41 protein-coding genes, 1 other RNA gene and 2 other annotated features are annotated in these 44,156 nt (G+C 38.8%); of the genes, 36 read left to right on the top strand and 6 right to left on the bottom strand.

Annotated features, from left to right (window positions below):
* Together V7150_RS12755 and ald are read left to right on the top strand one after the other, a co-directional pair.
* Window positions 1–200, top strand: a 200-nt coding sequence (locus V7150_RS12755; RefSeq protein ID WP_335518512.1) for a hypothetical protein, incomplete at its 5' end; no start/stop codon positions are given.
* Window positions 201–412: 212 nt separating this feature from the next.
* Window positions 413–1,531 (top strand): alanine dehydrogenase, encoded by a 1,119-nt coding sequence (gene ald, locus V7150_RS12750; protein WP_335518509.1) that lies wholly within the window; start codon window positions 413–415, stop codon window positions 1,529–1,531.
* Window positions 1,532–1,785: 254 nt separating this feature from the next.
* Here ald and ssrS read toward each other — a convergent pair.
* Window positions 1,786–1,981, bottom strand: a non-coding RNA gene (gene ssrS, locus V7150_RS12745) — 6S RNA.
* Window positions 1,982–2,037: 56 nt separating this feature from the next.
* Window positions 2,038–3,135: a M24 family metallopeptidase gene (locus V7150_RS12740; protein ID WP_335518506.1), complete on the bottom strand. Its 1,098-nt coding sequence runs from the start codon at window positions 3,133–3,135 to the stop codon at window positions 2,038–2,040.
* Between the two features lie 297 nt (window positions 3,136–3,432).
* On the opposite strand from V7150_RS12740, the gene V7150_RS12735 reads away from it, so the two are divergent.
* The 3 genes from V7150_RS12735 to V7150_RS12725 all read left to right on the top strand — a co-directional run bounded on the left by V7150_RS12735 (window position 3,433) and on the right by V7150_RS12725 (window position 5,876).
* A complete protein-coding gene (locus V7150_RS12735) occupies window positions 3,433–4,113 on the top strand; it encodes a metal-dependent hydrolase (RefSeq protein ID WP_335518550.1) in 681 nt (226 codons plus the stop codon).
* 84 nt (window positions 4,114–4,197) lie between these two features.
* Window positions 4,198–4,431 (top strand): hypothetical protein, encoded by a 234-nt coding sequence (locus V7150_RS12730; RefSeq protein WP_335518503.1) that lies wholly within the window; start codon window positions 4,198–4,200, stop codon window positions 4,429–4,431.
* Between the two features lie 125 nt (window positions 4,432–4,556).
* Window positions 4,557–5,876: a CBS domain-containing protein gene (locus V7150_RS12725; RefSeq protein WP_335518500.1), complete on the top strand. Its 1,320-nt coding sequence runs from the start codon at window positions 4,557–4,559 to the stop codon at window positions 5,874–5,876.
* Window positions 5,877–6,050: 174 nt separating this feature from the next.
* On the opposite strand, the gene V7150_RS12720 is transcribed toward V7150_RS12725, so the two are convergent.
* Complete coding sequence (locus V7150_RS12720; protein WP_335518498.1) at window positions 6,051–6,362, bottom strand: YtpI family protein; 312 nt, start codon at window positions 6,360–6,362, stop codon at window positions 6,051–6,053.
* Between the two features lie 89 nt (window positions 6,363–6,451).
* Here V7150_RS12720 and V7150_RS12715 point away from each other — a divergent pair, with 89 nt between their 5' ends.
* Complete coding sequence (locus V7150_RS12715) at window positions 6,452–7,378, top strand: DHH family phosphoesterase (RefSeq protein ID WP_335518495.1); 927 nt, start codon at window positions 6,452–6,454, stop codon at window positions 7,376–7,378.
* Between the two features lie 111 nt (window positions 7,379–7,489).
* On the opposite strand, the gene ytrI is transcribed toward V7150_RS12715, so the two are convergent.
* Both ytrI and V7150_RS12705 read right to left on the bottom strand, forming a co-directional pair.
* Entirely contained in the window at window positions 7,490–7,990 is a 501-nt protein-coding gene (ytrI, locus tag V7150_RS12710; protein WP_335518493.1) for a sporulation membrane protein YtrI, read from the bottom strand.
* On the bottom strand, window positions 7,987–8,343 hold the full coding sequence (locus V7150_RS12705) for a YtrH family sporulation protein (RefSeq protein ID WP_420490283.1): 357 nt from the start codon (window positions 8,341–8,343) through the stop codon (window positions 7,987–7,989). The genes ytrI and V7150_RS12705 overlap by 4 nt, the downstream gene beginning before the upstream one ends.
* Before the next feature lie 142 nt (window positions 8,344–8,485).
* Here V7150_RS12705 and dnaE point away from each other — a divergent pair, with 142 nt between their 5' ends.
* The 7 genes from dnaE to pyk all read left to right on the top strand — a co-directional run bounded on the left by dnaE (window position 8,486) and on the right by pyk (window position 19,279).
* Window positions 8,486–11,851: a DNA polymerase III subunit alpha gene (dnaE, locus tag V7150_RS12700; RefSeq protein ID WP_335518490.1), complete on the top strand. Its 3,366-nt coding sequence runs from the start codon at window positions 8,486–8,488 to the stop codon at window positions 11,849–11,851.
* Between the two features lie 348 nt (window positions 11,852–12,199).
* Window positions 12,200–13,438 (top strand): NAD(P)-dependent malic enzyme, encoded by a 1,239-nt coding sequence (locus tag V7150_RS12695; protein WP_335518487.1) that lies wholly within the window; start codon window positions 12,200–12,202, stop codon window positions 13,436–13,438.
* Between the two features lie 8 nt (window positions 13,439–13,446).
* Window positions 13,447–14,073 carry a FadR/GntR family transcriptional regulator gene (locus V7150_RS12690; protein WP_335518486.1) on the top strand — a complete coding sequence of 209 codons (627 nt, stop codon included), beginning with the start codon at window positions 13,447–13,449 and terminating at the stop codon, window positions 14,071–14,073.
* A gap of 198 nt (window positions 14,074–14,271) precedes the next feature.
* Complete coding sequence (gene accD, locus V7150_RS12685) at window positions 14,272–15,150, top strand: acetyl-CoA carboxylase, carboxyltransferase subunit beta (protein WP_335518483.1); 879 nt, start codon at window positions 14,272–14,274, stop codon at window positions 15,148–15,150.
* On the top strand, window positions 15,144–16,121 hold the full coding sequence (gene accA, locus V7150_RS12680; protein WP_335518481.1) for an acetyl-CoA carboxylase carboxyl transferase subunit alpha: 978 nt from the start codon (window positions 15,144–15,146) through the stop codon (window positions 16,119–16,121). Before accD ends, accA begins: the two co-directional genes overlap by 7 nt.
* A 393-nt stretch (window positions 16,122–16,514) precedes the next feature.
* A complete protein-coding gene (gene pfkA / locus V7150_RS12675; protein WP_335518478.1) occupies window positions 16,515–17,474 on the top strand; it encodes a 6-phosphofructokinase in 960 nt (319 codons plus the stop codon).
* A 41-nt stretch (window positions 17,475–17,515) separates the two neighbouring features.
* Window positions 17,516–19,279 (top strand): pyruvate kinase, encoded by a 1,764-nt coding sequence (gene pyk, locus V7150_RS12670; protein ID WP_335518475.1) that lies wholly within the window; start codon window positions 17,516–17,518, stop codon window positions 19,277–19,279.
* Between the two features lie 236 nt (window positions 19,280–19,515).
* On the opposite strand, the gene ytvI is transcribed toward pyk, so the two are convergent.
* Window positions 19,516–20,631: a sporulation integral membrane protein YtvI gene (ytvI, locus tag V7150_RS12665; protein ID WP_335518472.1), complete on the bottom strand. Its 1,116-nt coding sequence runs from the start codon at window positions 20,629–20,631 to the stop codon at window positions 19,516–19,518.
* Window positions 20,632–20,811: 180 nt separating this feature from the next.
* Here ytvI and V7150_RS12660 point away from each other — a divergent pair, with 180 nt between their 5' ends.
* The 23 genes from V7150_RS12660 to V7150_RS12550 all read left to right on the top strand — a co-directional run bounded on the left by V7150_RS12660 (window position 20,812) and on the right by V7150_RS12550 (window position 44,114).
* The gene (locus V7150_RS12660) at window positions 20,812–21,294 is read left to right on the top strand and encodes a DUF441 domain-containing protein (protein ID WP_335518469.1); all 483 of its coding nucleotides are present in this window, start codon (window positions 20,812–20,814) and stop codon (window positions 21,292–21,294) included.
* Window positions 21,295–21,588: 294 nt separating this feature from the next.
* On the top strand, window positions 21,589–22,707 hold the full coding sequence (gene citZ / locus V7150_RS12655; protein WP_335518466.1) for a citrate synthase: 1,119 nt from the start codon (window positions 21,589–21,591) through the stop codon (window positions 22,705–22,707).
* A 131-nt stretch (window positions 22,708–22,838) separates the two neighbouring features.
* Complete coding sequence (gene icd, locus V7150_RS12650; RefSeq protein WP_335518464.1) at window positions 22,839–24,107, top strand: NADP-dependent isocitrate dehydrogenase; 1,269 nt, start codon at window positions 22,839–22,841, stop codon at window positions 24,105–24,107.
* A gap of 277 nt (window positions 24,108–24,384) precedes the next feature.
* Window positions 24,385–25,323: a malate dehydrogenase gene (gene mdh, locus V7150_RS12645; protein WP_335518460.1), complete on the top strand. Its 939-nt coding sequence runs from the start codon at window positions 24,385–24,387 to the stop codon at window positions 25,321–25,323.
* Between the two features lie 84 nt (window positions 25,324–25,407).
* Window positions 25,408–25,884, top strand: coding sequence for a MaoC/PaaZ C-terminal domain-containing protein (locus V7150_RS12640; protein ID WP_335518457.1), 477 nt, complete (start codon window positions 25,408–25,410; stop codon window positions 25,882–25,884).
* Between the two features lie 204 nt (window positions 25,885–26,088).
* Window positions 26,089–26,805, top strand: a complete 717-nt coding sequence (locus tag V7150_RS12635) for a response regulator transcription factor (RefSeq protein ID WP_335518454.1) — start codon at window positions 26,089–26,091, stop codon at window positions 26,803–26,805.
* Window positions 26,802–28,568: a two-component system histidine kinase PnpS gene (gene pnpS / locus V7150_RS12630; protein ID WP_335518451.1), complete on the top strand. Its 1,767-nt coding sequence runs from the start codon at window positions 26,802–26,804 to the stop codon at window positions 28,566–28,568. The genes V7150_RS12635 and pnpS overlap by 4 nt, the downstream gene beginning before the upstream one ends.
* Before the next feature lie 22 nt (window positions 28,569–28,590).
* Window positions 28,591–31,227, top strand: a complete 2,637-nt coding sequence (gene polA, locus V7150_RS12625; protein WP_335518448.1) for a DNA polymerase I — start codon at window positions 28,591–28,593, stop codon at window positions 31,225–31,227.
* 75 nt (window positions 31,228–31,302) lie between these two features.
* Window positions 31,303–32,130, top strand: a complete 828-nt coding sequence (mutM, locus tag V7150_RS12620; RefSeq protein WP_335518543.1) for a DNA-formamidopyrimidine glycosylase — start codon at window positions 31,303–31,305, stop codon at window positions 32,128–32,130.
* Between the two features lie 95 nt (window positions 32,131–32,225).
* A complete protein-coding gene (ytaF, locus tag V7150_RS12615) occupies window positions 32,226–32,861 on the top strand; it encodes a sporulation membrane protein YtaF (RefSeq protein ID WP_335518445.1) in 636 nt (211 codons plus the stop codon).
* Between the two features lie 21 nt (window positions 32,862–32,882).
* A complete protein-coding gene (gene coaE, locus V7150_RS12610; protein ID WP_335518442.1) occupies window positions 32,883–33,488 on the top strand; it encodes a dephospho-CoA kinase in 606 nt (201 codons plus the stop codon).
* Window positions 33,489–33,665: 177 nt separating this feature from the next.
* Window positions 33,666–34,697: a glyceraldehyde-3-phosphate dehydrogenase gene (locus tag V7150_RS12605; protein WP_335518440.1), complete on the top strand. Its 1,032-nt coding sequence runs from the start codon at window positions 33,666–33,668 to the stop codon at window positions 34,695–34,697.
* Window positions 34,698–34,998: 301 nt separating this feature from the next.
* Window positions 34,999–35,373, top strand: coding sequence for an adenosylmethionine decarboxylase (gene speD / locus V7150_RS12600; RefSeq protein WP_335518541.1), 375 nt, complete (start codon window positions 34,999–35,001; stop codon window positions 35,371–35,373).
* 106 nt (window positions 35,374–35,479) lie between these two features.
* The gene (locus tag V7150_RS12595) at window positions 35,480–35,866 is read left to right on the top strand and encodes a hypothetical protein (RefSeq protein WP_335518437.1); all 387 of its coding nucleotides are present in this window, start codon (window positions 35,480–35,482) and stop codon (window positions 35,864–35,866) included.
* Window positions 35,867–35,943: 77 nt separating this feature from the next.
* Window positions 35,944–36,405 carry a transcriptional regulator NrdR gene (gene nrdR, locus V7150_RS12590; RefSeq protein ID WP_335518434.1) on the top strand — a complete coding sequence of 154 codons (462 nt, stop codon included), beginning with the start codon at window positions 35,944–35,946 and terminating at the stop codon, window positions 36,403–36,405.
* Between the two features lie 54 nt (window positions 36,406–36,459).
* The gene (locus V7150_RS12585) at window positions 36,460–37,860 is read left to right on the top strand and encodes a replication initiation and membrane attachment family protein (protein ID WP_335518432.1); all 1,401 of its coding nucleotides are present in this window, start codon (window positions 36,460–36,462) and stop codon (window positions 37,858–37,860) included.
* A gap of 10 nt (window positions 37,861–37,870) precedes the next feature.
* A complete protein-coding gene (gene dnaI / locus V7150_RS12580) occupies window positions 37,871–38,800 on the top strand; it encodes a primosomal protein DnaI (protein ID WP_335518430.1) in 930 nt (309 codons plus the stop codon).
* A gap of 222 nt (window positions 38,801–39,022) precedes the next feature.
* The gene (ytxC, locus tag V7150_RS12575) at window positions 39,023–39,904 is read left to right on the top strand and encodes a putative sporulation protein YtxC (RefSeq protein WP_335518427.1); all 882 of its coding nucleotides are present in this window, start codon (window positions 39,023–39,025) and stop codon (window positions 39,902–39,904) included.
* 93 nt (window positions 39,905–39,997) lie between these two features.
* Window positions 39,998–40,245 (top strand) — a binding site (T-box leader).
* A 68-nt stretch (window positions 40,246–40,313) separates the two neighbouring features.
* Entirely contained in the window at window positions 40,314–42,248 is a 1,935-nt protein-coding gene (gene thrS / locus V7150_RS12570) for a threonine--tRNA ligase (RefSeq protein ID WP_335518424.1), read from the top strand.
* A gap of 162 nt (window positions 42,249–42,410) precedes the next feature.
* Window positions 42,411–42,543, top strand: a sequence feature (ribosomal protein L20 leader region).
* A 131-nt stretch (window positions 42,544–42,674) separates the two neighbouring features.
* The gene (infC, locus tag V7150_RS12565) at window positions 42,675–43,178 is read left to right on the top strand and encodes a translation initiation factor IF-3 (protein ID WP_283923457.1); all 504 of its coding nucleotides are present in this window, start codon (window positions 42,675–42,677) and stop codon (window positions 43,176–43,178) included.
* Between the two features lie 18 nt (window positions 43,179–43,196).
* Window positions 43,197–43,397 carry a 50S ribosomal protein L35 gene (gene rpmI, locus V7150_RS12560; RefSeq protein WP_101649425.1) on the top strand — a complete coding sequence of 67 codons (201 nt, stop codon included), beginning with the start codon at window positions 43,197–43,199 and terminating at the stop codon, window positions 43,395–43,397.
* Window positions 43,398–43,433: 36 nt separating this feature from the next.
* Window positions 43,434–43,793: a 50S ribosomal protein L20 gene (gene rplT, locus V7150_RS12555; RefSeq protein WP_335518421.1), complete on the top strand. Its 360-nt coding sequence runs from the start codon at window positions 43,434–43,436 to the stop codon at window positions 43,791–43,793.
* 60 nt (window positions 43,794–43,853) lie between these two features.
* On the top strand, window positions 43,854–44,114 hold the full coding sequence (locus V7150_RS12550; RefSeq protein WP_335518418.1) for a DUF1294 domain-containing protein: 261 nt from the start codon (window positions 43,854–43,856) through the stop codon (window positions 44,112–44,114).
* The last annotated feature ends 42 nt before the right edge of the window (window positions 44,115–44,156 follow it).

Here is a 44,156-nt window from a genome sequence, read left to right as displayed (position 1 = left end):
TCGGAAGACCAGGCTTTGGTTTCGGACGCCCGTTTGGTTTTGGTTTTGGCCGTCCGTTTGGCTTTGGATTTGGGCTGCCGTTCTTGGGTGGATTAGCAGCCGGGGCATTATTAGCAGGTCCATATGGATACGGTTATGGTTATGGATACCCATATCCATACTATGATCCTTACTATGATCCTTATTATCCTTACTATTAATACAATTCGTTATAAGAGCTTTGCCTTAGGGGTAAAGCTCTCACTATGTTCCAAAGAAGTATGCAATAAAAAGAACGGGTTTCCAATCTGTTGGTTGTTAAAATAAAAGTGATTTCATTAAGATGCTTCATTGTTTCATTTTTCCAGTTGAAAAAGGATATAATAATATTAACTTGTTTTTTTGATGAATTATTTTATTTGGAGGGAAGGACATGCGGATTGGGGTACCTATAGAGATCAAAAATAATGAAAACCGTGTAGCGATGACACCGGCTGGAGTAGTTAACCTTGTGAAATTTGGCCATGAGGTTTTTATTGAAAAAGGAGCGGGGCTTGGCTCTGGGTTTTTGGATGAAGATTATAGCTCTGCAGGTGCGAATCTAGTGGAAACCGCTGGTGAAGCATGGTCCATGGAAATGGTAATGAAGGTAAAAGAACCTCTGCCAAGCGAATATCAATTCTTCCGTGAAGGATTAATTTTATTTACATATTTACATCTGGCGCCTGAACCGGAATTAACCAAGGCCTTAATTGAAAATAAAGTAGTAGGGATTGCCTATGAAACAGTTCAGTTAGCGAACAGAAGCTTGCCATTATTAACCCCAATGAGTGAGGTTGCCGGGAGGATGGCTGTGCAGGTTGGGGCTCAATTTTTGGAAAAGGTCTATGGAGGTAAAGGAATTCTTCTCTCAGGTGTTCCAGGAGTAAAAAGAGGAACTGTTACCATTATTGGCGGTGGTGTAGCAGGAACAAATGCGGCAAAAATGGCAATTGGTTTGGGTGCAAAGGTTACGATTATTGATTTAAATCCAGAACGTCTTCGTCAATTAGACGATATATTCGGTTCAGATGTAACAACATTAATTTCCAACCATTATAATATTGCCGAAGCGGTAAAGGAATCTGATTTAGTCATTGGCGCTGTTTTAATCCCTGGGGCGAAGGCCCCAAAGCTTGTCAGTGAAGAGATGATTCAATCGATGAAACCTGGCAGCGTTATTGTTGATATTGCTATTGACCAAGGCGGTATTTTTGAAACAACCGATCGAATCACTACACATGATAATCCAACATACGTGAAGTATGGTGTTGTTCATTACGCTGTAGCCAATATGCCTGGTGCGGTACCTAGAACTTCAACGATTGCATTAACAAACGTGACGGTTCCATTTGCGGTTCAAATCGCCAATAAGGGCTACCAAAAGGCGTGTTTAGAAAATGAGGCCTTGTTAAAAGGAATCAATACTCACGGTGGATTTGTGACCTATCAAGCAGTTGCTGAAGCACATGGAGTCGAATATAAAGATACGAAAACATTACTTGAAAAATAAAGACGGTTTTGAAGAATATAGCGTTAATTTTGGCCTTGTGACCAATTCATGAGGCCAGTTTACATGATTTTTCACAAATTTTGTTCTTAAGACCATCTCATGAGAACAGAGTTCATAGTATTATCATTAATTTGTCCTCATGCCTTTTCTATATAACACGATTTAAAAACGATTTTTATCGTTGTTGATCTCCATATTTTTCTTTTATGTAAATTAAAAACCAGCTCCAAAAAGAAGCTGGTTTGAAATAGATAATATGAGCCGCATTTGCCGTAGTTAGATAAGAAAGTTTTAAACCACCACTCCTCAAAGTGGGTGTTCTCAGAAACCTTTCTGCATGTCCTCCATGTCATATAGACAGAGGCCTGTCATTCCAGCTTCGATGTTTAAACTCCCTTTTACAGCTTAAAGGTTAAAACTTTATTATGATTACGCACAACGCAGCTTGTATTTGTATACTACATCAATTCCGACTAGAGTTCAATGGTAAAAAAACTCCAATTTCATTATTTAATTATTTGTAATTCTTTCGGGAATTTGGTTAAAATCTTTGCCCCGTCAGCGGTAATATAAATATCATCTTCAATTCGAACACCTGCTACATCAGGTACATAAATTCCCGGTTCTATTGTATATACCATACCTTCTTCTATTACGAGCTGGTTCGTTTCGGTCATTGAAGGATATTCATGGACGCCTATTCCAAGGCCATGGCCTAAGCGATGTGGAAAATATTCTCCATATCCTGCGTCAGCAATAATTCGTCGTGCAGTAAGGTCAACTTCTGCTGCCGTAGCTCCAGGCTTACTTGCCTCAATGGCAGCGAGCTGCGCCTTTAAAACAATATCATAAATTTCTTTTTGCTTGTCGTTAATGTCTCCGTAAGCAACCGTTCTCGTGATATCAGAACAATACCGATCGACCACAACCCCCAAATCGAATAACACAAGATCACCTTTGCGAATTTTTGTTTCTCCTGGATTGCCGTGAGGGGAAGCGGCGTTCGCCCCGGTCAATACCATTGTCGAAAACGACATTTCGGTAACCCCCTTTTGCTTTAAAGCGTACTCTAAGGCATTAAGGACTTCCAGCTCTGTTTTACCTTCCTTTATTTCACTTGCACCAAATTCCACTGCATAATCGGCAAGGGCGCAAGCTTCTTCAATAATATTAAGTTCTTTGGCATCTTTAATCATGCGCAGCAGTCGTAGTTTTTCTTCTGCAGAAACAAATGATGCCTTAGGGAACAAATGTGTAAGATGCTCATAGCGATCGACATTCATATGTTCCTTTTCAATCGCCACCTTAGAAACTCCATTAATTCTTTTATTGATAGAATTATGAATCATTTCCCAAGGGTTTTCGATGTCACTATAACCGATGATTTCATGCTTCCAGCCGGATTGTTTGGCATCATGCACTTCCATCGCCGGACAGACCAGGAACGGTTCTTCCTCTTGAAAAACTGCAAGTGCAAGCAATCGCTCATGCGGGTCAGTATAATAGCCGCTTAAATAAAATGCATTTTCGGATGAAGTAAGAAAGCTTACTTCAATCCCGTTTTCTTTCATCCATGTTTGAAGCTTTACTAATCGCTGATTCATGTTTAGGGGTCCCCCTTTAAAAAGTTAAGAAATAAATATACATTTTGAGAATTGTCCAGCTCCCAGCGGCTATTGTACTTCGCCCTTTTCCCTACGATAAGTAAAAAGTGTTCCAGTCCATACACCGCTATATGGGCTCTACCGCTATTCTTTATGAGAGTATCAAGATTAAAAGAGAAAGTAAACTATCTGACCTTATCTTACGCTAAAACAAGTGAGCGTTGGGAATGAATGTAGCAGGATTTCTAAATTTTTTATGGAAGTACATTATATAACGATTTAAGAGGAGTTGGGATGATGAGAATTTCTTACCATGGACATGCAGTTGTTCAAATTCAAACAAATGGAAAAACGATCTTAATTGACCCTTTTATTACCGGCAATCAATTAACGGACTTGAAGGTTAAAGAAGTGATACCAGATGTGATTATTTTATCCCATGGCCACAATGACCATGTTGGGGACACTGTCGAGCTAGCTAGGAAGAATAATGCCCTTGTTGTTGCAAATGCGGAAATATCAGATTTTCTAAGCTGGCAGGGAGTTAATACTCACGCAATGCATATAGGCGGCGCATATCAGTTTGAATTTGGAAAAGTTAAGCTGACACAGGCCTTCCATGGCTCAAGCTACACAACCGAAAAAAATGAGCTTATCTATTGCGGCATGCCTGCGGGAATCTTATTTATGAACGAAGGTAAGACCATTTATCATGCAGGTGATACGGCATTATTCTCTGATATGAAACTCATAGGTGAACGCCATCCGATTGATGTTGCCTTTTTGCCGATTGGTGACAATTTTACGATGGGGCCAGAAGATGCAGCCTATGCAGCTAAACTGTTGAATGCAAAGACGGTTGTGCCGATTCACTTTAATACCTTCCCGGTAATTAAACAAGACCCATATCAATTTATTGACATGCTAGATAATAAAAATGGGAAGGTATTGGCTCCAGGCGAGGCAATAGAAATTTAGACGTTCTACGAGTATTAACATACTTTTTTTGCTCCAGCCAGCATAAAGATGAAACAAGCAGTCTTTATGAAGGAGGAAAAGAGAGTGAAAAAGAACAGATATTTACTTTGCCTGCTGTTATGTGGATTTATGCTTTATTTTGCTGTTCCAAAATTATCAGTGACTGCAGAAGGGACACAGGGGATTTTCGCTATTGTGTGGCTATCATTTGCATTGATCGTGATTGCAGGAAATCTGACTAGGCTTCTCTATAGTCCGAGAAAACAAGGGCAAAGTTTCCAGTCGCAGAGTCAAAAGAAGAAAACCCGGTCTTATTAAAAGGAATTCAATGACAATGTAATATCCCACATTGAATCAAGGCTTTAGAAACTTTATAATAGAATTTAGGGTATCAACCCAATTGACTAAATGACTAGGAATTCGAAATATAAAGGGTGAAGGTCTTGGCTACTAAGCATGAACAAATTTTACAATACATTGATGGACTTCCAGTCGGGGAAAAAATATCAGTACGGCAAATCGCCAAGGCGATGACTGTAAGTGAAGGTACAGCCTATCGTGCGATTAAAGAAGCCGAAAATAAAGGATATGTAAGTACAATTGAACGAGTAGGCACCATTAGAATCGAACGGAAGAAGAAAGAAAATATTGAAAAGCTTACGTTTGCCGAAGTCGTAAACATTGTGGACGGGCAGGTATTAGGCGGAAGAACTGGCTTGCATAAAACCCTCAATAAATTTGTGATCGGCGCGATGAAACTAGAGGCCATGATGCGCTATACGGAGGCTGGTAACCTGTTAATTGTCGGGAACCGGACACAAGCACATGAGCTAGCTTTAAAAGCAGGAGCCGCCGTGCTGATCACCGGGGGATTTGACTCAGAAGAGCATGTAAAAAAGCTGGCAGATAAGTTAGAGTTACCGGTTATTTCAACAAGCTATGACACTTTTACTGTCGCCACAATGATTAATCGGGCTATTTACGACCAATTAATAAAAAAGGAAATTATCTTAGTTGAAGATATTTTAACACCTCTTGCGGATACCTATTACCTATTTACAACCGATAAGGTGTCAAAATGGCATGAATATAATCAAGAAACAACGCATAGCCGCTATCCTGTAGTCGATCAAAATATGAAGATTCAGGGAATGGTGACGAGTAAAGATATTTTAGGCCAAGTTTTAGAAACCTCAATCGACAAAATTATGACGAAACACCCAATGACTGTTAATGGCAAGACAAGCGTTGCTTCTACAGCCCATACGATGGTCTGGGAAGGGATTGAGGTTCTTCCTGTTGCCGATGACTCGAACCGTTTAGAGGGGATTATCAGCAGGCAGGATGTATTAAAGGCACTGCAAATGAACCAACGACAGCCACAGGTTGGCGAAACCATCGATGATATTGTTACAAATCAAATGGTATTAATGCAGGGGAAACAAAAAGGCGAAGAAGTATATTCTTGCGAAGTGACGCCGCAAATGACCAATCATCTTGGTACTATTTCATACGGAGTATTTACAACTATTGTCGCAGATGCAGCCAACCGGGTATTACGAAGCTATAAAAAAGGCGACTTGGTAGTAGAAAATATGTCTATTTACTTTATTAAACCAGTTCAAATGGAGAGTACATTAGAAATTTTTCCTAGAATACTTGAAGTAGGACGGAAATTTGGGAAGGTAGATGTGGAAGTTTTTAATGAAGGCATATTAGTTGGAAAAGCGATGATGATGTGTCAATTGATTGACAGGAGCTAGAAAAGCGGAGTTGATCTTTAAACGAAGTTGTCTCGCCGCGGGGGTCTCTTCGAAAAAGCTAATGTTTTTCCTTCGTACGAGGTATCGCTTCCGAGGCTTATTCTTATGGAGCTTGACAGTTTTCGAAATCATAACCTAAGAAAGCCGCTTCTCAACTTGAGAAGCGGCTCGGTTTTATTTTTGGGCATTAAGCATGTTTGCTTCATCAATTGCAAATGGAAGGTAGTGTTTATATTTTTTGAAACCGATCCAGCTAAATACGGCCCCATAAATAGTAAAAATGGCAGCGACAATATAAGAAACAGTTGATTCAGATATAAATAGCAAATGATTAACACCAAATAAGCATACAAACAGACCAAGGGCAATATTTGATTTGGCGGAAAGCCATTTCTTTTCGACTTGACGGTTGCTTCTGAAGTATTTTGTTTTATAAAATAAATAGAAAGCAAATAACAGGAAAATGAAAACGACAAGTACAAACATAATATGTTCCTCCAAGTTCTAAAAATCTTCTACTATTTTATCGTGTAATTAAAAAAAAAGCCATTATTGGTTCTTAAGGAGCAGTGTCTATGATTGAGCAAATATTAACGGCGATTGAACAATATGAAACGATCATTGTTCACCGTCACGTCCGTCCTGACCCGGATGCATATGGTTCACAAGGCGGTTTGGTTGAGATTTTACAAGAATCTTTTCCCGAAAAAAAGATTTATGCAGTTGGGCAAGAGGAGTCGACTCTACACTACATGCGCAGATTAGATGTGATTGAAGATGATGTATACAATGGGGCATTGGTCATTGTTTGTGATACTGCTAATGCGGAAAGAATTTGTGACGGGCGCTACTCATTAGGAGAAAAGCTAATAAAAATTGACCATCATCCAAACGAAGATCCCTATGGTGATTTGTTATGGGTCGACACAACGGCAAGCTCATGCAGTGAAATGATCTATGAATTTTACTTAAACGGAAAAGATAAAGGCTTAAAAATGAATGATGAAGCGGCAAGACTTTTATTTGCGGGAATTGTTGGGGATACGGGCAGGTTTCTTTTTCCAAGTTCAACAGATAAAACATTCGCTTTTGCTGGGGAATTGATTCACTACAATTTTTCACGCACAGAGCTTTTTGACAGGATGTATGAATTAGATCCTAATATAATAAAGTTAAAGGGGTATGTTCTTCAAAATTTCGAGCTTCATCCAAACGGTGTTGCATCTGTAATGCTCACAAAGGATTTATTAAAAGAATATGGTGCAAGGCCAACAGAAGCATCTTTACTTGTTGGTATTTTAGGAGATGTTAAAGGAATTAAAGCATGGGTCTTTTTCATTGAAGAAGACGATCAAATACGTGTTCGGCTCCGTTCAAAGGGACCGGTCATTAATGGAGTGGCCCGGAAGTTTAAAGGTGGAGGACATCCACTTGCTTCAGGTGCATCCATCTATTCTTGGGATGAGGTAGATCATGTCTTAAAGGAATTGAATAAGGCATGAGAAACCCATTCAAAATAGTGTTGACGGTAAAAGGGAACGGCCCAATTCCGGGCCGTTTTGTTAATATCTAGCTCCAGTCTTTACGCCGCGCAAAGGAAGTTTCCGCTTTTCTTAATCAAATTGAATTTCAAGCTGAATCGTTACGTTTGTGTAAATAACCATTTCTTTTACCTTCAGTGTGTATCTTTTTTTATTGATTTTTACCGGCTTGTTTTCGATAACTTTTTTTATGAGATCCTTGCTTTTATAGACTGTCTCTAAATCTTTTGCCAGCATTATACTAATATCATCTCGAACAGAGTTTTCCGTCTCAAGTACACTTAAGGGATCCAGTTTGTATTTTTCCGCGTTGATGATTTTTATATTAATCTTCTGGACAGTCAGTTGTTCAATATTGCGTTTATTCAATTCCTTATATTCTTCCTGCCATATTTTTTTCTCATTGTTTAAATCAACAATGTTCTCCTGCTGCTTTTGAATTAATTCCGTATTTTCTTCTTGCCAGACACCGTAAATATATAAAAAGATACACCAGCTTATGGCGCCGCCAATAGCCATCCCAGAAAAAAAACGCTGCCATGAAGGTCTGCGGTACAATGGCGGAATTCTCATGATGAAATATATTCCTGGGTAAGCCAATTAATAATGAGGGCACCTGTCTGGGCGCCGCCCAATGCAGAAAGGATTAATAAAAATTGTTTAAAAAGATCCTTTGTGCCAGCATCCAAAAGGCCTTTTTCAAATGTGTAAACCGTATCAAATGTCCCGCCGATTGCCGCAACAATTGCCCAAATTCTAAGTGAACTAGACAAGCGGTAAACGGTTGTAAGCGGAGGTTGACCGGTTAAAAAGGAGGCAATCCCGCCAATCAATGAACCACCAAGCAGGACACCTAAGGCTATAAAATAGCTTTCGATAAAAGCTGGAAAAAAACCAATTTCTTTCATCCCTTCAACCGCCTTCATACAAGATCAAAAATGTCTATATTCATTTATATGGACAAAGGTTCTTGAATATGTTTTTTAAAAAACAGAACATATTTTCCTTTTTTGTGATAAAGATTTATAATAAATGATAGATATTAAGTTTAAGGAACGGTGAGGCAATATGTCTTTTATTCACCTTCATGTTTATAGTGCCTATAGTTTGTTAACAAGTACGGCATCCGTCCCGGATTTAATCGAAAATGCGAAGAGAAAAGGGTTTACCGACCTCGCACTTACCGACAGAAATGTCATGTACGGTACTATTGAATTTTATAAGCTCTGTAAGAAAAATAATTTGAAACCGATAATTGGGTTAACGGTTGATGTGGAAAGTGAAATTACCGCGAACGAATCCTATCCGCTTATATTACTGGCAGAAAATGAGAAGGGATTTAGAAATCTTTTAAAAATTTCCAGTGCGGTACAGACAAAGACCGATAACGGAATTCCGCTAAAATGGCTGAGGCATTATTCGGAGGGGCTTATCGCCATAACACCTGGACTTGAGGGGGAAATTGAACAGTTCCTTTTAAACGGAAACGAGGAGATGGCAAGGAAGCTAATTAGAAAATTAGACTCCATTTTTGGCAGTGGCAACTTTTTTCTCTCACTTCAAAATCATCAGCTCGAACAAGAATCGAAAATTAGGAAACAGTTTCTCGCGATTTCAGATGAGTTTCATGTGCCCCTAGTTGCAACTAACAGGGTACATTATTTGGAAAAAGAAGATATGTTTGCGCATGAATGTTTGCTGGCAATCAAGAATGGCGATAAATTGCAGGATGACCAAAGAGAAAAACTGGAAAGTGATCAATTTTATTTGAAAACAGCAGCAGAAATGGTCGATTGCTTTTCAGAAGTTCCTGAAGCACTAGAAAATACACTCCGGATTGCTAAAAGGTGCAGCGTAAATATTGAACTAAATAAAACCTACTTACCTACTTTTCCGACTGAAAATGATATGGTTGCAGAGGATTATTTTGAGATGCTGTGTAAGAAGGGACTCCATGAACGCTTTACCGCGCCGTCCCAGGAATATTATGACCGGCTATCCTATGAATTAGCGGTAATCAAGCGAATGAAATTTAGCAACTACTTTTTAATTGTTTGGGATTTTATGAGGTTTGCGCGTCAAAAAGGGATTTTGACCGGGCCAGGACGGGGCTCTGCAGCAGGATCGCTTGTTGCCTATGTTTTATATATTACCGATGTGGATCCGATTAATCACCATCTATTATTTGAGCGGTTTTTAAATCCTGAACGGATTTCGATGCCTGATATTGATATAGATTTTCCTGACCACCGCCGCGATGAAGTGATCGAATATGTCGCACAAAAATATGGCGAACTCCATGTCGCGCAAATTGTAACTTTTGGAACACTTGCAGCAAAAGCAGCAGTAAGAGATGTCGGCAGGGCTTTCGGATTAAATTCAAAAGAATTGGAGCAATTGTCCCGGCTGATCCCGTCCCGTTTAGGCATTAACCTTCAAACCGCCTATAAAGAATCTGAATCGTTAAGAAGGTTTGTCAATGAGACTCCGTTAAACCGCAAGCTTTTTGACACTGCCTTAAAGCTCGAAGGGCTGCCTCGGCATACCTCCACACATGCTGCGGGTGTGGTCATAAGCGAGAAGCAGCTTATAGAATTAATCCCGATTCAACGCGGGTCAAACCATGTTTACTTAACGCAATACTCTATGGAGTACCTCGAAGAAATTGGCCTGCTGAAAATGGATTTCCTTGGCCTTAGAAATTTATCACTCATTGAAACAATCCTTTCCTCCATTTATCGTCATACTGGAAGGAAAGTGGATATTGGACGAATTCCATTAGATGACACAAAGACCTTTGAATTACTGGCTAGAGGTGAAACAACAGGCATTTTCCAGTTAGAATCGGAAGGTATGCGGAAGGTATTAACCCGGTTAAAGCCTTCACGTTTTGAGGATATTGTCGCAGTCAATGCATTGTACCGTCCGGGACCGATGGAAAATATTCCGCTCTTTATAGACCGAAAACATGGACGTAAGGCGGTAGAATATCCTCATCAGGATTTACAGCCGATCCTTGAGAATACATATGGTGTCATTGTCTACCAAGAGCAAATCATGCAGATTGCTTCGAAAATGTCGGGATTCTCACTCGGAGAAGCAGACCTTTTACGACGGGCAGTTGGAAAAAAACAAAAAGAAGTACTGGACAAAGAGCGGAATCACTTCGTCCAAGGAGCACTGAAAAAGGGGTATCAACAAGTACTTGCCAATGAAATATATGATTTAATTGTTAGGTTTGCTAACTATGGCTTTAACCGAAGCCACGCTGTTGCCTATAGTATGATTGCCTACCAGCTGGCCTATTTAAAGTCGAATTTTCCGGTTCATTTTATGTCAGGGCTGCTTACTTCAGCAATCGGCAATGATACAAAAATTGCCCAATACATTTTAGAAACAAGGCAAAAGGAAATTGAAATCCTGCCGCCATCCATTAATCATAGTACCTACTCATTCAAAGTAGAAAAAGAGGGAGCCATTCGCTACAGCCTTGCTGCTATCAAAAGCGTCGGCGCTGCCGTCTTAAAGGAAATTTTTCAAACAAGGAAACGAAAGAAATTTGATGATTTATTTGATTTTTGTATCAGAGTATCGCCTAAGGCGATTAACAGAAAAACACTTGAGTTCCTTGTTCACTCTGGATGTTTCGATGAATTTGGCGAAGATCGGGCCGTTCTGCTGGCCAGTTTAGATGTTGCTATTGAACATGCACAAATCTTCAAACCAGATGATTCCAACCAATTTGACTTATTTGAAGATGAATTGATTCCGAAACCGAAATATGTTCAAGTGGACCCTATTAGTCTTGAAAATAAACTGACATTTGAAAAAGAGGCTCTTGGTTTTTATCTCTCTAATCATCCCATTTCAATATATGAAAAAGATCTCAAGCGGAGCGGCGTATGTTTGTTATATCAATTAAGAAGTGATAATAAAAGGTCTGCTTCTGGTGTTTTTATTTCAGCGATGAAATCAATTCGAACCAAAAAGGGTGATTTGATGGCCTTTTTAACGGTAAGTGATGCCAGCGGTGAAATGGAGGCAGTCGTATTTCCTGCTATCTATAAAAAATTCCAGATATTATTACAGCAGGGGAATTTTGTGCTGCTGGAAGGGAGAATAGAAGAGCGTGATGGGAAACTGCAATTTATCATTCAACAGGTATCAGATTTAGAACTATGGTTAAAAACAAAAGCAGTAAAACACCGGGTATTATATTTAAAAATTACCTCAAACCAGCAGGATGAGCAATTGCTGCAAAAAATAAATCAGCTGCTGAAAGAAAATAAAGGGGATGCTGGTGTTATTTTGCATGATGAAGTTACCAAAAAAACAGTTAGGTTACCGGCGGAAAACAATGTCAATCCAACCCCCGAAGTACAGCAGCAATTAAGAAATCTACTTGGGTCAAAAAATGTTGTCCTGAAAGATTAATTCTTTACAACTTTCGAAGATATGTTATAGTGGTAAAGAGACGAGTGTGGTCTGACCACTATAGTTGGAGTATGATTAAATGGGATGTTTATAAATTTATTATAAAGACTTAGAAAGCTGTCTAGCTCCAGTGTCTAGGGGCCCGGGTGCATAAGCCATTCAGTCGAGAAGGGAAAAAACAACCCTCCCGCCGGCTTGTCTTATGGCCTAGCTACAGAAAGCTATCGCTTTCTGGACGCATTAAGGGAGACTAATCTCTGGCTTCACTTTGTTTGCCAGTCGATAATTCTCCCTATATTTTCCCCTGGGTAAGGTGCTACCGCTTTTCTAATTAAGGGGTGACAGATCTTGACTTTACGTGAAGAAGCATTACATATGCATCGAATTAATAAAGGAAAGTTAGAGTCGAAATCAAAAGTTCCAGTTCGAAATGCACATGATTTAAGTTTAGCCTATTCACCTGGTGTGGCAGAGCCATGTAAAGATATTTATGAAAAACCGGAAACAGTTTACGATTATACCATGAAAGGAAACATGGTCGCTGTAGTTTCCGATGGCACGGCTGTTCTGGGTCTAGGTAATATTGGCCCTGAAGCAGCACTTCCTGTAATGGAGGGCAAGGCCGTTCTTTTTAAAAGTTTTGCCGGTGTTGATGCCTTTCCAATCTGCTTAAATACTACAGATGTAGACAAAATTGTTGAAACAGTTAAACTGCTTGAACCAACCTTCGGGGGAGTTAATCTCGAGGATATCGCAGCACCAAATTGTTTTGTCATTGAGGAAAGATTGAAGAAGGAAGCGAATATTCCAATTTTTCATGATGACCAGCATGGAACAGCTATTGTTACGGTTGCAGGTCTTGTCAATGCCCTTAAATTGATTGGAAAGAAAATGACTGAAATAAAAATAGTTGCAAGCGGTGCAGGTGCAGCAGGTATTGCAATTATTAAGTTGTTATATAACTATGGTGTAAGAGATATTATTATGTGTGATACTAAGGGTGCGATTTACGAAGGCCGCCCACATGGGATGAATGTGGTCAAAGCGGAAGTGGCGAAATTTACCAATCGTGAAAACCTAACAGGAAGTCTCGCAGATGTGATCAAAGGTGCCGATGTATTTATTGGGGTTTCTGTTGCCGGAGCACTTACAAAAGAAATGGTAGCATCTATGAACCCAGATTCGATAATTTTTGCGATGGCCAACCCAGACCCAGAGATTATGCCTGATGAAGCAAAAGCTGCAGGGGCAAAAGTCGTTGGAACAGGCCGTTCTGATTTTCCAAACCAAGTAAACAATGTTCTTGCCTTCCCGGGAATTTTCCGTGGAGCACTTGATGTTCGTGCAACACATATTAACGAAAAAATGAAAGTTGCAGCAGTGGAAGCCATTGCCGGGTTAATTAGTGAGGACGAACTTAATGCAGACTATGTCATTCCAGCTCCTTTTGACCCAAGAGTAGCTCCAAATGTAGCTGCTGCTGTTGCAAAAGCAGCAATGGAAACTGGTGTAGCACGGATTAAGGTAGATCCTGAGGATGTAAAAGAAAAAACACAGAGGCTCGCGATTATTGGCAAAAGTGAGTGATCAAGTAAGTGGCGAATACCAAAGTATATTTAGAGATTGTAAAGCATTTACGAGAAATGATAACTATTGATGGACTTAAGACTGGAGATAAGATTCCTTCAGAACGGGAATTATCAGAGCGCCTGAATTTCGGGCGCTCTTCCGTTCGCGAAGCTCTTAGAGCATTGGAATTACTTGGCTTAATCGAAACAAGGCGGGGCGAAGGGACATTTATTAGAGACTTTCGCGGCCACCAGCTGGTCCAGCTTCTCAGCACATTCATTTTGCAGGATGAAAAAGCAAAACACGATGTATTCGAAACTAAAAACTATATTGAGATGGATTGTCTTCGCTTAGCACTGAAAAAAGTCGATAATCGACATATTGCAACATTAAAGGAATGGGTCATAAAAGCAGAAAACTTTTCAGATGATGAGTTTTTTCATCAGATTATTGAGATTTCAGATAACCACCTATTCTTAAGAATGTGGCTAATTTTAAAGGAATATTATTATTCACTAGATAATCAACCTGTAGACTATCAGCGGGGAGACTATCTTGTTTTGCTAGAAGCTTTGGGAGAAAAGGATGCAGGAAAAACACTTTCTGCATATGGTAAACTTCGAAATTTGTCTGATTTTAACGACAAATACTAACAGATTTTGAACTTTTTTTATTTTATAGTGGAAGCTATACAAGCCCAGAAAAAAGGGTGTTTTTAATTATCCAGTGGTCTGACCACTTTTGGGAGTTTGTAGGTATGAAGTTGACGTAGGATAGAAAGACTTCTGAATAGCAAAAGATGGAGATTCTTGCCGTTTGGCAGGTCTGTGTTATACAAGGGAGGTTTTATTTTGGCTCTTAAAGATCTATTTACAAAAAATCAACCGAAAAAGAAAAAATATGCAACAATTCCAACAGAAACTGCTAAAAGTGACGTACCTGAAGGAATTATGACAAAGTGCCCTTCTTGTAAGAAAATCATGTATACAAAGGAATTATTAAAAAATACGAAGGTCTGTTTACATTGCGGCTTTCATTTCCAAATGAATGCAAAAGAGCGTATTGACAGCTTTATTGATGAGGGTAGTTTTGTAGAAATCAATGAAAACATGGTGTCTGAAAATCCATTGAATTTCCCCGACTATCTTGAAAAGCTAGAAAAAGATCGGCAAAAAAGTAAGTTAAACGAGGCCGTCGTCACTGGAATGGGAAAGGTTAATGGTCAGAAGATTGTTTTGGCTATTATGGATGCTTCTTTCCGTATGGGGAGTATGGGCTCTGTTGTTGGTGAAAAAATTACCCTTGCGATTGAAAAGGCAGATGAACTCTCACTTCCATTCATCATTTTCACTGCATCAGGCGGTGCTAGAATGCAGGAGGGTGCCTTGAGCTTGATGCAAATGGCCAAAACAAGTGTTGCGTTAAAAAGGTTTAGCAATAATGGCGGGTTAATCATTTCGATTATGACACACCCGACAACGGGCGGTGTATCTGCTAGTTTCGCCTCATTGGGCGATTACAACTTTGCTGAGCCTGGCGCACTAATTGCTTTCGCCGGCCGCAGAGTCATTGAACAATCTATTCGTGAAGAACTGCCGGAAGATTTTCAAACGGCCGAGTTTCTTTTAAAACACGGTCAGTTGGATGCAATTATTTCACGTATCGATTTAGTTGAGAAAATCACGAACATTTTAGAAATTCATCAACCAGGTGGTGAAATCGAATGGTAGGGGAATTAGAGTTTGAACGCCCGATTGTGGAATTAAGAAAGAAAATCTCTGAATTAAAAGAGTTCACGAAAACAGCTGATGTCGATTTAAGTTCTGAAATTGTAAAATTAGAGGCACGGCTCGAAAAGCTAGAGCAGGATATATATGAAAATATTAAGCCATGGGATCGCGTGCAAATAGCACGTATTGCGAATAGGCCGACCACGCTTGATTATATTTCTTACCTATTTGAAGGCTTCTTTGAATGCCATGGAGACCGAACTTATGCAGATGATGAGGCCATCGTTGGCGGTGTTGCTAAATTTAAAGGACTTCCTGTTACCGTTATCGGTCACCAACGGGGAAAAGATACGAAAGAGAATATTCGCAGAAACTTTGGGATGCCCCATCCTGAAGGCTACCGAAAAGCATTACGCTTGATGAAGCAGGCTGATAAATTTAATCGCCCAATCATTTGTTTTATTGATACGAAAGGTGCTTATCCAGGGAAAGCAGCGGAAGAACGCGGCCAAAGTGAAGCAATTGCCCGTAATCTTTTTGAAATGGCGGGTCTCAAAGTTCCGGTTATTTGTATTGTTATTGGTGAAGGTGGAAGCGGTGGTGCCCTTGCACTAGGCGTCGGCAACCGCATATACATGCTCGAAAACTCAACTTACTCTGTTATTTCTCCTGAAGGAGCGGCAGCTATTTTGTGGAAGGATGCATCCCTCGCCAAAAATGCGGCTGAGACAATGAGGATTACTGCCCCTGACTTAAAAGAACTGGGTGTCATTGATGATATTATTCCTGAAATTAAAGGCGGAGCCCATAAGGATATCAAAAAGCAAGCAGAAGGAATCGAAAAGGTCCTTAAAATGTCTCTTCAGCAGTTACTTAAACTATCAGAAGATGAATTAATAGCTGACCGTTATAATCGATTCAGGACAATAGGGGAATACACTACATTGAAGGATTATATTGGTGTAAATTAAAAAAATCGTGCTCAATAGGGCACGATTTTTTAAAGGTATAATAAAATATGAACTTTGAGAAATATCCAATTACAGCGCCTACGAGCTCGGAGGCATAAGCCCTTCAGCAAAGCACTTCCGCTTTTTCTTGTTCACAAAGGATTCACAAAAAATACCCCGAAAAGATGAAGATGCCGCTTTCAACCACAAATAAACCGCTTCCAGTTCACTAATTATTCCGTCTATTATAATTACTAATAGGAATCGGTTGTTACCTGCATTTCTTCATGTTATTTTATAAATATTCGAGGGTTTTATGCTTATAATAATAGTATTGATTTAAAAGGTAGCTTATCTCATTGTACGAACAAAGTGTACATAATTTTTTCTAAAATCATGATTGAGGTGGTAAGAATGAAAAAAATTGGGGTACTTACAAGCGGCGGCGACTCTCCAGGGATGAATCCAGCGATTCGTGCTGTTGTCCGTAAAGCAATTTTTCATAATGTTGAAGTTTATGGTGTTTATGGAGGATATACTGGATTAATTTCTGGAAATATAAAAAAGCTTGAGCTTGGTTCAGTTGGTGATATTATTCATCGAGGGGGAACGATGCTGCATTCGGCACGCTGCCCGGAATTTAAAACAAAAGAGGGACAGCAAAAAGGTATTGAGCAGCTTAGACAACATGGAATTGAAGGGCTTGTTGTCATTGGCGGTGATGGGTCGTACCGTGGGGCTAAAGCATTAACAGAGCAAGGCTTTCCATGCGTAGGTGTTCCAGGTACGATTGATAATGATATTCCAGGAACGGAACAAACCATAGGTTTTGATACGGCCTTAAATACGGTAATCGACGCAATTGATAAAATTCGCGATACTGCAACATCACACGAAAGAACTTTTGTCATTGAAGTAATGGGACGTGATGCAGGTGATATTGCTTTATGGGCAGGGCTTGCAGGTGGTGCAGAAACGATTTTAATTCCTGAAGAGAACTACGACATGAATGAAGTGGCAAACAGGCTGCGAAGCGGTCAAGAACGCGGGAAAAAACATAGTATTATTGTTGTTGCTGAAGGGGTTTGTAGTGGCGTTGAGTTTGCTCGTCAGCTGCAAGAAGCAACTAGCTTTGATACAAGAGTGTCGGTTTTAGGCCACATTCAGCGCGGCGGCTCTCCAACTGCTGCGGACAGAGTCCTTGCCAGCAGGTTAGGAGCAAGAGCAGTAGAGCTTTTAATTGAAGGAAAAGGCGGCCGTGCGGTAGGAATTGAAAAAAATCAGCTAGTTGATTACGACATCATTGAAGCTCTTGATAAAAAACATAGATTAGATCTTGACCTATTTAAGCTATCAAAGGAATTATCAATTTAAGAAATAGCGTTTGTCTTTTCTAAAATGGGAGGAAATAAAGGATGTTACGAAAAACAAAAATCGTTTGTACAATTGGTCCCGCAAGTGAAAGCGTTGAAAAATTAACTCAATTAATCAATTCAGGTATGAACGTTGCCCGCTTAAATTTTTCACATGGTGATTTTGAAGAACATGGTGCCCGGATTCGAAATATTCGTGAAGCAGCAGAGCAAGCTGGAAAAACGATAGCTATCCTGCTTGATACAAAAGGCCCGGAAATTCGGACAAATAACATGCAAAACGGTGCGATTGAGCTAAAAGCTGGCGAAAATGTGATTGTTTCAATGACTGAAGTAGAAGGAACCATACAAAAATTCTCTGTTACATACCCAGGGTTGATTGACGATGTACATGTAGGCTCAAAAATTCTTTTAGATGATGGTTTAATTGGCCTCGAAGTAACAGAAGTAAATAAAGCTGGAAATGAAATTCATACGAAAATTTTAAACAGCGGTACATTGAAAAATAAAAAAGGAGTAAATGTCCCTGGAGTATCAGTTAACCTGCCGGGCATTACTGAGAAAGATACGAAAGATATTCTTTTTGGAATCGAACAGGGGATTGATTTCATTGCAGCTTCCTTTGTCCGTCGGGCAAAAGATGTGTTAGAAATCCGTCAGCTACTTGAAGAAAATAATGCTACACATATCCACATTATCCCTAAAATTGAAAACCAAGAAGGCGTAGATAACATTGATGAGATCCTTGAAATCTCTGATGGCCTGATGGTTGCCCGAGGAGACCTTGGCGTGGAAATCCCAGCAGAAGAGGTTCCTCTTGTGCAAAAACTGTTAATTAAGAAGTGTAATTCCCTTGGAAAACCTGTGATCACGGCAACACAAATGCTCGATTCGATGCAGCGAAATCCAAGACCAACACGTGCTGAAGCAAGCGACGTCGCGAATGCCATTTTTGATGGAACAGACGCAATTATGCTCTCTGGTGAAACGGCTGCAGGACTTTACCCAGTGGAAGCCGTGCAAACGATGCACAATATTGCTTCAAGAGCTGAACAGGCATTGGATCATAAAGAAATTTTATCAAGCCGGAGCAAAGACACTGAACATAATCTAACAGATGCTATTGGTCAATCAGTTGCCCATACAGCTTTAAACTTAGAAGTCAAATCAATTATAACTCCAACGGAGAGCGGTCATACAGCAAGAATGATTTCCAAGTATCGTCCGAAAGCAGCGATTGTTGCTGTGACATCAAATGATCATGTTTGCCGTCGTTTGCAGCTAGTTTGGGGTGTTTACCCTCAGTTGGGGAGAATTTGTACCACTACTGATGAAATGCTCGATATTGCTGTCGAAGAAAGCTTAAATAGCGATATTGTAAAGCATGGAGATTTGGTTGTTATCACTGCAGGCGTTCCTGTTGGTGAAGCAGGTACAACGAATTTAATGAAGATTCATGTTGTTGGTGATATCATTACGAAGGGGCAAGGAATTGGCCGCAGGTCTGCTTTCGGGAAAGTGGTGATTGCCCATAATGCAAAAGAGGCTTTAGAAAAAGTAAAGCCAGGTTCTATTCTTGTAACAATCGGCTCAGATCGCGAAATGGTCCCTGCTATTGAAAAATGTGCTGCCCTTATTACGCAAGAAGGTGGATTAACCAGCCATGCAGCTGTAGTTGGCCTAAACTTAAGCATTCCAGTCATTGTTGGTGTAGACAATGTTTTAGAATTACTTAAAGAGGGTCAAGAAATAACAGTGGATGCAACTAGAGGAGTTATTTATAACGGGCATGCAAGCGTACTATAATAAAAAACGTCAGCTTCTAAATTAGAGCTGACGTTTTTTTATCTCTCAAAAACGGGCAGTAGGTCCTCACCTTCTAGATTTTAAGGAAAAAGGATAAACGAAAGATCAATTGCATGTAAAAGCTCGATTAGTGAGTAGATACACTGAAACTTGTCGATATGTTTTTTATGGCTTAGTAAAATGGGACTAAAATTCAGTGGTGGTGATGGTAAACCACTATTGAGTGAAGTTTTATTTTATGCTTCTTTCCCTTTAATAAATGACCAAACATCATGGAAGACATTTGCACGATAAAGGGTGGTGATTATGACCAGGGAAACCGGGCCGACAATTAATCCTAAAAAGCCAATTAACTTAAAACCAATAAATAATGCTATAAGTGTCGCCAATGGATCAAGACCGATACTTGATGATAGAATCTTTGGCTCCATAATTTGCCGTTGAACGAGAACAATAATATACAGAACGCCTAGGCCTATGGCAAGGCCTGGATCACCGCTAATAGCTGAATAAATAATCCACGGCACAAACACAGCACCTGTACCAAGATAAGGAATGATATCGACGATACCAGTTGCTAAAGCAATCGTAATCGCATAGTCAACCCTTAAGATCAAAAGACCAATCAGAATGATAACAGTAGTAATTGAAATAAGTGTTGCTTGAGCTTTAATAAATCCAAATAATGCTTTTTTTAAGTCAATAAAAACGGTTCTGCCACTTGCTTTTGCCTTCTCAGGTAATAGTTTTGCACCCATTGCTGACAAGCGGTACCAATCCTTACTAATAAAAAAAGTAGCCAATAACGAGAAAATAAGGACTGTTGCTGTATTTGGAAACCAAGATAAGACATTTGGAATACTTCCAAACAGATTTTTGAAAAATGTTCCAACCGTTGTTCCAATATTCGTCCCGAAATTTTGAATGTTCGCAATGATTGTATCCTTCTGACCAGCATCAAGCTTATTAAAAACACTTGTTAATTGATTGTAAAGCGGAATGATTTGAGCAGTAAAATAATCCTGAATATAATCAATTAGTGTATCAAGGTGTTGCGGAACAACCGTAGCCAAATAGGCTGCCCCGGAGACAATTTCTGCGACTAAAAGTGTAACTAAGCCTGCAAATAAAGCAAATATAATAACTAATGCGACGAAAACAGCTAGTACTCGTGGCATTTTTGCCTTTTTTTCAAGAAAGTTAACAAGCGGATTAATCATAAAGGCTATAATAAGCCCAATTAAAAATGGATATGTTACTGATGATAAAAAGTAAAATGAGTAGAGTGCTAAAACAACTACCCCAATGACAAGTAAGAATCGTATTGTCCGGTTTATGTATTTTGGATTCAAAAGCAGGCCTCCTTTATAAAAATTTATAGTTAAAGTTTAACATTTTATGAATGAAACTGCATAATTTCCCAATCAAATTTATGTAGTTTAAATTAATACGAACACTTAGAGGAAAATTTTCATATATGGAATGAAAATTGTTATATCAACACCTAAAAGAATATTATGGTACGATAATTTATGGAAAGGTTGGTGAAAAGATTGCCAAGTGAATCAATATTATTCTTGTTACTATTACTTGTAATTAGCTTGATCGCAAAAAATAGTTCTTTAATGATTGCTATTGCCGTCCTGCTTTTATTGAAAGTCGGGGGAATGGATGCAAAGTCTTTTTCATTTATACAATCAAAAGGAATCAATTGGGGAGTGACCATTATTACAATTGCTGTTTTAGCTCCCATTGCCAGCGGTGAAATAGGTTTTAGAGACTTATCAGGCGCTTTTAAAACACCGTTTGCATGGATAGCTCTCATCTCTGGGATACTTGTGGCCTTGCTTGCAAAGGGTGGTGTAAAGCTGTTAGCTGATGACCCGCAGATTACAACGGCATTAGTGATAGGAACTATTCTTTCTGTTTCTATTTTTAAAGGGGTAGCAGTTGGACCTTTAATTGGCGCAGGCATCGCTTATACTGCTATGAAAATTTTTAGCTTTTTTAGTTAGATTTTTTGTAAAATAATATTTTTTTTGTATTTTTCAACTCCTTTTCGTTCACAAAAAATTAATAATTGTTTATAATAGGCTTGTAAGCGTATCCTTTTTTACATAAACCATAAATATATATGCTGAATTACTTGTAAAAATAATTTTTTTGTAATTGAAAGTGCATACAAACATTTTGCAAATATCCCGAGCAATCGCTCAGTCAATGTAAGGAAAGGAATCGCGAGTCGGCAAGTTCTTTTGATTTGAAAAAGGGTAATGGGGAAATTTTAGAATGTAAGGGAGAGATTTTCTATGACAGTAACTCGTGGTCTTGAAGGGGTAGTGGCAACAACTTCCTCAATCAGCTCAATTATTGATGACACGCTAACATACGTTGGCTACGACATTGATGATTTGGCTGTAAATGCTAGTTTTGAAGAGGTAATCTATTTATTATGGCATCGCAAATTACCGAATGCTGAACAATTAGCAGAATTGAAAAAACAACTTGCTGAAAACTCAGCACTGCCGCCAGAAGTAATCCAGCACTTTAAGATGTATCCAATTCAAAAAGTCCATCCGATGGCGGCACTTCGTTCAGCGGTTTCTTTATTGGGACTTTATGATGAGGAAGCCGATTTAATGGATGAGGAAGCCAATTATCGAAAAGCGGTTCGGCTTCAAGCGAAAATGCCTGCAATTGTAACAACCTTTGCACGTGTTAGAAAAGGGCTTGACCCAATCGCACCAAGACAGGATTTAAGCTTTGCAGCGAATTTCTTATATATGTTAACAGGTAAAGAACCAGAAGCAATTGCTGTTGAAGCCATGAATAAGGCTCTCGTATTGCACGCAGATCATGAATTAAATGCTTCAACCTTTACAGCACGTGTGTGCGTGGCAACATTATCTGATGTATATTCTGGTGTAACAGCGGCAATTGGCGCATTAAAAGGGCCTTTGCACGGTGGTGCAAACGAGGCTGTTATGAAAATGTTGACTGAAATTGGCACACTTGAAAATGTTGAGCCTTATGTTCGCGGTAAGCTTGAAAACAAAGAAAAAATCATGGGCTTTGGACACAGGGTTTATCGTAAAGGGGATCCCCGTGCCAAGCATTTAAAAGAAATGTCCAAAAAGTTAACAGAATTGACTGGCGAACCACACTTGTACGATATGTCTGTAAAGATTCAAGACATCGTTACCGGTGAAAAGAATTTACCGCCAAATGTGGATTTCTATTCTGCCTCTGTTTATCACAGTTTAGGAGTTGACCACGACTTAATGACACCAATCTTTGCTGTAAGCCGTGTTTCTGGATGGCTGGCACATATTTTAGAGCAATATGAAAACAATCGGTTAATCCGTCCTCGTGCAGAATATACTGGCCCAGGAATGCAAAAGTATGTTCCGGTTGAGCAAAGAGGATAATATTTTACTTTTTTTCGAAAAATTGATTCAATAGGATTGAATGAAAAAAGGTTAGGGGCTCAGGCTCACTAACCTTTGATTCAGTCATTCGTATGACAAAGGGTTTTTACATAATAGGAGGGAGAACAACTATGCAAGGCGAAAAAATCACAGTTAAAGATGGAGTATTAAATGTACCAAACAATCCAATTATCCCATTTATTGAAGGAGACGGTACAGGTCCTGATATTTGGGCTGCTTCCTACAGAGTTTTAGATGCAGCTGTAGAAAAAGCTTATAAAGGTGAACGCAAATTAGTCTGGAAAGAAGTTTTAGCTGGCGAAAAAGCTTTCAACCAAACGGGTGAATGGCTTCCATCAGAAACACTTGATGTCATTAATGAATATTTGATTGCTATAAAAGGTCCATTAACAACGCCTGTTGGCGGCGGAATTCGTTCCTTGAACGTTGCATTGCGTCAAGAATTAGATTTGTTTGTCTGCTTGCGTCCTGTAAGATGGTTTGAAGGTGTTCCTTCACCAGTTAAGCGTCCGCAAGACACAGACATGGTGATCTTCCGTGAAAATACTGAAGATATTTATGCTGGTATTGAATACGAAAAAGGCTCTGATGCAGTTAAAAAAGTAATCGACTTCCTGCAAAACGAAATGGGCGTTAAGAAAATCAGATTCCCTGAAACTTCAGGTATCGGCATTAAGCCAATTTCCGAAGAAGGGACAAGCCGTTTAGTTCGTGCTGCTCTTAACTCTGCAATTAAAGAAGGCCGTAAATCCCTTACAATCGTACACAAAGGGAACATAATGAAATACACTGAAGGTGCGTTCAAGAACTGGGGTTATGAGGTTGCTGAAAAAGAATTCGGCGATAAAGTGTTTACTTGGAATCAATATGACCGTATCAAAGAGGAACAAGGCACAGATGCTGCGAACAATGCACAGGCCGATGCAGAAGCTGCTGGTAAAATCATCGTAAAAGATGCGATTGCAGATATCTTCTTACAACAAATTCTTACCCGTCCACGTGAGTTCGATGTTGTTGCAACAATGAACTTGAACGGTGACTATATTTCTGATGCACTTGCTGCACAAGTTGGGGGAATTGGGATCGCTCCAGGTGCAAACATCAACTATGAAACTGGACATGCTATTTTTGAAGCAACACATGGTACAGCACCAAAATATGCTGGACTTGATAAAGTAAACCCTTCTTCTGTTATTTTATCCGGTGTGTTAATGCTTGAGCACTTAGGCTGGAACGAAGCAGCTAAAATGATTGTTAAATCAATGGAAAATACAATTGCTTCTAAAGTCGTTACTTATGACTTCGCACGCTTAATGGAAGGCGCAACAGAAGTAAAAACATCAGAATTTGCTGATGAGCTAATTAAAAATATGGAATAAGCAAGAAGTGCAGAAGCGTCTTGACCAGGGGGATATAGGGAGAAATATCGACTTGCCAGCAGAGTGAAGCCAGAGATTAGTCTCCCTTAATGCGTACAGATAATGTTAGCTTTCTGCAGTCAAGCATAAGTGGAGTCGGTGAGAAGGCTGCTTTTTAACCTCCTTGCCGAATTGGCTTAGACAGAGCCACTAGGCGCTGGAGCTAGACAGAACTTTAGGGCTGTTTTCGAGCAGCCCCTGTTGAGTTGAATTATTGATGAAAAAGGGGAGAGCAATAATGTCATTAAAACGTAAAAAGGTTTCTGTAATCGGCGGCGGATTTACTGGTGCTACAACTGCATTTTTATTAGCACAAAAAGAACTTGGTGATGTCGTTCTAGTTGATATCCCACAAATGGAAAACCCAACAAAAGGTAAAGCATTGGATATGCTTGAAGCAAGTCCTGTTCAAGGATTTGATTCTAATATTACCGGTACTTCTAACTATGAGGATACCCGCGATTCTGATATCGTGGTAATTACTGCAGGTATTGCACGTAAGCCAGGCATGAGCCGTGATGACTTAGTGCAAATTAACCAAAAAGTAATGAAAAGTGTTACCCAGGAGATTGTGAAATACTCTCCAAACTGTACAATTGTTGTGTTAACAAACCCTGTTGATGCTATGACTTACACTGTGTTTAAAGAATCAGGTTTCCCTAAAAACCGTGTAATCGGTCAATCAGGTGTCCTTGATACTGCCCGTTTCCGTACATTTGTTGCACAAGAATTAAACCTTTCAGTAAAAGATATTACAGGCTTTGTACTTGGAGGACATGGGGACGATATGGTGCCGCTTGTACGGTACTCCTACGCTGGCGGTATTCCGTTAGAAACTTTAATTCCTAAAGATCGCTTAGAAGCAATCGTGGAACGTACAAGAAAAGGCGGCGGCGAGATTGTCAACCTTCTTGGTAATGGAAGTGCTTATTATGCACCTGCTGCTTCTTTAGTAGAAATGTGCGAAGCAATCCTGAAAGACCAACGACGTGTATTACCATCCATTGCTTATTTAGAAGGAGAATTTGGCTACGAAGGCATTTACCTTGGTGTTCCAACGATTCTTGGAGCAAATGGCATTGAAAAGGTTATCGAGCTTGAGCTTACTGCAGATGAAAAAGCTGCATTAGACAAATCTGTTGAATCAGTTCGCAATGTAATGCAAGTATTAGCGTAATATTAATGAGAATTCGGGGTCCTAAAGGTGTCCCCGAATTTCTCTATCTATTGATGAAATCGCTTACAGTAGAGGTGGAATTCGATGCTTTTAGGAAAAAAAAGAAAGTTAGGGCGAAAAATTGAAGAAATAACGGCTGGTGAAAAGTTATCATTAACTGAAAAAATTGAAGATAAGGACCTTCTCCTATATCTTGGATTAACAGATGATGCGAATCCTCTTTATATTCAACATGACTATGCATCACAAACTCCATTTGAAAGACCGATTGTCCCAAGTATTATGCTTACGGGGATGATTACCTCTGCCATCTCAAAATATTTACCAGGGCCGGGCAGCCATATCATAAGCCAAAATATTGAGTTTCCTAAGCCTGTCTATCATTACGGTACCGTTGAGTTTTTGTTTGAAGTTATTGAAGTGATACCAACTGAGCATACTGTTGTCATGAGTGTAGTAGGAACGAATGAAAAAAATGAGCCAGTGATTAACGGAAAAATCAAGGTTTGCCCGCCGCATAGGTTAGAAGAAATTCATGGGAAGGCTTTGGAGAATTTTTAATACCGGTATTTAAAAAGGAATGCGTTGACATTCCTTTTTGTGTTAATTGGGAAGCTTACTTTGCTTACCGGTAGATTGGAACAGAAACATGACTATTTAGTTAACGTTAAGTTAATGTAACATTTTTATGTATTAGCCCATAAAACTAGATAATCACTCTTCCTTAAATATATAATGAAGGTATCTTGTATAGCGGGGGTTATTATGAAAAATAAAATTCTTGTTGTTGACGATGAGCAGTCAATTGTCACCTTACTTAAATATAATTTAGAACAGGCAGGATTTGAAGTAATAACTGCAATGGATGGGAATGAGGGGAGAATTTTAGCTGAAACCGAGTCACCAGATATCATCGTGTTAGATCTTATGCTGCCAAAATTAGATGGCATGGAAGTATGCAAACAACTTCGCCAAAAAAATATAATGATTCCTATTTTAATGCTAACAGCAAAAGATGATCAGCTTGATAAAATATTGGGCCTTGAGCTCGGCGCAGACGACTATATGGTCAAGCCATTCAGTCCGAGAGAGGTCATTGCTCGTGTGAAAGCAATTTTAAGGAGAACACAGGTTCAAACGGAATCGGCAGGAGAAAATGATCAAACTGATGGGCAAATAGGCATTGGAAAATTGACCATTTATCCAGAAAAATATGAAGCCTACTTTAAAGAAAATCTTCTTGAGTTAACGCTAAAAGAATTTGAATTGCTCCTCTACCTTGCGCAAAATAAAGGCAGGGTGTTAACACGGGATCAATTACTCAGCGCTGTTTGGAATTATGACTTTGCTGGCGATACTAGAATTGTTGATGTACATATTTCACATCTTAGAGAAAAAATTGAAGAGGACACGAAAAAGCCGGCCTATATTAAAACTATCCGCGGTCTTGGCTACAAACTGGAGGAGCCCAAAAGAGAATGACAAAGTTCCGAACAAGGCTATTAATTGCCCTGACTACTCTAATTATTACTGTATTAGTCGGATTAGGAATATTGCTTGGCCAGTTGTTTAAAAACTATTACTCACATTCGTTCAATGAACGCCTAAAAATAGAGCGGGATCTTCTCATCACGTATATTGAGGAAACTGGTGGAGTGTCCTCCTTTAATAAACAGGATGTTTTAAAATTCAGTAAGATGTTAAATGTTCGAGCCACTATAACAAATCCTGAAGGAAAGATTTTGTACGATAGCGACGGGGGTACAGATCTTAGCGAAAAAAGCACTAGGGGACTTAACGAAATCATTCATGATGTAATAAAGAAAAGTCCGAAAAAAGAGGATCTCTTAGAAGAAGGTGATGGCTATGACCTGCACTATTATTGGAAGCCAATTAAAAAAGACGGACTAAAGGAAGGTTACATATTCCTAAGCACGAAAACTAATGAAGTAAAACAAGCATATGGGCAAATCTGGTGGATCCTCTCCATCAGCCTTGGAATGGCTTTGATTGCTATTATTTTTCTTGGCATTAGAATCACCTCAAGATATACAAAACCAATAGAATCCGCGACAAATGTTGCTATTGAATTAGCAAAAGGGAACTACCGTGCCAGAACATCTATCGACCGTCTCGATGAAACAGGGATGCTGGGTTCGTCGATTAATATGCTGGCAGAAAACCTTCAAACGCTCATAAAAGCACAGGAAATGCAGCAGGATCGACTAAGTGTTCTGATTGAAAATATGGGGGCAGGGTTAGTTTTAATCGATAGCCGCGGTTACATAAATCTAATCAATAAAGGCTATATTGATATCTTTCATGTTAATTCGAAAGATTACCTAAATAAACTTTATTATGAAGTCATTGCAAATGAGGAAATCTGCCATTTAGTTGCAGAAGTATTCCGAACAGAACAAAAAGCAAGTAAACAATTGCTTATTCCATTTTTGATTGAAAGAAGATATTTTGCTGTTTACGGGGTGCCGATTATTGGGACAAACAATGTATGGAAAGGGGTATTGCTCGTATTCCACGACATAACAGAATTAAAAAAACTTGAGCAGATGCGTAAAGATTTTGTCGCCAATGTTTCGCACGAACTAAAAACCCCTGTTACATCGATTAAGGGGTTTACTGAGACTCTGTTGGATGGAGCGATGAATAACCAAGAAACTTTAGAAGCATTCCTTTCGATTATTTTAAAAGAAAGTGATCGCCTTCAAACACTTATTCAAGATTTGCTGGATCTTTCCAAAATAGAGCAGCAAGGCTTCCAATTGAACCTGCAGGAAGTTGAGTTGCGTTCGCTTCTAGAAGATGTGATGACACTGCTTACAGGGAAAGCAGAGGCGAAGAACATTCACCTAGAATTTTATTGTAAGCAGAGCCAAGTGTTTATAATTGGTGACGCCGATCGCCTAAAGCAAGTTTTTATTAACTTAATCGGCAACGCCATTACCTATACACCAGTTGAAGGGTATGTGAAAATCATCCTTCTAGACTTTGAAGAAAATGTCCGGATTCATGTAAAAGATTCTGGTGTTGGCATAATGGAAGAAGAAATTCCACGTATTTTTGAACGGTTTTACCGAGTTGACCGTGCTAGAAGCCGTAATTCGGGCGGGACAGGTTTAGGTTTAGCAATTGTGAAACATTTAATTGAAGCCCATCATGGGAATATAAGTGTTAGGAGTAAAGTGGGCGAAGGCAGTGAATTTATTATTGAACTTCATAAGAAATGATTTTTTTGGATGGTGAAGATAGTTGGAAAAGAAAAAGCTTGTCCTGATTGACGGGAACAGTATAGCCTATCGTGCTTTTTTTGCATTACCTTTGCTTAATAACGATAAAGGAATCCATACGAATGCAGTATACGGCTTTACAATGATGTTGATGAAAATTTTGGAGGATGAAAAGCCAACGCATATGCTTGTCGCATTTGATGCTGGAAAAACAACCTTTCGTCATAAAACCTTTACAGAATATAAAGGTGGCAGACAAAAAACCCCGCCGGAGTTATCAGAGCAATTTCCATTTATTCGTGAATTGTTAGATGCTTATGGGATTTCAAGATATGAGCTTGAGAACTACGAGGCCGATGACATTATCGGTACTCTTTCCTTGACAGCTGAAAAGGATGGCTATGAAGTAAAAGTTATTTCCGGGGACAAAGATTTAACCCAGCTTTCTTCTTCTGCTACAACAGTCGGGATTACCCGCAAGGGAATTACTGATATTGAAAAGTATACCCCTGAGCATGTGGCAGAAAAATACGGTCTTACTCCAGAGCAAATTATCGATATGAAGGGTTTAATGGGTGATACTTCTGATAATATACCTGGGGTACCGGGTGTTGGGGAAAAGACTGCGATTAAGCTGCTAAAAGAGTTTTCAACTTTAGAAAATCTGTTACATTCGATTGATCTAGTCAGTGGGAACAAACTAAAGGAAAAACTAACAGAATTTAAAGAGCAGGCCTTGATGAGCAAAGAACTTGCCACGATCGAACGGCATGCGCCAGTAGAAGTGAATTTAGAAAAAATTACCTATGAGGGCTTTGCGAGAGAAAAATTAGTGCCCTTATTTAAAGAATTAGGTTTTCATTCATTATTGGATAGGCTAGGTGAAGATACAACAGTAAACGAAGAGCAAGAGCTTGAAAAGGTTGAGTATGTCATTCCGGCTGAAATAACGGACGAAATATTTGCTGATGACAATTATTTGTATGTTGAAATGCTGGAAGATAATTATCATTATGCGGAGATCATTGGTTTTTCTCTTGTAAATGAAAATGGGCAGTATTACTTGCCAACAGAGCAAGCATTACAATCAGCAGCATTTAAAAAATGGGCAGAAGACGAAGGAAAAAAGAAAATAGTATATGATGCAAAGCAGTCCGAAGTTTCCTTAAGAAGGAGAGGTATCCATTTAAAAGGAACCGACTTTGATATATTAATGGCTTCCTATCTCATTAATCCATCTGAAAATATTGAAGATCTTGCAGCGATTGCGAAAAGATATGATATCCACAATATTCAATCAGATGAATCGTTTTATGGCAAAGGAGCTAAACAAACGGTTCCAGAAGCGTCTAAGCTTGCAGAGCATCTCGTTCGAAAGAGTCTAGCCATGGCTGACCTGAAAGAAAAACTCGAAGATGAATTAAGGAAAAATGAACAGTACGAATTATTTACAGAACTTGAAATGCCCTTATCACTTATTTTAGCTGACATGGAATCGTGGGGTATAAAAGTAGAACGGGAACGTCTCCTGATGATGGGGAAAGAACTGAATGAGCGTCTTATTGAAATTGAAGAAAAAATATGTGAATTAGCCGGTGAAAAATTTAATATTAACTCGCCTAAACAGCTTGGTGTTATTTTATTTGAAAAATTGGGTCTGCATTCCTTTAAGAAAACAAAAACAGGTCATTCGACATCAGCGGATGTTTTAGAAAAGTTAGCCGAGGATCATGAAATTATTAAACATATTCTTCTTTATCGACAATTAGGAAAGCTTCAGTCCACATATATAGAGGGACTGCTGAAAGTGATTGATCCAAAAACGGAAAAAGTCCATACAAGGTATCAACAAACCTTAACAGCGACTGGCAGATTAAGCTCAATCGATCCAAACCTGCAAAACATCCCAATCCGCCTTGAAGAAGGAAGAAAGATTCGTCAGGCTTTTGTCCCTTCAGAAGAGGGATGGGTGATCTTTGCGGCGGACTATTCGCAAATCGAGCTGCGTGTGCTTGCGGACATTGCAGGCGATGAAAAACTGATTCAGGCCTTTAAGGATGATTTGGATATTCATACGAAAACAGCCATGGAGGTCTTCCACGTTGATAAAGATGAGGTAACCTCTAACATGAGACGTCATGCCAAGGCAGTAAACTTTGGAATCGTATACGGAATCAGTGATTATGGACTTTCTCAATCCTTGGGAATCACAAGAAAAGAAGCTGGCCAATTCATTGAAAGATACCTTAACAGCTATCCTGGTGTAAAGGAATATATGGATGATATCATTCACTCGGCAAGACAAAAAGGGTATGTATCAACCTTATTGCACAGGAGAAGGTACATCCCTGAGATAACGAGCCGTAATTTTAACATCAGAAGTTTTGCAGAAAGAACAGCGATGAACACGCCAATTCAAGGAAGTGCCGCTGATATCATAAAAAAAGCAATGATTGATATGGACGAAGCATTAAAGGATCAAGGACTAAAGACGCGGCTCTTACTGCAGGTACACGATGAATTGATCTTTGAAGCTCCTGAGGATGAAGTGGAGATCCTAAAAAAGTTAGTCCCAGACGTAATGGAGAATGCGCTCGAATTAAAAGTACCGTTAAAAGTAGATTACTCATATGGTCCAACCTGGTTTGACGCGAAATAAAGTGAAACTTCAGTCAGTGTTTTTTTACTGCCTGGTAATGCGGGATAAATACACAGCAAAGGGGGGACGATGGATATGCCAGAGCTTCCTGAGGTTGAATCAATACGAAGAACGTTAAAGAAATTAGTTCTTAATAAAACAATTGAAAACATAACTGTCTTCTGGCCAAAAATCATTAAAAATCCTGTCGATGTCGAACAATTCGTGGATGCCTTAAAAGGGGAAAACATTATTGATGTCGGTAGAAGAGGGAAATTTTTAATTATATATACTGGAAATTTTGCGATTGTATCGCACTTACGAATGGAAGGAAAATATGGGCTCTACCCTAAGACAGAGGCGTTTGATAAACACACACATGTTATTTTCCACTTTACGGATGATACAGAATTAAGGTATCGTGACGTTCGGAAATTTGGAACGATGCACCTGTTCAAGAAAGGCGACGAATTTTTAAAACCACCGCTGATTGATCTTGGGCCGGAACCCTTTTCAGCGGAATTTACCGAAGAATATTTGGCTGAGAAGTTAAAAAAGACAAACAGGAAAGTAAAACCAGCCTTACTTGATCAAAAGCTTTTTGTCGGGCTTGGCAACATCTATGTTGATGAGGCGCTTTTTCGAGCTGGAATTCACCCGGAACGCATTGCCAGTACACTGAACGAAAAGGAAGTTGCTGTTCTCCACCAGGAAATTGTGGCAACGTTAAACGAGGCGGTCCAAAAGGGCGGCAGTACAATTCGCTCCTATGTTAATTCACAAGGGGAGATTGGAATGTTTCAGCTTGAATTATTGGCCTATGGACGAAAAGGAGAAGCATGTAAAAAATGCGGAACTCCACTAGAGAAAACAACTGTAGGTGGCAGAGGAACACATTATTGCCCTGCCTGCCAGAAACTTTAACTGAGACGAAATTAAAGAAAGTGGAATAACATTAACCTTGGATGGGCTCCTTCCATATACTATCGTAGTGATTTGGAGGAAGGAGTCAGAGATTAATGGTTCAGTTGTTCTCACTTCTCGTATTAGCATTTGCACTCAGCCTTGACAGCTTTAGTGTCGGTTTTACCTATGGGTTGAGGCAAATGGTAATGCCGATTAAGTCAGTTCTAATTATTGCAACATGCTCGGCTGTCTCTTTAATGATTGCAGTGTCAATTGGACACGGCCTGGAAAAAGTGCTATCGCCGAGTATCACGGCAAGCATGGGTGGGTTCATACTAATCGCCCTTGGTGCCTGGGTATTGTATCAATTTTTCCGGCCAGAGAAGGAAAAAGAAATAGTAAAATATGAAAAGACAATTGTGAATTTTGAAATCCGGTCTTTAGGATTAGCCATTAATATCCTGAAAAAGCCAATGTCTGCTGATTTTGACCAATCAGGTACGATTACAGGAATTGAAGCGTTAATGCTGGGATTAGCCTTATCCTTAGATTCATTTGGAGCAGGGATTGGAGCAGCAATGCTTGGTTTTTCGCCTATTTATTTAGCAGTAACTGTTGCGATAATGAGCTCCTTATTTGTTCTTTTAGGGATAAAAAGCGGAACTTTCTTTCATAAGTTTGAATGGATTCAAAAGTTTACCTTTTTGCCAGGAATCCTATTAATAATCATAGGAATCTGGAAGATATAATTATGTAGGAAGGAAACGAGCATGACACTAGTTATCGGTCTGACAGGCGGAATTGCCAGTGGAAAAAGTACAGTATCAAATATGCTAAAGGAAATGTATGTCACAGTGGTCGATGCAGATGTTGAAGCACGCCTAGCGGTGGAAAAAGGTGAGCCTGCTTACAATAAAATCATCGGTGAATTTGGTCGAGAAATTTTAATGGAGGATGGAGAAATCAACCGTCCAAAACTCGGCTCGATTATTTTCCATCAAGCAGAGAAAAGGAAGCTCCTAAATGAAATTACCCACCCAGAAGTAAGGAAAAGAATGAAGGAACAAGTAGAAAATGCAAAAAAGAACAATGAAGAAGTGGTTGTTCTTGATATCCCGTTATTGTTTGAAAGTAAACTAACGAATCTGGTGGATAAAACTATTCTTGTATTTGTGGATCATGAAACGCAGCTTCACAGATTAATCGCAAGAAATAACCTATCGGTAGAGGATGCTGAAGCAAGAATCCGTTCCCAGATGCCACTTTCAGACAAAGTAGAGCTGGCGGATGCTGTGATTAATAATAATGGATCAATAGCAGATTTAAAAAAACAACTCATTGAAGTTTTAATAAAATGGGGAATTAATCTGGAATGATCATAATGTAAGAAGGGGCCCCCCTTCTTATTTTTTTTGAAATTAGTAAACAAGTTATCAGAATTAAAAAACATTTAAAAATCCGCCATTTATTTATCACAATTAAACCTAAATATGTTATACTAATTACAATAAAACAAGTTAACAGTATAACATTAATACGGAAGGGGCCGTAAAATGAAGGCGAGAATTGCAATTAATGGTTTTGGGAGAATTGGAAGGATGGTTTTTAGAAAAGCAGTCCTTGAAAATAAATTTGAGATTGTAGCCATAAATGCGAGCTATCCTGCAGAAACTTTAGCTCATTTAATAAAATATGATACGAACCATGGACCATTTCAAGGAGATGTAATTCCTTTAGATCATGAGTTAATCGTGAATGGAAAAAGAATTAAACTATTAAGTAAGCGAAATCCTGAGGAGCTGCCATGGAGAGAGCTTGGGATTGATATTGTGATTGAGGCTACCGGAAAGTTTAATGCTCGGGAAAAAGCAGCTCTTCACTTAGACGCAGGAGCCAAAAAGGTAATTTTGACAGCTCCAGGGAAAAATGAGGATGTTACTATCGTTATGGGTGTTAATGATGAAATGCTTGATATTACGAATCATGATATTATTTCCAATGCTTCATGTACAACTAACTGCCTTGCACCTGTTGCTAAGGTGTTGGATGAGAAATTTGGAATTGAAAACGGTTTAATGACAACGATTCATGCTTATACAAATGACCAAAAGAATATTGATAATCCACATAAAGATTTACGAAGAGCACGTGCTTGTGGACAATCTATTATTCCTACAACAACAGGCGCTGCGAAAGCATTATCACTTGTTTTGCCGCAGTTGAAAGGAAAATTACATGGTATGTCACTCCGAGTACCTACACCAAACGTTTCACTTGTAGACTTAGTAGTGGATCTAAAGCGAGATGTGACGGTTGATGATATTAATCATGCATTTATTGAAGCTTCAAATGGTTCATTAAAAGGCATTGTTGATTTCACGATTGAACCATTAGTATCTATTGATTTTAATACTAATGAACATTCTGCGATTATTGACGGCCTTTCCACAATGGTCATGGGGACAAGGAAAGTAAAGGTTTTAGCTTGGTATGATAATGAGTGGGGTTATTCATCCCGTGTTGTCGATCTAGCCGTATTCGTTGCAGAGCAAATCGCAAATGCCTCACAAGTAAAGGTTGGCTAATATCAAAATGAATCAAAAAATGCTGTCAAATGACAGCGTTTTTTTAGTGTGTACAAATTGACAAAAAAACACTGATCGAATTTTCGCTTTTTCATTAAAAAAATTTTTTTTTGATAGGTTGCAAAATAAATATAAACAAAGTATACTAGTCATCGTGAACTTCTTGAAATTAGGTAGCGATTAATTACTTAAAGGGTTAGGACCTCTCTGGACTAACTTTCCCCCGTGGTAATTACTTAGATACCGTCAATAACAGGATTTCAAGAAACAATCATAAAAGTTTAAAGGGGGAAAAATGAATATGGAAACAATGGGACGTCACGTAATCTCTGAACTTTGGGGTTGCGATTTTGAAAAATTGAATGATATGGATTTTATTGAAACAACTTTTGTCGAAGCTGCTCTTAAATCAGGTGCGGAAATCCGTGAAGTAGCATTTCATAAATTTGCTCCACAAGGTGTAAGCGGTGTTGTTATTATTTCTGAATCACACCTTACCATCCACAGCTTCCCTGAACATGGATATGCCAGCATTGATGTCTATACTTGCGGTGATTTAGACCCGAATGTAGCTGCTGAATATATTGCAGAAGCATTAAATGCCGAAACACGTGAAAATATTGAAATACCACGTGGAATGGGCCCTGTGCATGTTAAACAGGCAAAGGTATTATAATCTTTAAAACAAATTCCCAGAGGTGTACCAATTGTACACCTCTTTTTATATTTTGCGAAAAATGTTGTAAACTAGGTTATAAGAGAAGAATACTTGGAGGGTTTGTATGGCTATTTTTACACGTTTTAAAAAGCATATTGAAACATCGGAACAAAATGCGGATGATTCCTTAAAAACACATTATTATAAAGCGACTTTTAATCAATTATTTCAATCAGTAGAAAAGCTATTCCATGAAGATGCAGATTGTCAAATAACGACTCTATCTAAGGAGCATGGAGAGATTGCTGTGGAAATTAGTAAGCCAATACCGTGCTTCCTGATTGTTACAATTGTTTCGGTAAAACCTTTGGAAACAGCAGTGGATTTTAATATTTCATCTGAAAAGTTTTCAATACTTGGTATCTATCCCGATTTAAAAAAGCGGATTAATTCCTATTACAAGCGGATTGGGCAATTGCATAATATTGTCGGAATAAGAAAAAACTCATAGCACTTCCACTTGTACAAAGGGCTGCTTTTTAATAAGATAAAAGAAAGGATTTTGTCGGATTTGGAGCTGATTAAATAATGAAATGCCCTTCATGTCAAAATTATGGTACACGTGTACTGGATTCCCGGCCTGTTGATGAAGGACGTGCAACACGTAGAAGACGAGAATGTGAAGAATGCGGATATCGCTTTACTACTTTTGAAAAGATTGAAGAGATTCCCTTAATAGTGGTGAAAAAAGAAGGAACAAGGGAAGAATTCAGCCGTGATAAAATACTGCGAGGCTTAATTAAGGCATGTGAAAAGCGGCCTGTAGCCTTAAAACAATTAGAAGATATCACCCACGGTGTCGAAAAGGATCTTCGCAGTCAGGGTATTTCTGAAATCAAAAGTGAAGCCGTTGGCGAAATGGTGATGGACAGGCTGGCACATGTTGATGAGGTCGCATATGTGAGATTCGCCTCCGTTTACCGCCAATTTAAAGATATTAATGTATTTATAGATGAATTAAAAGAATTAATAAAAAGGGAAAAATCTTAAGGAGCTAAAGTTTTTGGCTCTTTTTTCACTAACGAGGGAAAGGTAGGAAATGATATGGCCCAGCATTGGCAGGAAATTCTTCCTATCGACCGGTATATTGTAGCGGCCAATGGGCTTCTTCATGAGTATGACCGTAAAGTGCTGACGTTTTTATATCAGCCTTTGATTGGGTCAACTTGTTTTAGTTTGTATATGACCCTCTGGGCGGAGCTTGAGGAAAGCCGGCTCTGGTCTGAATCCTCCACACATCATTTATTAATGAACCTAATGGGAATGAATTTAAATGATATATACGAAGCACGATTAAAACTTGAAGGCATTGGTTTATTAAAAACATTTGTCAAAACGGATGACGGGGAACGCTCCTTTATTTACGAGCTGCATCCTCCATTAAATCCCGAGCAATTCTTTTTAGATGGGATGTTAAATATTTATCTATACCGAAAAATTGGCAAGAACCATTTTGCGCGTCTGAAACGTTTTTTTACTGACCACCGAAAACCGACGGAAAAAGAATACCAAAATGTGACGAGAGCTTTTCAAGATGTATTTGCTTCAGCCACTCCAGGGAGTCTCCAATATCTGCAAGATGTTTCCGAAGATATTGAAGAAGCGGGGGAAAATAAACAGTTTATAGGTCGAAACGAAACCGATCCTATTCAAATTGATGGCAGCACGTTCGATTTTAATTTGTTAGAATCCGGTCTAAATGAATCGCTTGTCCCGAAAAAAGCACTGACACAAAAGGTTAAGAGTGTAATTAGCAATCTTGCATTTCTATATAATATCAATCCCATTGAAATGAAAAATTTCATATTAGGTGCCATAAATCCGAATGATGAAATTGATATTGAAGACTTACGAAAAGGTGCTCGTGATTGGTATCAATTTGAGAATTATGACCAGCTTCCAAGTCTAGTTGAACGGACGCAGCCATCTAAATACAGGGTTCAATTAGTTGAACCAAAGACCCAAGAAGAGGTATTAGTCCGATCGTTAGAAACAACATCTCCAATAAAAGTTTTTAAAGACGCTTCAAATGGAATTGAACCCTCAGAAAATGAAATGAAAATTTTAGAAGAAGTAATGCTTAAGAAAAAACTTTTGCCCGGTGTTGTAAATGTACTAATTCAATTTGTACTTTTAAAAGCAGATATGAAATTCACAAAAAATTACGTTGAACAAATTGCCAGCCATTGGGCACGTAAGGAAATAAAAACAGTTAAAGAAGCAATGGAATTGGCTAGGAAAGAACATAATATGTACCTTTCTTGGAGTAAGGAGAAAGGCTCAAGGAAATCTTCAAAACAAAAACCGATTCGGACTGAGTTACTTCCAGATTGGTTTGATAAAGACCCGCTGAAAAATGATAAGCAAAATCAAAAAGAAAAAAATCCTGATTTAGAGGCAGAAAAACGCGAAATTGAAGAAATGTTAAAGGCATTTGATGAATAAGAGGTGACTTATGGAGAAAATCAACCAAACATTGAAACGGTTAGCCTCACATGAAAATTTTCAAAAGCGATATGAAAAAATGCGTAAAGAAACCTTAGAGCATCCTGGAATCCAAGAATTTATTAAAAAAAATCAAAATGTTATTACTAAGAATATGATTGAAAAAAGCTTGGTAAAGTTATATGAATATATAAACCAAAGTAAAGAATGTGAAAAATGCACAAGTCTAGACAGCTGCGTCAATATGATGAGAGGTTATCACCCGGAACTAGTATTAACTAAAGACTCCATAGATGTTAAATATGAACGCTGTCCAAGAAAAATTATGGATGATGAAAAGAAGAAAAATGAAAAGCTAATAAAAAGTCTATATGTTCCGCGAGACATATTGAATGCAACTTTTGAGGGATTTAAACATGATGATGAAAAAAGGAGCCATGCTGCTAAAAAGGCTGCTGCTTTTTTGTTAAATTATGAAAAGGGAATAGCAACAAAAGGATTATACTTTTATGGAGAATTTGGAGTTGGAAAATCTTATTTGTTAGGTGCAATTGCAAATAGATTAGCTAAAAAACAAATTTCTTCGATGATTGTTTATCTTCCAGAATTACTAAGGGAGATGAAAAGCTCCATTGCAGATTCTACTTTAAACGAAAAAATCGAGGCACTTAAAAAAGAACCGATTTTAATGCTTGATGATATTGGGGCGGAAGCCATATCAAGCTGGACGAGAGACGAAATATTGGGTCCAATTCTTCAGTTTAGAATGCTTGAAAACCTTCCGACTTTTTTTACCTCAAATTTTGATTTTAAAGGGCTTGAGCATCATTTAACATATAGCCAGCGTGGAGATGAAGAGAAAATGAAGGCGCGAAGAATTATGGAGAGGATTCGAACCTTAAGTGAGCCAGTACTAGTTGAAGGCCCAAATCGAAGATAATAAATGGAGTTTAGGATTGTCGTAAATTAAGCGGCGATCCTTTTTTTGTTTGAATGCAAAAAGCTGTGGTCCGCCAACTTCTATTTTAGCCAAGTCCCCCATATATATTAAAACAGAGATTTGTAAAGAAAACTCGTCGATTGGCGAGCCGTTAGGCGAAGTTGCACTTATGCCTGACAGGAAAATTTTACTTTCCTATCGGCCTAAAAAGGGGGGGTTTGGTTGGCGGAAATCATCTTCCAAAGCAAGCTGGATGCACAAAGATTTTATAACCACTTGCTGAAGTATCTATCATATAATCATAAAAAAGAAACTATTCTTCTTTTAGAAGATCGACATATAGTTAAAGTTTTAGATGGCTTTACTTCCGTTGATATTTTTGAGCTGCTTAAAACAGCATTTTATGATTTTATTACGAATACCAAAAGAAATGACTGGTTTAGAGAGATTATAAAAAATAAATATTATTATGAGGATTTAGAAGAACAGGAGCAAATTTTGGAGATCCTTTATTCTGTGCTTGAAGGACAAAGAGAGGATCTTGCTGTTTTTTTTAAAGAAACAAACGGGGAGCTTAATATTTTAAAGGCTGCAATTGATCATATTTTTCAGGATAATGTTTCTTTTTCGTTTGACTCTTTTATTAAATTTCGTTTACGTTCATACTTCCAAATGCTTGAACGTTCTGTGGAACTTGCCATTGATGAGTATAAAATGGAGCAGGAATATCAAATGTTTGTGCAAATGCTTAGAGATTTTTTGATCAATCGAGAACCAAAAATGGACGCTCTTCATTTATTGTTTAATGAAGAAATCACTTTTTATAATGAACAGTTTGTCGAAATAAAAAGAGGTGAATTAACGAGAATGATTGACCGTAAATTATTAGTTAATCATCCTGTTTATGTTGATTCTGCTTCGATTGCACCACTCTTATCGCTTGCACCAACATCTATTTTTATTTATACAAAAGACCCTGAAGAACCGCTTGTAAGAACTATCAAAAATATCTTCGAAGAAAGAGTAACGATTAAGACCTTTGATGCTCTCCGTGAAATGAAAAAAGGAGCAGAAAACTACGATTCTGCTGAATATCATGCATAAAAACTAAAATTATGGTAATATTTAGTTTTGTGTACCTTGATTTTTTATCATGAACTCATTATAATAACGTACATAGCAATTTTTCATAATAGAGTAAAAGTAATGATAAGGACAACAGTATTTCTTTACGGTTTTTAGAGAGGGAGGCCGCCGGCTGAAAGTCTCCTAACACGGAAAAAATACTTACCACCTTTAAACTTCAGCAGTGAACACTTCTTGTTTGATGGAGTAATTAATTGTTGACGGTCTACAGCCGTTACCTGACCAAAGTCATTATCAATGTGGGCATTGATAATGAAAAATTGGGTGGAACCACGTGTTAATTAAAACTCGTCCCTATTCCAGGGACGGGTTTTTTATTTTTTACAAGCGTTGTTAAATAACGCTTCAATTAAAAGGAGGAATAGTTATGTCAGACGTTGTTAAGATTTCGTTTCCTGATGGGGCAGTAAAGGAGTTTGCTCGCGGGACAACAACGGAAGATATTGCCGCTTCTATTAGCCCGGGTCTAAAGAAAAAGGCAATTGCCGGCAAATGGAACGGTCAAATGTTTGATCTTCGCCGTCCGATTCTAGAAGACGGTTCCATAGAAATCGTTGTACCTGATTCCAATGATGCGTTAGAGGTTTTACGCCACAGTACAGCACACTTAATGGCACAAGCTGTTAGAAGGCTGTATCCAGGTGTAAATTTTGGAGTAGGCCCCGTCATTGAAGGTGGATTCTATTATGATATGGATCTTGAGGAATCATTAACACCTGAAGACCTGCCAAAGATTGAAAAAGAAATGGCGAAAATCGTGAATGAAAACCTTGAAATTATCCGTAAAGAGGTAAGCAGGAATGAGGCTGTGCAGCTTTTTAAAGAAATGGATGATCCATATAAGCTTGAACTAATAGAAGCCATTCCTGATGAGGAAACTGTAACACTCTATCAACAAGGTGAATTTATTGACCTTTGCCGCGGTGTACATGTTCCCTCAACTGGAAAAATTAAAGAATTTAAATTATTGAGCATTGCTGGTGCTTATTGGCGAGGCAATAGTGATAATAAAATGCTCCAGCGTGTGTATGGAACAGCTTTTTTCAAAAAAGAGGATTTGGCTGAACACCTTCGTTTGCTTGAAGAGGCGAAAGAGCGTGATCACCGTAAAATTGGTAAAGAATTGAGCCTTTTCGCTAGTTCCCAATTAGTTGGACAGGGATTACCATTATGGCTCCCTAAAGGCGCTACAATCCGCCGTGTCATTGAACGATACATTGTGGATAAAGAAATTCGTCTTGGTTATGATCATGTGTATACACCGGTCATGGGAAGTGTCGATTTATATAAAACTTCCGGACACTGGGGGCATTATCAAGAGGACATGTTCCCTGTAATGGATATGGACAATGAACAGCTAGTGCTTCGTCCAATGAACTGTCCGCATCATATGATGATTTACAAAAATAGTATCCATAGCTATCGTGAGCTTCCAATTCGGATTGCTGAGCTTGGTTTAATGCACCGGTATGAAATGTCAGGTGCGTTAGCAGGATTGCAGCGTGTCCGTGGGATGACATTAAATGATGCGCATATTTTCGTTCGTCCAGATCAAATTAAGGATGAATTTAAACGTGTCGTTAACTTAATTCTTGGTGTATACAAAGATTTTAATATTAACGATTATTCCTTCCGTCTGTCTTACCGTGACCCACAGGATAAAGAGAAATACTTTGATGATGATGCGATGTGGGAAAAGGCGCAAAGCATGCTGAAGGAAGCAATGGATGATTTGGGTCTTGATTATTTTGAAGCTGAAGGCGAGGCGGCTTTCTACGGTCCTAAGCTCGATGTTCAAGTAAGAACTGCGTTAGGTAAGGATGAAACATTATCAACTGTTCAATTAGACTTCCTACTGCCAGAGCGCTTTGATTTAAATTTTGTTGGAGAGGATGGCAAGCAGCATCGTCCAGTTGTCATACACCGTGGTGTCGTGTCAACAATGGAACGCTTTGTTGCCTTCTTAATTGAAGAATACAAAGGGGCATTCCCTACTTGGCTCGCTCCAGTTCAGGTTCAAGTCATCCCTGTATCGCCGGACGCACATTATGATTATGCGAAGCAAGTACAGGAACAGCTTCAAAATGAAGGCTTCCGCGTTGAATTGGATGGCCGCGATGAAAAAATCGGTTATAAAATCCGTGAAGCACAAATGCAAAAGATACCATATATGCTCGTAGTTGGCGATAAAGAGGTTGAAGATCAAGCCGTTAATGTCCGCAAATACGGCGAACAAAACTCAGAAACAAAGCCATTTGCTGAGTTTCTTGCAGTACTTAATACAGAAGTAAAAAGAGGATAAGGTAACGAAAGAGAGGTTCGCCTCTCTTTCGTTTTGAAAAAAACTATTGAATAATTCTTTATTTCTTGCTACAATATATTTCGTTGTCAAAGGAAATAGTCGTTTGACATTGCGTCTTTGTTTATGGTATAGTTACTAAAGTGAAAATTGAATACAAGTTTTTGGGAAAAGAAGAAGCACCCGCTTCTCACCTGATTTGACGCTAATTAGCAGTTGGCAGGTTTTACGTGAACTTTTTGTTTATTACTTATGTTTCGTAAAGTGTGGGTGAATTCATCCGCACTTTTTTATTTGCATACTTAAGAAATGCACTAATAAAAGTTTTTTAATACCTGTCGATTCAACATGGTGTCATATCAGATGTTTCTTGACCCTGAAGTTGTATTCTTGATAAAACCTTGGAGGTGGCTAACTATTAGCAAAGACATGTTGTTAAATGAGGGCATTCGCGCTCGCGAAGTTCGCTTAATTGATCAAAATGGCGAGCAATTAGGAATTAAAACCAAATTCGAAGCGTTGGAAATTGCCGGACGAGTAAATCTTGATTTGGTACTTGTTGCACCAAATGCAAAGCCTCCGGTAGCCCGGATAATGGACTATGGCAAATTTAAATTCGAGCAGCAAAAGAAAGAAAAAGAAGCTCGTAAAAATCAAAAGATCATTACGACGAAAGAAGTTCGTCTCAGCCCAACGATTGATGAGCATGACTTTAATACAAAGCTTCGCAATGCCATTAAGTTTTTGGAAAAAGGCGACAAGGTAAAAGCTTCAATCCGTTTCAAGGGCCGGGCGATTACCCATAAAGAAATTGGTCAACGTGTGTTAGACCGTTTTTCCGAAGCGTGCAAGGAAGTTGCTACAATCGAGTCACATCCAAAAATGGATGGACGGAGCATGTTCCTAGTTTTAGCACCTAAAATCGACAAGTAATTAAGGAGGACAATCACAATGCCAAAAATGAAAACTCACCGCGGCGCTGCAAAGCGTTTTAAGAAAACTGGTTCTGGTCAACTAAAGCGTGACCACGCTTATACAAGCCACTTATTTGCGAACAAATCTACAAAAGCTAAGCGTAAACTTCGCAAAGGAACTCTTGTTTCTAAAGGCGATTTCAAACGCATTCGTCAACTATTAACTTACGTAAAATAATCTCGGATAGATCGATTTATATAGGAGGGAAATTACATGCCACGTGTAAAAGGCGGTACAGTTACGCGCAAGCGTCGTAAAAAAGTTTTAAAATTAGCAAAAGGTTATTACGGTTCAAAACATACATTATATAAAGTTGCTAACCAACAGGTTATGAAATCTTTAATGTATGCATTCCGCGACCGTCGCCAGAAGAAGCGCGACTTCCGCAAACTTTGGATTACTCGTATCAATGCAGCAGCACGTATGAACGGCCTTTCTTACAGCCGTTTAATGCACGGCTTAAAGCTTGCTGGTATCGAAGTAAACCGCAAAATGCTTGCTGAATTAGCAGTTAGCGATGCTAACGCATTTGCTGAATTAGCAAACGCTGCTAAGCAACAAATCAGTAAATAATTGATCAAATGCCATTCTCCGTCGTGAGGATGGCTTTTTCCATAAAGGGGATATTTAGGTATGACGATTTTATTGGTCGCTTTTTTGGTCATGAATGTAGTGGGGCTCTTGATTATGGGAGAGGATAAAAAGCGGGCGAGAAAGCATCAATACAGGATTAGGGAGCGGACTTTGTGGCTTGTGGCACTATTTGGCGGTGCTGTTGGCACAACGGCTGGCATGCAGCTTTTTCGCCACAAAACGAAGCATGTTTCTTTTAAGATTGGCTTTCCGGTCCTTGCGATTGTAGAATTGTATTTACTCATTAAGTTTCTATTATAAAAAGCCGCTTTAATGGCGGCTATTTTTGGCTATTAGGAAAGT

Source organism: Neobacillus drentensis (assembly GCF_036965245.1).
In the GTDB taxonomy this organism is placed as follows: domain Bacteria; phylum Bacillota; class Bacilli; order Bacillales; family Cytobacillaceae; genus Neobacillus; species Neobacillus drentensis_G.
This window is presented reverse-complemented; position numbering and strand designations above follow the sequence as displayed.

Excerpts from the sequence above, each read along its gene's own strand:
- ald (WP_335518509.1), top strand. The coding sequence starts at position 413 with ATGCGGATTGGGGTACCTATAGAGATCAAAAATAATGAAAACCGTGTA.
- V7150_RS12740 (WP_335518506.1), bottom strand. The coding sequence starts at position 3,135 with ATGAATCAGCGATTAGTAAAGCTTCAAACATGGATGAAAGAAAACGGG.
- V7150_RS12735 (WP_335518550.1), top strand. The coding sequence starts at position 3,433 with ATGAGAATTTCTTACCATGGACATGCAGTTGTTCAAATTCAAACAAAT.
- V7150_RS12720 (WP_335518498.1), bottom strand. The coding sequence starts at position 6,362 with ATGTTTGTACTTGTCGTTTTCATTTTCCTGTTATTTGCTTTCTATTTA.
- V7150_RS12715 (WP_335518495.1), top strand. The coding sequence starts at position 6,452 with ATGATTGAGCAAATATTAACGGCGATTGAACAATATGAAACGATCATT.
- ytrI (WP_335518493.1), bottom strand. The coding sequence starts at position 7,990 with ATGAGAATTCCGCCATTGTACCGCAGACCTTCATGGCAGCGTTTTTTT.
- V7150_RS12705 (WP_420490283.1), bottom strand. The coding sequence starts at position 8,343 with ATGAAGGCGGTTGAAGGGATGAAAGAAATTGGTTTTTTTCCAGCTTTT.
- dnaE (WP_335518490.1), top strand. The coding sequence starts at position 8,486 with ATGTCTTTTATTCACCTTCATGTTTATAGTGCCTATAGTTTGTTAACA.
- accA (WP_335518481.1), top strand. The coding sequence starts at position 15,144 with ATGGTAGGGGAATTAGAGTTTGAACGCCCGATTGTGGAATTAAGAAAG.
- pfkA (WP_335518478.1), top strand. The coding sequence starts at position 16,515 with ATGAAAAAAATTGGGGTACTTACAAGCGGCGGCGACTCTCCAGGGATG.
- pyk (WP_335518475.1), top strand. The coding sequence starts at position 17,516 with ATGTTACGAAAAACAAAAATCGTTTGTACAATTGGTCCCGCAAGTGAA.
- V7150_RS12660 (WP_335518469.1), top strand. The coding sequence starts at position 20,812 with ATGGAAAGGTTGGTGAAAAGATTGCCAAGTGAATCAATATTATTCTTG.
- citZ (WP_335518466.1), top strand. The coding sequence starts at position 21,589 with ATGACAGTAACTCGTGGTCTTGAAGGGGTAGTGGCAACAACTTCCTCA.
- icd (WP_335518464.1), top strand. The coding sequence starts at position 22,839 with ATGCAAGGCGAAAAAATCACAGTTAAAGATGGAGTATTAAATGTACCA.
- mdh (WP_335518460.1), top strand. The coding sequence starts at position 24,385 with ATGTCATTAAAACGTAAAAAGGTTTCTGTAATCGGCGGCGGATTTACT.
- V7150_RS12640 (WP_335518457.1), top strand. The coding sequence starts at position 25,408 with ATGCTTTTAGGAAAAAAAAGAAAGTTAGGGCGAAAAATTGAAGAAATA.
- V7150_RS12635 (WP_335518454.1), top strand. The coding sequence starts at position 26,089 with ATGAAAAATAAAATTCTTGTTGTTGACGATGAGCAGTCAATTGTCACC.
- pnpS (WP_335518451.1), top strand. The coding sequence starts at position 26,802 with ATGACAAAGTTCCGAACAAGGCTATTAATTGCCCTGACTACTCTAATT.
- mutM (WP_335518543.1), top strand. The coding sequence starts at position 31,303 with ATGCCAGAGCTTCCTGAGGTTGAATCAATACGAAGAACGTTAAAGAAA.
- ytaF (WP_335518445.1), top strand. The coding sequence starts at position 32,226 with ATGGTTCAGTTGTTCTCACTTCTCGTATTAGCATTTGCACTCAGCCTT.
- coaE (WP_335518442.1), top strand. The coding sequence starts at position 32,883 with ATGACACTAGTTATCGGTCTGACAGGCGGAATTGCCAGTGGAAAAAGT.
- V7150_RS12605 (WP_335518440.1), top strand. The coding sequence starts at position 33,666 with ATGAAGGCGAGAATTGCAATTAATGGTTTTGGGAGAATTGGAAGGATG.
- speD (WP_335518541.1), top strand. The coding sequence starts at position 34,999 with ATGGAAACAATGGGACGTCACGTAATCTCTGAACTTTGGGGTTGCGAT.
- V7150_RS12595 (WP_335518437.1), top strand. The coding sequence starts at position 35,480 with ATGGCTATTTTTACACGTTTTAAAAAGCATATTGAAACATCGGAACAA.
- nrdR (WP_335518434.1), top strand. The coding sequence starts at position 35,944 with ATGAAATGCCCTTCATGTCAAAATTATGGTACACGTGTACTGGATTCC.
- V7150_RS12585 (WP_335518432.1), top strand. The coding sequence starts at position 36,460 with ATGGCCCAGCATTGGCAGGAAATTCTTCCTATCGACCGGTATATTGTA.
- dnaI (WP_335518430.1), top strand. The coding sequence starts at position 37,871 with ATGGAGAAAATCAACCAAACATTGAAACGGTTAGCCTCACATGAAAAT.
- thrS (WP_335518424.1), top strand. The coding sequence starts at position 40,314 with ATGTCAGACGTTGTTAAGATTTCGTTTCCTGATGGGGCAGTAAAGGAG.
- infC (WP_283923457.1), top strand. The coding sequence starts at position 42,675 with ATGTTGTTAAATGAGGGCATTCGCGCTCGCGAAGTTCGCTTAATTGAT.
- rpmI (WP_101649425.1), top strand. The coding sequence starts at position 43,197 with ATGCCAAAAATGAAAACTCACCGCGGCGCTGCAAAGCGTTTTAAGAAA.
- rplT (WP_335518421.1), top strand. The coding sequence starts at position 43,434 with ATGCCACGTGTAAAAGGCGGTACAGTTACGCGCAAGCGTCGTAAAAAA.
- V7150_RS12550 (WP_335518418.1), top strand. The coding sequence starts at position 43,854 with ATGACGATTTTATTGGTCGCTTTTTTGGTCATGAATGTAGTGGGGCTC.